We start from the raw sequence: 55,950 nt of genomic DNA, 5'->3' as shown, positions 1-55,950 counted from the left end.
ATGCCGGTGCGTCAGCTGCCGCTCGACGTTCCCGACTTCGTGGGGCGAGCCGACGCGCTGGCCGAGCTCGGCCGCCTGCTCGACGGGTCGGCGCCGAACCGGGCCCCGGTCGCCGTCATCGTGGGTGGTCCCGGTGTCGGCAAGTCGAGCCTGGTGATGCACGCGGCGCGGCGGGCAAGCGCCATCTTCCCCGACGGCCAGCTCTACCTCAACCTGGCCGCGACATCGGACGAGCCTCGGGACCCGGCGTTGATGCTGGCCGAGGCGCTACGGGCACTCTCGATCGCCGGCAGCGCGATCCCCAACGGCCTGTCCGAACGTGCCGCGCTCTACCGGTCGTTGCTGGCGGACCGCCGGATGCTGGTCGTGCTGGACGACGCCGGCCACGCGGACCAAGTGCTGCCGTTGCTGCCCGGGGCCGACGGCTGCGCCGTGTTGATCACCAGCCGCACACTGCTGACGCACCTGTCTGGCACCCGCCAAATCGACCTGGACGTGCTGAGCCCGGCCGAGGCGCGGGAGTTGTTCACCGGCATCGTCGGACGGCGGCGGGTCGAGCGGGAACCGGCGCAGGCCGACGCGATCCTTGATTGCTGCGGCAATCTGCCGCTGGCGATCAGGATCGCCGGCGCCAAGCTCACGGCCCGCCCTGCCTGGTCCCTGCGGGTGCTGCAGGAACGACTCGAGGACGAGTCCCGGCGGCTGGCCGAACTGAGGATCGGCGACCTCAGCGTGCGCGCCAGCGTCGAACTGAGCCTGCGGGTGCTGCCGGCCGACGCGGTCCGCGCGCTGGGCCTGCTGGGCCTGCTGGGCGCCTACACCCTGCCCGGCTGGGTGGTCGGCCCGCTGCTGGACCGCCCGGACGCCGAGGAGGTGCTCGACACCCTCGTGGACGCCAGCCTGGTGCGGCTGACCGCCACGGACGCCATCGGCCAGCCCCGCTACCGGCTGCACGACCTGATCAGGACCTGCGCCGTGGAGATCGCCGCCCGGCTGCCGGCGGCGGACCAGCGGGACGCGATCATCCGGGTGCTGTCGACATGGCTCGATCTGGCCGGACGCGGCACCGAGCGGCTACCGGGCGGGCTACTGGTCCCCGCGCCCGGTTCGGCACCGCGCCGATCGTTGCCCGGCGCGGTCGCGGACCGGCTGCTGGCCGACCCGGCGGGCTGGTTCGACGCGGAACGCGACAACTTGCTCGGCGCGGTGAAACTGGCCGTGGACCGGGGCCTGGACGAGTTGGCCTGGGAGCTGGCGGCCGGCGCGGTGACCTACTACGACCACCGATGCCTGTACCAGGACTGGCAGCACGGGCACCAGCTCGCGTTGGACGCGGCCGAGGCCGCAGGCAACACGCGCGGCGCGTCGGTGCTGCTGCGCGGTCTCGGCCAGCTGCACATCTACCAAGACGAGTTCGATCGGGCCACCCGGGCCCTGGAGTCCTCCCTTGGGCTGTGCCGGGACGGTGGGGACAAGCGCGGCGAGGCGTTGTCGCTGGCGATGCTGGGTACGGTCAGCCGGGTGCAGGACCGTGACGACGAAGCCCTCGAACGTGTCGAGCAGGCGCTTGCCATCGCGGTCGGTGAGGGCGACCGGCATATCGAAGCGCAGCTGTCCTGCTCCATGGCCGTGATGATGCTCATGCAGGGCAAGCTCGAGGAGGCGGAGTTCTGGTTCGCCAGGGCCTTGAGTCACGCCAGGGCGGTGGGCGACGGGCATCGCGTGGCCGTGGTGCTGCGACGGTTCAGCCGATTGCATGACCGGCGCGGTGATCCGGACGAGGCGCTGCGCTGCCTGTGGCAGGCGCTGGCCACCTTCGAGGAACTGGCCGACGACCGATGCGCCGCGTACACATTACTGGAACTCGGCCGCGTGTACGCCGGCCAGCACGACCTGCACCGGGCCGACCCGGCCCTGCAACGCGCGGCCGAAGTGTTCCACCGGCACGGCGACCGCCAGGACGAAGCCACCTGCTGGCAGCTGATCGGCGACCTCGACGCCACCGCCGGCCTTCACGACCTCGCCCACCAGCACCACCAACGCGCGCTACGGCTGTGGCAGACCATAGGCGACACGAACCAGGCAAAGACTGCCGCACGACCATCATCGCCCTGACCGGCGGGGTGCCGAGCGGTCGGACGAGGTCCGGTTTCGGGGCTCTGGTTCACCTGCCCTCGACCGGCCTGGAGCAGCCCTTCCGGACCTTCGACGGCCACTGCTCACCGGGGTGCCGGCCGGAAGGTCTTCCGGTACGCACCCGGGGTGACCCCCACGGTCTGGGTGAACTGGGCGCGGAAGTTGCTCGGCGACGGGAACCCGACCTGCGCGGCGATGCGGTCGACGGTGTGGTCGGTGATCTCGAGGAGCTCCTGCGCGTGCCGGACGCGCACGCCGGTAAGCCACTGGATCGGGCTCTGCCCGGTTTCGGAGTGGAAGTGCCGGGCGAGGGTGCGGCTGCTCATGCCGGCCGCGGCACCGCGGCGCGTGGCCCAGTCCACGCCGCGAAGCAGGAGATCACCGAAACGGTGAAATTCCTGGTGTGGCTCCATGAGACCTACCAGCGCACGGCCGCCACCTGCACACAGCAAGACGTCGACGAGTGGCTGGCCACCGGACCGACCACGCGCAGCGCGATCAGGACGTTCTTCGTGCTCGCGAAGTCCCGCCTCAACATCCAGGTCACCATTCAGCATCGGGCGGCGAAGACGAGTCCTTCATTGAGCCAGGACCAGCGGCTCGCCTGGATCCACGAACTCCTCACTGGCAACAGTGAGTCACTCCCATACCGCGTGGCCGGCATGCTCTTGCTGCTCTACGCCCAGCCGCTCGTCAAGGTCGTCACCTTCCCGACCAGCATCGTCGACGGCAGCGAGACAGGCATGAGCATCAAGCTCGGGGGGCACCCGACTGACGTTCCCGAACCGTTCGCGTCGCTCATCAGGGAGCATCTCGCCACGCGTCCCAATCACGTACCGGCGCCGGAACCGACAGCCCTTGGATGTTCCCGAGCACCCTCGCCGGCCGCCACCTGCATGCGAACACCGTCATGGACCGGCTCCGGGACCTCGGCATGAACCTCCTCGGCGCCCGCAACCGAGCCATCGGCGAACTCGTCCTCGAGTGCCCTCCGTCGCTGGTTGCCGACGCCCTCGGGTACAGCCACCAAGTCGCGTTCCTCCATCCTGAGAAGGCCGCAGAACCCTGGGCGCGCTACGCGGGCCCCCTGTCCGCTCGCCGTAATGCTCGCAGCAGAACTCCTTCGTCCGAGGCGTTGCGTTGACCGCCCGAACCCGCACCGATGAGAGGGAGCAAGCGTCCTGCGAGCAACCGCGCGGCCGGCCCCGGGGCTGAGAGCCCGGTGTCTACACCTTGCTCGCGACCACCATGTAGTTCTCGGCCTCAAGATCGAACGTGCTCACTTCCGTCCGGAGTCCGACCCGGTGCAGCTCGACTTCGAGTTCCTCGTACCGGTAGGGCCAGCAGGACAGCAGTTCTGAGCGGACAAGAACCAACCCAGTCGCATCAACTTGCGCGATCGCAATCTCGATGTGGTGCTCCTCCTCCCAATGCGGCGCAATCTCCCAGCGGTAGACCACGACGGCATCACGACCGTTCCGGCGGACGAGTCGGTCACTGATGTCGAGTCGGGAACCTCTGGCCCTCACGAGTTCCCACGTGCGGGAAGTGAGCACCAAGCGCCCGCCACGGCGCAGAAGCCGTGACATCGACTCCAGAGCAGCAACCCTGCCTCTCGCGCCCACGGCATGGTGCAGCGAGTTGCCAACGCTGAACACCATGTCGAACGTGTCGTCCTCGAAATGGTCGGGCAACTCTTCCCAGTTCGCCCGCACGGCCCGGACGGATGTCCCGAACTCCTCAGACAACTCTGCAGTCCGACGAACCATCGCTTCGCTGGCGTCAGTTGCGACAACCTGCATGCCACGACCGGCGAGGCCAACCGCCAACTGTCCGGTTCCGCACGAACAGTCGAGGACGTGAGCGTTCGACGGCAGGAGGCTGAGAACGTCATCGAACGACGCAGCGAACTCGGCTGGAGGCAACTTTGCATCTGAGATGAGCCATTCGTACACCTCGGCAAGCACGTCATAATCCGTCACAACCACTACCTCCGTCACGCGGCAGACTCGCGGTGGGACGTCAGTCCGTCAGACGAGTACGCCCAGTGTGTCCCGCTGTCCGCCGAACAGAGCCAGCTCGAGGACAAGGACTCACGCAGTGCCGAGCAAGTAGTCCTGTCCCGCACACCGTGTACTCAGTGTTCTTCTCTTGATGCACAGGGTAGTCAAAAGATGGGCGCCGCCCCGGTGATCGCGGCCTTGGCGATCCAGCGGTGGGTCGCCCGGCAGGCCGGCACCGGGTCACGGAGGACGTCCGGCACTGGTGGTCGGTCCAGAACCCCGGGCCCGCCGCCGAGGCGATGCAGCGCTTCTGGAAGACACCCGGCTGAGCGGGCCGCCCGGTGACTGGTGAGGCTCCAGTGGGTGTCACCCAAGACGGTGCCATAGGCCGCGGATCCGTTCCGCCACACCGGTTCCGGGGCACCCCCCGACGGCACGAGCACAACGGAAACCGGCTCTAGGACAGGAGTATCGCCATGCGACGCATCACTGCCACGATCGGTGCCTTGGTGTTGACGACCGGAGTCCTCCTCGGGGCGACCGGAACAGCTTCCGCCCAGACGGAATCCACCCCGAAGGTCAGGTGCGTGGGCAGCTCGCTCGCGATGTGGGCCACCACGGCCCTCTGCGTCGTCGACCGTAACTTCCCCGTTCTCATCACCCCGGGCGCCTGACCCTCAGCCCCGGCCGGCGCCCGTCGAGCGGCTCGGGAAGACGTCCAGCGCGGCCAGGGCGTCGTCGTCGAACACGATGCCGGAGGCGGCGACGCTGGCTACGGCTTCCAGGTGCGCCGCGCTCGCGGCGCCCGATGTGTCTGCTGGATAGCTGCTACGCCTTCGTAGTCGCTGATGATCGCGGCGCCGGTGACTTCATACTCGAGGAGCAGCAGACCCCGTGGCGTGGCCTCGTGTCCGGCGAGTCGCAGGCCGGTCGCCGCGGCGGGGTGGGTGAGCAGGCGGCGGCCTGACCCGAGGACGGTGGGCGCCACGACGAGCCGAAGCGTATCGACGAGCCCCATCGACAGCAGTGCGCTGCCGAGCCGGGCGCTGCCGTGAATCTGCAATTCCCGTCCCGGCCGCGTTTTCAGCCCGCGGACCGTCTGTGCGGGATCGCCGCGGAGCACCGTGGTCGGGGGCCAGTTCCCCGTCTCGATGGTGTTCGACACGACGTACTTCGGCAGGGAGTTCATCCGCTCGGTGAATGGGTCGTCCGGGTCGGTGATCGCTGGCCAGTCGCGTGCGAATGCCGAATACGTCCGACGGCCGAGTAGCAGACCGTCGGCTCGGTCGAGCCATTCCGACATCCGAAGGACGAACGTGTCGTCCATGTGCGGCACGAGCCAGCCGCCCCCGGTGAAACCATCGCTCGTGTCCTCGGTGGACGAGCCTGGCCCCTGGCTCACCCCGTCGAGGGTGAGGAATTCCATGACGGCGATCTTCATCGTCCGGTGCGGCTTTCGACCAGCCGGGTCAGTTGGGAAGTGGTGGTGCCCCAGCCCTCGGTGAAGCCCAACTCCGCATGCCGAGTGCATGCGGCGGGATCGCCGTGGCGCACGATGATCCGGTAGTCGGTGCCATCTGGGTGGTCCTGCAGAACGACTTCGGCGGTCATCGAGATCGGCCCCGGGCTCGCGGGACGCCATCCGCTGTCGATCGCGTTGGTGAACACGATCCGCTCGTATTCCTCCACCACGAGAAAACACGCGTCCAGATGCGGGACGAACCTATCGCCGTCGTCACTCCTCAGCGTGACGAACGCGCCGCCAGACCGGACGTCGAGGCGCTCGACGCGGCAGCGGGCCGGGGCGGGCACCCACCACCGTGCGAGGTTGGCTGGATCAGTCCACGCGTCCCATACCTGCTTGCGGGGCGCGCGAATGACCCGGTCGATGCCGAGATCGAGGTCGGGGTTCACTGCTTCTCCTTCTCGTGAGCGGTGATGGTGACGAACTGTTCCAGACGATCAGTGCGGTCTGCCCAGATGCTTCGTTGCTCCGCAAGCCAGTCCTCCACGAGCACGAACCGTTCCCGGTTGAGCTCGCAGGTGCGCACTCGGCCGGATTTCGCCGTGCGAATCAGGCCGTTCGACTCAAGCACCCGCAGGTGTTTCATGAACGACGGCAACGTCATGGGGGCTTCCGTGGCGAGGTCTCCGACGCTCGCCGGTCCGCGACCGAGCCGCCGCAGGACCGCGCGCCTCGTCGGGTCGGCGAGCGCAACGAACACACCGTCGAGCACGACCGAATACTGAGCCATACGGCTAAGTATTGTCCTCCACAACACTTAGCGCAAGAGCTAAGTGTTGTGGACGGTGCCGCGATCACGCACCATGATGATTCGGTGACGCTTTGCGAATGTCCCGAGGTGAGAGACGCAGTATCGCCGTCACTGGTGGCGGAGTGGGTTCACTCGATCGGGTGCGGCAATGGGCGTGGTGGGCCGTGCTGCTTCGGGGGTGGTGAGCAGCGCAACGATGGTGACCGACTCGTCCCTGACATCCGCGGGCAGCAACCGACCGACACCCGAGAACATGCGGGAACGCTGCTCCCCGGAGGTCACATCCCTGCGCGCCCTCGACGCTTCACTGCTTCCACGACGGTCGGCGGCAGGGTTGCCGAAGACGGCGCTGAGGACGGCGGCGACGCCGAGGATGACGGCGACGGGGACGCCGACGATGAGGGCGACGACCAAGGCGACGGCGAGGGCGACGCCTTGGCCGTCGCCGAAGCCGATAGCGCCGTTGGCGGCGGCGTGCCGACGGGGCGCCGACACCGATGACGCCGACGAGGACGGCCACGATGACGACGCGTCTCGATCGGTCTTGGCCTCGGCGGCGGAGTCCGCCTCGTCGAGCGGGTCGAACTCCGAGTGCTCACCCCGAGTGCGGTTCGGATGGGCGCGCCGCGACCAGCGCCGAACCCCGCCGCACACCCGGTGGTCGTCTCCTGCTCGAACCCCGACGGAGCACTCAGGAAGGCTCCGCCGGTTCCGGCGGACACCGTCCTCGACGGCAATGCTGACAGGCAGGTCACCCTGGCCCGGTTCGAAGCCGCAATCCGAGCCACCCGCCGCGATGAGGACGCCACGTTGTTCGTGCGAAGCCACCTCGGCAGCAGCTCCGGTGCCCCGTACATCGCGGACCGCGGGATCCTCTTCTCGGACGGCGTGTTCGGTGCACGAGACCTCGCCATGACGGCACCCAGTGGCAAGCCAAGAACGGCGCTGCCACCCCGCACCGTGCTGGCCCTCTGCTCAGGAGCAGGTGCGGGAGACTCGTCTGGTCTCGCACTCGGACTAGCGGCGGCCTGCCGGCTGGCCGGCTCGGCGGAAGTGGTCACCTCCGTGTTCGACGTGCCCGACACGTCATGGGGGTGCGACTTCGATCGCCGGCTCGCCGAAGCCGTGAGCCGCCCCGAACCGGTGGCGTCCGCCCTCAGGCGGCTGCAGCTCGAGTGCTTGCACGAATGGCGGCGGGCCGACGTGGACGACTCCACAGAGTGGGACCAACTGCCACATCCGCTGATCTGGGCTTCGTTCGTTGTCGTCTACTAGGAACTGCCCGGCAGTAACGCAGGAGAGCTCGTGAAGCATCTACACGACGACTACACCCGCGAGATCCACACCGCACTGGGATACTTCGCCGCCTGGCCACCGGGTGCAGCGATCACGCTGGGCGATGTCGGCCTGGTATCCGGTCGTCGCTTCCGGCGCAAAACATCCCTGACCGAACTCGGCGTGGACTTCGCGGTCAGCTCCCCGACTCCTATAGGCGACCTCGAGTACGCGACCAAAGGTTCGGTCGACGTCTCGTCCACCGCTGGCGGCGAAGTCCCCGGCACTGCCGCCGCCAAGGTGCTGCTCAACTTCTCCGCCAGTGGCGCAACCTTCTTCCAGGCCAGCGGCTGCGCCACCCAAACGATCGTGAACCTGCCCGCGCTGGGGCGCGTGCTCACTCGGAAGCACGAGTGGAACCGGCGGTACGTGGTGATTACCGAGGTGGTCCGCAGTGGCCCGATCGTGGTACTCGTCTCGAGCGAACGCGGCGCAACGGCCGAATTGCACGCGTCGGCCACGCCCACGGAGTCGCCGCTGCTCGGGGCAGCCCGGACCGGTCTCGACTTCACCGTGCGGAAAGGGTTCGCCGCGCATTTGGCGAGCGACAGCGGAGCCAGCCCGCTGTTCCAGGCGATGTCTCTGCGCAAGCGCCCAAACCGCGGCGGCACGATGGAGTACCGCAACGAAGTGCCACCCGAAGATCAGGACACGCGAGACATGCCGACCGGGTTCGTCCTGCGGCGGCTGACATGGGACGAATTCGCCGCTGAAGCTTGACCCCGTTCGCCACACCCAGAGGCAGCGCTACCCGTGACGTCTTGCGTTCTACGCTTGTGGGGTCTACGACCACCGGTCAGAATGACGTACATGCGTGAGCTTGTGTACCTGTCGAGTCGTAAGCTTCAAGCCTTCAGGCCCGACGGGGCGAAAACCGGCTTCTTTCGACGCCTTCGCGAAACGGAGCTCAAGGCTCCAGGAGGAGCAGGGGCCAAGATTTCACTATCCGAAGATATTGTGAACAAACATCCAGAACTAGCCAAGGTGCTTCACCATATCGAAACATCGTCCAGAGCCGCGCGATGGTACGAAGACGGCGAACTCGAGCGGGCGATTGGGTATTCTTCGAGGCTTGCCTCAATTATACAATATCGACATTTCTTGACGATGATTCTCCGGAACGAAGCGGACTTGACATGCTTCTTTTCTGGGACATACCAGTAAGTGAGGGCAGGTCCAATCGCCTACTCTTGCATGGTTCACCCGAGCATCTCCTGGGGTACGATTCGATAGATCCACCTGCACAAGGCGCCTGGCTGATAGGTGGAAGGTCCAGCGCCCTCGGCTTTCGGAGTTTTATCGAACAATCGCAGCGAAATCAGGTCGATAGCCAGAAGCTAGAACCATACATTATGCGTCTAGCGCGGCTGCTGGAACGAATGGACGACCGAGTCCCAGTCGAATTCGCGACATGGATGACAGGCTACGCTCGAGTGACTGCGAATTTTCAGAGCGAAGCAAGTGTTCGACCCGGCCAGGTACTACTCGCGAGTCCTCTGTATATCGAGCTTGCGGGTAGTCCCGGGCTGCCTTAGGCGGTTATTGGCCGAGCCGAGCAGGCGTTCCCGAGAGATCTGAATAGGCAAACGTGGTTTATCGCAACGATCCAGGTGCCGGACGGTTCACCGAAGCGCGACCGTCGCACTCATCAGAGCGCCTACACCACAGCACTCGGGTGGCGAGATCGTCAGCGTCGCGCCGCGGTGCTCGACCCGCCCGCTGTCAGCCGACTGGGCCAGGTAGGCGCGAAGCATGGCCTCGGCGACCTCTGGGCGGGCACGCGTGGTCACCTCGACGCCGAACTCGTCCGATCCCCACTGGCCCTCGAGTCTGGGGTGTCCGCGCGCATCCGCGTCAGCGCACCGGCGTTCGCCAGCTGCGCGCCGACCACCAACTCGGCGCGCTGGTTCAGCAGGACGTTGATCGCCTGCTCTTGGCGCACCACGCGTCGCAGCTGCTGAGACTTCCGCGAGCCTCTGTCGATCAAGCAGCCCGTCCGGAATGCGGTCCGCTTGCCGGCCAGGCCGGCCAGGCCGGCCACGCCGCTGGCCTCCAGATCGGTGATCAGCGCTGCCAAGTCGTTGCGGAGGAATTCCCTCATCCACGGTTCGTGAAGCACATGCCCACTCGGGCCTGTCCAGCTCACTGGAACGTCCACAACCGCCACCCTTCATCGACCCGCGCCCGGGAGCGCCGACCGCTCGACCACCTGCCTGGCTGCTGTCGACTGAACCGTCATGTCGAGCGCTCCTGGTCACCGCCGGTGGGGTGGCGCGAAGCGCGAGGATTCAGGGGTGACTCCGGCAAGCCATCGGGGCAAAGCCTTGGCCTCGTCCGGTTTTGCGGTCAAGGAGTCAACGTGACCAGCGCCGGGTTCCCGGCGCTGGTCACGGTGACTTCATTGCGTGTCGCGCCCTGACGGCGACACGGAAGCCGAGCCCTACACCGCTGGCGTGGACACCACGAGGCGGCTGTGGCGCTTGTCGATGACGTGCGCGGTACCGAGCTTTTCGTCAGGGGTGCTGGCTGGGTAGGCGGTGATGACCGGGTCGGTCGTCCGCGCGTCGCCCCAGGCCCGGATCTGGTCGGCCAGCCGCTCGGCCAACTCGGCACCGGCGGGGCCGTGGCCGATGGCGCCCAGTTCCGAGCGACGCTGTGCGTCGTCTTCGAGACGGCGGAAGGTGAAGTAGGCCAGCGAGTCGTCCTCGGCCAGCGCGGGACTGCGGGACGGGATGGCGGGGGTGGCCAGCCCGGCGTCGATGGCGGCCCGGTCGGCGGCGATGCGGCAGGTACCCGGCTCGGCGCCGGTCATGCGCAACCAGACACCGTCGAACGGCTCGGTGCTGCCGACGGTCACCCCGGACCACACTGACGTCTTCGGCCGGGTGAGCACGCCGCTCAACGCATCAAGCGTGATGTCCTGGTCGCCGTCCCAGTACAGGGTGACCAAGCCGTCGACGTCGAGATGTCCGGACAGTTCGCTGTCCTGGCCGATCATCGGCACGAACCCGCACAGCTGTACCGAGTCGGACCGCAGTCGGTCGCCGTCGCGGACGAACGCGACGCTGCGCGTTTGGCCCCGCCACCTCAGCGGCACCACCAGCCGGCCGCCGGGCGCGAGCTGGTTCCACCACGCGGGCGGGAGGTCGAACGCGCCGACGGTGAGGATGATCCGGTCGTAGGGGGCGTGTTCGGCCGCGCCGAGCGACCCGTCCCGGGTGATCACCTGTACCTGCGGGTATCCGTTCTCGTCCAACGCTTCCCGGGCTCCGGCAGTCACCTCGGCGTCGATGTCGACGGTAGTCACGTGTCCGGTCGGGCCGGTCAGCCGGGCCAGCAGGGCGGCGTTGTAGCCGGTTCCGGCGCCGATCTCCAGGACCCGGTCGCCGGGCTGGACGTCGAGCTGGTCGAGTTGCATGGCCACGACGGTGGGCACCGACGCGCAGCTGAGCGCGGAGCCATCGCCGGCGCGTTTGGTGATCACGGCGATGTCGGCGTAGGCGTCTTCGACGGTGGCGGCGGGGACGAAGCGATGGCGCGGAACCTCACGCAGTACCCGTTCCACGGCGCTGCGGCGGGCATGTCCGGCGTGCTTGATGTGCTCGACCATGGACGCGCGCAGCGCCTCGGGCGGGGTGTCGGTGGCGGTGTTGTTCATCGTGTCCTTCCAGGCGGGCGGGCGGATGGTATCCGGTGGGGCCAGCGGTGTTCAGTGGGTTCGGCGGGTGTCAGCCCTCCAGCAGCAGGCAGGCATCCCATCGGGTGATGGGCGCGGTGTTCGTGGTTTGGGCCAGCTGCACGAGCCGCGTTCCGGCGCGGCCTTCCAGCAGTCCTGAATCGGCTGGCGGCCCGTATCGGTGCAGGTAGTCGCGCAGGCGGGCGTCCAAGCCGGGCAGCGCCTGGAGCAGGCCGCTGTCCTCCGTGGCGTCGGCGGCGACCCGGCGTGCGGTGTGCACGAGCCCGGCCCAGCCGTGGCAAACCGATGCGTCCCGCAGCAGAGCGAGCTGGCCTTCGTCGCGGACGCATCCGGCGAGGGCGTCTTCGGCGGTCCGCTGTCGCCGGGCATCGGCAAGGGCCAGCGCGGCGAGCTGCTGGGCACGGGCCAGGCCGGGGGTGCCGTAGCACCAGGACGGCCGCTGCGGGCCGGACTGGTGGACCGTCGTGGAGCGCTGTTCCCCGCGGGAGATGAGGCCGGGCCACCACACGCCGGTGCCGGCGTCGCAACGCCAGCGGTGCAGCCAGGTTGTGATCCGTTCGATCGCGTCGGCCTGGCCGGCCACGGTGATGCCGCGCCTCATCGCGGTCGCCAGCAGCGCCAGCGGCCCGCTGATGCCGTGCGCGAGCCCCAGGTTTCCGTGCCCGCCGCGCCACCGGGACGCGGTCTGGCCGCGCGGACCGGTGCGGCACCACCAGCCCGGCAGCAGGTCCCCGTCGTGGCGGATCGGTTTGGTCAGCCGTATGAGGTAGGTCAGCACCTGCTCCAGCAGGTCGCTGCGGCCGTGGCGGTGCAGGAGCCCGGTGCCGATCCCGGTCAGGCCGCTGATCAGGTCGAATTCCCGCACTAGCGGCAGCTCGGCGCGGTCGATGCGCTCGTGCGCGCGGGCCAGCCGATGCCGGGTGAGGGTGGCGATGTGCCGGTCGAGGATGCTCTGCGGCGCGGCATAGCCGTCATGCCCGGCCGCGTGCAGGGTGAAGGCGACGGCGGGAACTCCGCGGAAGAGCGCGGCCGCGTCGGGCTTGGCTGTCACCGGGCCACGGGCCATCGCGGCGACCCACTGGCGGGCGCTGTCCCACGACCCGATGCCGCTTCGGGCACCCGGCCATGGCATGCCAGCGCGCCTCCGGCGGCCCGTCCCCTCCGCCGCTGACCAAGGGTGCGGCCCAGAAGGCCGCGACGACGAAGGCGGCCGCGCAGTCGAGCACGGTCCAATGCCCCCGCCGCCACCGCACGAACAGCGGTGGGCGGGCATCGATGGTCATCGCCCGACCGTAGCCAGGCCCCGGATCCCCGCGCATCGGTCAACCGGCCTATGCCGCCAGGCATACACCGCGCGACCCACGCCCCGGCGGCGATGACCGCACCCACCCCGGCCGGGCACGGTGAACCGGCAGCACGACCAAGGAGGACCTGATGATCGAAGCCGACGAGCTGACCAAGACCTACGGCAGGCGGAAAGCCGTGGACCGCCTGACCTTCCGCATCCATCCCGGCCGCGTGACCGGATTCCTCGGGCCCAACGGCGCCGGCAAGTCGACCACTATCCGGCTGATCCTCGGCCTTGACCAGCCGAGCGGCGGCCGGGTCCGGATCGACGGCCGGCCGTACCGGGCGCTCGAGCGACCGCTGCGGCAGATCGGCGCTCTGCTCGACGCCACCGCCGTACACGGTGGCCGCCGCGCGCGTGATCACCTCCGCTGGCTCGCCCAGACCAACGACATCTCCGCCGGCCGCGTCACCGAAGTCCTGCGGATCACCGGGCTCGCCGACGCTGCCCACCGGCGGGTCGGCGGTTTCTCCCTCGGTATGAAACAGCGGCTCGGCATCGCCGCGGCGCTGCTCGGCGACCCCGGCATCCTGATCTTCGACGAACCCGTCAACGGGCTGGACCCCGACGGGGTGCACTGGATCCGCGGCCTGCTCCGGTCGCTGGCCGGCGAAGGCCGCACCGTGCTGATCTCCAGCCACCTGATCAGCGAACTGCAGCTGACCGCCGACCACGTCCTGATCCTCGGCCGCGGACGGCTGCTGTCGGACTCGTCCATGGCGGATCTGGTGCACCACGCGGGGGGCGGCGACGTGCTGGTCCGCACCGCGGCGGAGACGCCACTCGCGGCGTTGTTCACCGCGCGCGGCGCGAGCGTGACCACCGAGCCGCGTCACGGCCTCGCCGTCGCCGGGCTCACCCCCGGGGACGTCGCCGCGATCGCCGCCGCACACAGCATCCCCTTGCTCGAACTGACCCCGCGCCCGCCGTCGCTCGAGGACGTCTTCCGCCGGATCACCGACCCCGGCCTGCAGTACCGCAGCGGGCCCCACCGAGAGGACGCCCGATGAGCCCGTTCCCGCCCGTCCGCGGCCTGCTGGCCGCCGAGTGGACGAAGCTCCGCTCACTGCGCTCAACACCGCTCATCCTGGCCGTCGCAGCGGCCGCAACGCTCTCCCTCGCCGTGTTCCAAGCACGCTCCGCCGTCCAGTCCTGGGACACTTGGGGGCCACGGGCGCGCACGGAGTTCGACCCCGTGTTCGGCACCTTCACCGGCTTCCAACTGGCCCAATTCGCCTTCGGGCTGCTCGGCGTCCTCGCCGTCACCGCGGAGTACGGCACGGGCACGATCCGCGCCACCTTCGCCGCCGCCCCACGACGCGGCCGGGTCGTGGCCGCCAAGCTGCTCGTCATCGGCGGGATCGCGTCCGCGGCCGGGGAACTGCTCGCCTTCCTCACCTTCTTCACCGGGCAGGCCGCCCTCGCCGGCAAGCACCTCGACGTCGGCCTCGGCGACCCGAACGTCCTGCGCGCCGTGCTCGGCCAAGGCTTCTACGTCGGCACCGTCGCCCTGCTCGGCGCCGCGATCGGCATGATCGTCCGGCACACCGCGGGCGCGACCGCCGTCGTGGTCGGGCTCCTGTTCCTCAGCGTCATCGTCTTGAAGGGAATTTCCAACTCCCCCGCACTCACCCGCTGGGCACCCGGCGTCGCCGGAGAGGGCCTGACCTGGACCACTTTCCACGACCCCGAATGGCCGTCGGCCGGCTTCGCCACACTGGTCTGCCTGACCTACCTCGCCGTCACGATCACCGCCGCAGCCGTGTGCGTCACCCGCCGCGACGTCTGACCGCCGACCACACCGGCTGAGCGGCTGCGAAGTCGTTCACGGCCAGTCTCGTTTCGTTGAAGGCGAGATACAACCCGGCGGACAGCACCAGGATCACTAGGGTCGAGGTCCGGAACCCGGCGACGGACTGGAATCCGCGGTAGGGCACGTTCTGACCCTAGAACGCGGTGACCGCGGTGGGATGGTGCTGATCGCCGCCCAGCTGGTCACCTAGTTCATGATCGTGTTGAGCCGGGTTCCCTGCAGGTGAGCTGAGTTTCGCGAACGCGTGCGCAGAGAATCCGGCCCAGCTGAGGGACCGCGTCATTTCTTGGGTTCCTTGGTCTTCTCCGGCTTCGAGGACTTCGTCTTATCTGCCTTTTTCTCCTCTTTCGCCGCCTGCTTCGACTCTTTCGCGGCTTGCTTCGACTCTTTCGCCGCCTGCTTGGCCTGTTTGTCTTTCGTAGCCGTCCCGCCGTCCCCGGTCGCTTCGGACTGCTCGCCGGCGGCCGTCTTCTCCGACGGCGGGGCGGCCGGCACCGAGGTAAGCCGGTCGGCGGGACCGGAAGGCTGCCCGTGGTCATCGCCGGACGCCGCGCGCGTCGCGGGACGCGTTCTCACCTGCTGGGTGCTCGACCCGTCGGCACCGGTCGCCGGGGGCGGTAGCGCTGTGTCGGACGTGCCCGCGCCGATGGTCACCGTCGTGACCAGCGCCGCGCTCGCCGCGGCCACCTTCGCCGCCGTCGCCCACGACAGGGCGGACGCACCCGTGCCGGCGGCGATACCGGAGGAGGCGACGGTTCCGCCGGTGGTCAGCCAGTGCGCCACGACCGGGACGCCCAGGATGAGCGGGGAGACGGTGGCGGGCAGCTCCGCGTTGAGCTCCTTGAGCCCGTCGGCCAGCTTCCTGCAGTCCGCGCAGCGGTCAAGGTGGGTCGTGATCCGGTGCGACTTGTGGTCCCCGAGCCCGTCGCGCCCACCGGGCAAGCTGGCCGGAGACGTTCTGGCAGTTGCGCCGCCGGGAGGCGGGAATGTGCTGGTCGAGGTAGGCCTGCCGCAGGCCTTCGCGGGCGCGGTAGGCCAGCGCGGCGACCCCGTTCGGCGTCATCCCGAGGTCCAGCGCGATCCGGGCCGGCGACTCGCCCTCGATCTCGGGCCGCCACAGCACAGTCCGCCACCGCCCGGGCTGGCTCGCGAACGCGTCCGCGGCGACCGTGGCGTGCAGCCGGCTGCCGACCGGCTCGTCACTGCCCCCGCCCGGCAGGACGTCCGGCACCTCGGCGACCAGTGAGACGGCCGAGTCGCGCCGGCGCCAGCTGATCTTCGTGTTCCGGATGGTCGTCAGCAGGTAGGGCCGGAAATCCTCGTCCGGCCCCTCCCCGGAGCGCAGAATCCGCAGTACGCGGGTGAACCCTTCGGCGATGAGGTCTTCCCGCTCGGCCGGGTCCGCCGCGATCGCGGCGGCCACCCGGCGGGCCGCGACCAGGTGCCGGCCGTACAGCTCGCCGAAGGCCGCGATGTCGCCGCCGCGCACCGCGTGGATCAAGACCGCATCGCTCGGGACGTCCGCCGTCCCGGCCACCGACGGCGTCACCTCGGTCACCACACCCCCTCGCCCGTGCGCTTGCACGTGCAGAACGTCCCGCGATAGTCATCCACCCGGGCGCGCGGCGCAAGGTTTCGGTACCGAAACCCCGCCCCACGCGCCATCCCGGTGATCGGGCGGCAGCGGGGACAGTCAATCGCTGACGGCGAGTCGGCAAGCAGACTGCTCGCTCACCGGCATAAGGCTCCAGCACGGTCCCGGACGGTGACCATCCGCTTCGCCGCACACGAAAGGGGGTCGGCCTCACGGCAACTTTCCCGAACACCGGCAGATTCGAACCCGCCGCGCCGAACCTGCATGCGAGGCCCGGTCGCGAATCTGCTCATCGCCGACGCGCGCGCGACCTTCTCACCAGCAACACTGCCGCCACCAGGACCGCCGGGGCGCCACGCCCGCAACGACCCGGAGCGTGATCACGGGCAGGCCGGGCGATGGCATGGTGAACCGCAGGTGGGAGTCCATGTGGTGCCACCGCGTCACCTCAAGGTAGATGATCCGCCAGCTCCCCGTCCACAACACCGACGCCACCCCGAGCATCACCCACAGCGAGCGCCGCGTGGTCATCGGCGGGCGCGGATCGCGGTGCGCAGCTGTGGCGACGAGACACCCAGCGCGGCCAGGATCGGCGGCACCAGCCCGCCGTCCGCGCCGACCACCGCCACGCCGATGTGGTACTCCGCGACCCGCGTCCCACCCCGTTCGGCATCCTTGACAGCGATGTCCAGGCACGACTGCGCCCGGCGCGTGACCGGCAGGTGCCCTGGCAGCCGCACCCGCCGCCGGCGCCAGGTCTGCGGCCGGGCGACCGGCGCCGGCCCCAGGTCGGCCTCGACGGCGTCCCCTACCGCCTGCGGGTCGATGCCGATCGCGGCGAGCGCCTCGGCATCGATGCCGTCGAACACCCCGCGCGGCCCGTTCAACAACCGCTCCGTCTGCGCCGCGACACCATCCGGCGTCACACCGTGTGCCCGGGCCACCTCGCCCACCGGGGTCGGAGAGTGCGCGATCGCGTAGAGCAAGTGCTCACACCCGATCCAGGGGTGGCCCAGTCCACGAGCGCGGTCCTGAGCAGTGCAAACCAACGCGCGAACATCTTCGTCGAACTGCGGGTTTCTCATTCCTGTCCCTCGATTCTGCGCCCGTGCTCGCGGTGCACGTCTACTGGCGCCTTGCCACAACTATACCCGGTATGCATACTTGGTATCTATGTCCGTGAAACATGGCTTGCTGGCACTGCTGGAGCGGGGCCCGATGCATGGCTACCAGCTGCGGGTGGCGTTCGAGGAGTCCACCGGCGGCACGTGGCCGTTAAACATCGGCCAGGTCTACACGACGTTGTCGCGACTGGAACGCGACAAACTGGTGCGGGCGTTGCCGGAGGAGGGCGGTGGCCAGCGCCCGTACGAGATCACCGACGCCGGCCGGGTCGAAGTGGCCGGATGGTTCACCACGCCGGCGGAGCGCCGGGAACGTCCCCGGGACGAGCTGGCGATCAAGCTCGCCCTCGCGCTGACCACGCCCGGCGTCGACGTCCAAGCGGTGATGCAGGTCCAGCGGCGCGCGACGATGGCGTCCCTGCAGGAGCTGACCCGGCTCAAGACGCAAGCCACCGGCCCGCGGGACCTGGCGTGGCAGCTCGTGCTGGATTCGATGTTGTTCCAGGCGGAAACCGAGGTCCGCTGGCTGGATCACTGCGAGGCCACCCTGGTGCGCCACTCCCCCGCACCGCTGCCCACTCCGTTGCCCGCGCAGGATCCGGCCGAGGAGGCACGAGCTCGATGACGGTGTTGTCGTTGCACGAGGTTCGCCGGGTCCACGGCAGCGGCGAAACGGCGGTGACCGCCCTCGACGGGGTGAGCCTGTCGGTCGGCACCGGTGAGCTGGTCGCGGTGATGGGACCGTCCGGTTCGGGGAAGTCGACACTGCTCAACCTCAGCGGCGGGTTGGACAGGCCCACCAAAGGCACGGTGGCGGTGGACGGCATCGTGCTCGACACCTGCCGCCGGCGGGAGCTGGCCGCGCTGCGCCGGCAGCGGATCGGTTACGTCTTCCAGGACCTGAACCTGCTGGCCGGCCTCACCGCCGCGGAAAACATCGCGCTTCCCCTCGAACTGGACGGCGTCAGCAGCCGGCGCGCACGCGAACTGGCCGAGACCGCACTGGCCGATGTCGACCTCGACGGGCTCGGTGGCCGGTTCCCGGACGAGCTCTCCGGCGGCCAGCAGCAGCGGGTCGCGATCGCCCGCGCCCTGATCGGACGGCGCCGGCTGGTGCTGGCCGACGAACCGACCGGCGCCCTGGACTCCCACACCGGCGAGTCGGTGCTGCGGCTCCTGCGGTCCAAAGTGGACGGCGGCGCGGCCGGCGTGCTGGTCACCCACGACGCCCGGCACGCCGCCTGGGCCGACCGGGTCGTGTTCCTGCGGGACGGGCGCATCGTCGACACCACCGGGCCACTCGACCGGCCCGAGGAACTCTTGTCCACTCAGGACGGTCAGCGATGAGCGGCTGGCGCCCCGCGATCCGGATCGCCCGCCGAGAGGCCCGGCGGGCGAAGGGCCGGGCGGCGCTGGTGCTGGCGCTGATCGCCCTGCCGGTCACGGCGCTGGCCTTCACCGCAGCCGCCTACGACACGTTCACCCTGCACCCCGCCGAGCAGGCCGACCGGATGATGGGCACCGGGCAGGCTGTGCTCAGCTGGTCCGCCACGACGCCGGTGCAGCAGCGCCCCGACCAGCTCACCCCCTACACCACCGGCACGCCAGGTCCGGCGCCGCGGCCAAGCGCCGAGCGGCTGCTGGCGTTTCTACCGCCCGGTTCACGCGCGATCCCGCAGGCGACTGGGGAGCAGGCCGTCCGCACCCCGGCCGGCGCCGGCACCCTGGCGACGCTCGCGCTGGATTACACCGATCCGCTGGCCCAGGGGATCCTCCGTCAGCTGTCCGGGCGCGCACCCGTGAGCGCGGGCGAAGTCGCGCTCACCCCGGCCGCGGCCGCCCGCACCGGCGCCCGGGTCGGAGACATCGTCACCTCGGCCGACGGCCACGACACCATGCGCGTGGTCGGCACCGTCGAACAACCCGGCGACCTCGCCTCGGCCACGATCGTGCGCCGATCCGCCGAGCAGCGCGGCAGCCTGACGTGGCTGGTCGCCACCCCCGCGCCGCTGAGCTGGGACGCGGTCAAGAACCTCAACACGCACGGAATCACCGCCGTCTCGCGGCAGGTGCTGGCCACCCCGCCGAGCCCGGCCGACCGCTACCCGGACGTGCTGGAGAACGACGACGGCCCGCCCGCCGGGGCGTTCGCGCTGATCGCCGGGCTCGCCATGCTGGAAATCGTGCTGCTCGCCGGGCCCGCGTTCGCGGTCGGTGCCCGCCGTCGCCGACGGGACCTCGGGCTGGTGTCGGCCGCAGGCGGCACCCCGGCCCACATCCGCCGGATCGTGCTGGCCGACGGGCTGGTCCTCGGCGGGCTGGCCGCGGGCACTGGCGCCGTCCTCGGCATCCTCCTCGCCGCACTCTCGCGCGCGCCACTGGAAACGTTCCTCGACCGCCGCGCCGGCGCGTTCCGGATCTACCCCGTGGCGCAGGCGACCGTCGTCGGTCTCGCCGTGCTGACCGGTGTCCTGGCCGCGCTGGTCCCTGCCTGGATCGCCGCCCGCCAGGACGTGGTGGCCGCGCTGCGCGGACGCCGCGGGATCACCCGGTCCCGGCGGCGGTGGCTGGTCCTCGGCAGCACACTCACCGCGGCAGGAGCGGCCGGCACGATCACCGGCGCCGTGGGCAACGACCTGATCATCGTTCTCGCCGGAGTGATCGCGGTGGAGCTGGGGCTCGTGCTGTGCACCCCGATCCTGGTGGGACTGGTGGCCCGGCTGGCGCACTGGATGCCCCCGGCCATGCGGATCGCGCTGCGCGACACCGCCCGCAACCGGACCGCGGCCGCACCGGCGATCTCGGCGGTGATGGCCGTGGTGATCGGCAGCCTGGCGGTCAGCGTGATCTTGAGCGCGGAATCCGCCTCCGGCGAGGGGAATTCCCTGTCCGAGCCCGGCGACGTCAGCCTGTACGCGAGCGGGGAAGGACCGGCCAAACAGGCGATCCCGCCCGACGTGATCACCGCGCTGCGCAGCAGCATGCCGGTCCGGGAAGTCCACGAGGTCCGGTTGCCCACCTGCCCCGGCGGTCAGTGTCTGGTCAGCGTGCAAACCCCGGTGGCCCAAGCGTGTCCGTACTTCCACCCGGAAAACCGCTCGTCACAGCCGAGCGCAGACGAGCAGCGCGCCGCCCGAGCCGACCCGCGCTGCACCGGCGTCGGCGGCAAGTACAGCTACTTCGGCGGCTCCGCGGTGGGCTTGCGCGGCTCGCGCTCGTTCACCGCGGACGACGCCGTCGTCTTCGTCGTCGTCGACGACGACGACACCGCCGTCGCCGCCGTGGCCCACGTACCCACCGAAGACGGCAACCAGGCCGCGACTGCCCTGCGTGCCGGCGCCATCGTCGTCAGCGATGCCCGTTACATCGACGCCGGACGGGTGACCCTGGCCGTCGCCCCGCAGAACGGGCCGGTCGACCACACCGTCACCGCCCCCGCGTTCGCCCTCCCCCACCGTCCCCACGCGCCGGTCGCGATGCTGACCGCCACCACCGCCACCGCTCTCGGGCTCGGCACCATCCCGTTCACCGTCGCGGCAACCACGAGCCGGATGCCGACACCCGACGAACAAGACCGGCTCCAAGCCCGCCTCGGGCAGGAGTTCGAGGTCCGCGTCGACCGCGGCACCCAGCAAGACGGCCAGCCCTTGACGATCCTGGCCATCGTCGCCGGGGTCGTCACCCTCGCCGCCGCCGCACTTGCCACCGGCCTCGCCGCCGCCGACGGACGCGCGGACCTGGCCACCCTCGCTGCCCTCGGCGCCTCGCCCCGCATGCGCCGGGCATTGTCGCTCAGCCAGGCCGGCGTGATCGCCGGACTCGGCTCCATCCTCGGCACCCTTGCCGGCCTCGGCACGGCGATCGCGGTACTGATCACCCTGAACCAGGCCACCGCCGACGCGTGGCCGGTCCAGCAACCACTCCCGATCATCGTGCCCTGGCTCAACATCGGCACCGCACTCGTCGTCGTACCCCTCATCGCCATGCTCGGTGCCGGCCTGCTCACCCGCTCCCGCCTCCCCATCGAACGCTGAGCCCGCCGCCGCGGATGACAGGTGGGAAAACCGACGCCCCTGAACCCGTCATCCGCGGCTGTACCACCGGCATCCCCGACACCGCCGGAGCTTGCGCCTACGGGACGGGCATCGGTTCCCCATGCCCGCACCCGGTCGGCGTTGTCAGCCGACCTTCTCGATCTTCGCCTTGCGAATGAGCTGCTTGCCGGGCTGGTGGATCTTCGCGAACGCCGCGTTGTTCAACAGCGCGCAGCTGCCGGACTTCGCGGTCACCGGCACGGTGATGGACTTGGCGTTGTCCAGGTTGGTGACCTTCAGCATGGTGCCGACCGGGAACTGGTTGCTGGACGCGGCGGGCGCACCTTGCTCTCCGGACAGCGTCACGGTCGAGCCCTTGCAGACGACGTCACCCGCGGCCGCGGCGCCGGACTGGTCCGCGGTGCTCGCCCCCTCCGCCAGACCTTGATCGGCCGCCGTGGCACAACCAGCGTCGGCAGCCGCTCCACCGGCCGCGGCGTTCGGGTCCGCGGACGCAGCGCTGTCCTTGGCCGCGGCCTTCTTGTCCTTCGCGGCATCCTTCTTGTTCTTGCCCGCGTCCTTGGTGGCTTTCTTGTCCTTGGCAGGCATGCCGTTCTGGTTGGCCATGCCGTTCTGGTTGGCCATGCCGTTCTGGTCGGCAGCCATCCCGTTGGCCCCCGCATTCGGGTCAGCGGCGACGGCGTTCGCCTGGCACGCCGCGATCGCAGCGCAGTCGGCGGCGTTGACTACGTTGTTGTCGGCGGCCGCACCATTCTGATCAGCCGCCATGCCGTTCTGGTTCGCCATGCCGTTCTGGTTCGCCATGCCGTTCTGGTTCGCCATGCCGTTCTGGTTCGCCATGCCGTTCTGGTTCGCCATGCCGTTCTGATCAGCGGCCATGCCGTTCTGATCGGCAGCCATCCCGTTGGCCCCCGCATTGGGATCGGCAGCGGCGTTCGCCTGGCAGGCCGCGATGGCGGCGCAATCGGCACTGTTGGCAGCGGCGTTGTTGTCGGCGGCCGCACCGTTCTGATCGGCGGCCATGCCGTTCTGGTTCGCCATGCCATTGCCGCTGTCGGCCGCACCGTTGTTCGTGGCCATGCCCTGTTGGTTGGCCATGCCCTGCTGGTTGGCCATGCCGTGGCCCGCGGCGTTCGGGTCGGCCGTCGCGGTCTGGTCGGCGGCGGCCGCTGCGCCGTTGTCCGCACAGTTCACGGCCGCTGCGGCAGCCTTGCCCGCCGCAGCACCCTTCGCCACGCACCCGGCGGCCGCGAGCCGCTGCTGGATCAGATCCGCCACCGCCTGCCGGTTGGTGATCCTCGCGGTGGACTGCGCATCCGGGTTCGCCTTCTGACCCGCGATGAAGTTCAAATTGTTCTGTAACGCCGTCTCGAGGCCCTGACAGGTCGCCGTCGGGGCCGTGGCGGCGTTGCTGTCCGGACTGCTGAACGCGAGCACCGTTGCGGTGACTCCCGCAACTCCCAACAGGGCGGCGAGTCCGATCGTCGCCTGTTTGCGGTGTCGTCCGGAACTACGCAAGCGGGGCATCTGCCCCTCCTCTCTGGTCGCCACCTCACCCTGGGACACGGCTGCGCGACACAAGCGGTTCAGAGGAATTCATCCAGCATCGCAAGCAAAGTCCGCCCATGCGATCACCGCAGGACCGAAAAGATGTGCTGCCAGCGGTGTTTGCGCGAATCCGGCGATCGAGTGCGGCGACAATTCGTTGATAGGTGGTGATTCTGGGTCGAGACAGTCCACAGTGGACAATGGACTTCTCACCCGAGAAGTCCACAAGAGCCCAGGCCGGCGGCGTTCAGAAGCCGCGAGTCACCTAAGTACTTCTACACCAACGTAGTAGCGATGGCAAGCCGACACCCAGTGGTTACCACGAGCAGAGTTATCCGCTGGTTAACGTCACCCCAACACCCGTTCACCCTCGAGCGCAGCCGCCCCGACCAGCGGCCGGCATCTACCCGACCGCAGGCGGATGACGACGGCCGTCAGCGGCGCACGCAGCAGCAGGCCGATCAACGCCACCCCGGCGCCGAGCACAGCACCGGCCAGAACGTCGTGAACGTAGTGCGCACCGAGGTACACGCGGGAGAAGCCGATCAGCACCGCCACCGCGAGCGAGGCGAGCCCGGCCCGGCGGCCGACGAGGAGCAGCGCGACGGCAGCGGACACGGCGATCGTCACGTGGTTGCTGGGGAACGAGTAGTCCGTCGCGAAGTCGCACGTGGCCACGGTCGGCACGGACGGATAGCGGATGCAGGGGCGCGGTTCCTCGACGAGGATCTTGACCAGGTTGCTCAGGCCGTAGGCCAAGCCCACGGCGACCGGCACCCAAAGCACAGCCGCCATCCGGCCGGCATCCTGGCGACGTGCACGCCACCACGCCACCGCGACGACCAGCGCGAGCAGCACCAGGCCGGCGTTGGTGAAGACCTGGAAGAACCCGTGAAGCCACGGGGTCGCGCGGGCGAACTCGAGTACGTCCAGATACCAGCCGCCATCGATGGCTCCGCCGTCCACCGCCCCACCCTCCCATTCGATTGACAACGACGTAGAACTTCTACTTCAGTGTAGGTGCTCGCGGCGCGTGTCCGTCGCCGGGAGGTGGCGAACGGAGTTTCGCCAGGCAGGTAGATTGGTGGTATGCGGATGCGGCGAGACGACGGTGCCCGACGTGCGCCCGGCGAGCTCGAAGCGCAGGTGCTGGCCGTGCTGTGGAAAGCCGACGGCCCGCTGGCGCCGGCTGAAGTACGGGAGCGGCTCGGCGCCGACCTGGCCTACACGACCGTCGTGACCATCCTCTCCCGGCTCCACGAGAAGGGCGTGGCGGAGCGGGAGAAACTGGGCCGGTCCTTCCGGTACCGGGCCGTCGACGACGAACCGGGACTGGCCGCGCGGCGGATGACCAAGGTGCTCGACGCCGAACCCGACCGCGACAGCGTGCTCGCTCGCTTCGTCTCGAGCCTGTCCGAATCGGACGAACATGTGCTCCGCGAGCTGTTGCGGCAGAACGAAGGCTGACCGCATGGATCCCGACTTCTGGGTACCCTTGCTGCTGCCGTTCGCGGCGTGGCCGCTGGCGCGCATCGTCGTCCCCCGGCTACCGCCGCGTGCCGCGAGCTGGCTGCTGACCACCGGATGCCTGGTGCTCGCCGCCGCCGGCGCCGGCGCACTGACCTTGCAGGCGTTCGCCGGTTTGACGCTCGTACCGGCCATCGCTCAGGCCGGTCATTGGTCACCGCAGGCCCTGAACAGCGTGGAACCGGTCAACGTCCCCCTGGCGATCGGCTGCGGGCTCCTGCTGAGCGCCCTCGGCCTGGCGTTCACGCGGACGGCCGTGCGGTACGCGCGCTGGAGCCGCGCACTGACCCGGGAACTCGACGAACACGACCCGGCCGCGGGAATCATCATCCTGCGCGGCAAGGAACCGGTCGCGTTCTCCGCACCGGGCCGCGGCGGCCGGATCGCGATCTCCAGCGGCATGCTCGACGCCCTCACCCCGGCGGAACGGGACGCCCTGCTGGCGCACGAACGCGCCCATCTCCGCCTGCGCCATCACCGCTTCCTCATCGCGATCACCCTCGCCGCTGCCCTCAATCCACTCCTGCGCCCGCTTTGCTCGGCAGCGAGGTTCGCCCTCGAACGCTGGGCCGACGAAGCCGCCGCGCAGGACATCGGCGACCGGACGGTGGTGGCCAAGGCGGTCGCCAAAGCCGCCCTCGCCGGACGGCCCGAACCCGGCTTCGCTCTCGCGGCGACCGGCGGACCCGTGCCACGGCGGGTCAGCGCCCTGCTGACCGCGCCCGCCCGCCGTCTTCCCGCCGCGTTGCTCAGCGCCGCCCTGGTCCTGGGCGTCACCGGCTGGTCGGCCCAGACGGTGCTGGACTCGGCCACCGACCTGCACCAGAACCTCGAATCCGCGCAGGACTCCGCCACGGACGCCCGGGGACTCCTCCCCGACGACCACGACGGATTTGACCGCTGAATCGGATCTAGAGCGGCGTTTCGAGCCGGTAGCCGTGCCCGCGCAGCGTCGTGATCACCGGCACCGTCACGCCCGTCCCATCGCCGAGCCGCCGACGCAGAGCGGCCATGGTGACGTCGAGGGTCTTGGTCGGTCCGAACCAGTGCTCGTCCCAGACTTCCGCCATCAGGTCGTCGCGGCTGACCGCGACACCCGGCCGGCGGGCCAATGCGGCGAGCAGGTCGAACTCCTTGGGACGCAGGGAGATCTCCCGTCCGCCCAGCAGGCATCGCCGCGCGTCGACGTCGAGCACCAGATCGCCGAGGCGGACCGGGGCGGTGCCTGCGGACGCGGCGGGGCGGCGGCGCAGGTGAGCCCGCAGGCGGGCCAGCAGCACCGTGACGGTGGCGGGTTTGACCAGGTAGTCGTCGGCGCCGGCGTCGAGGCCCACGATGATGTCGATCTCGTCGGCACGAGCGGTGAGGATGATGATCAGGACCTCCGGGTCCGCGCCGCGCAGGGTGCGGGCGACGTCGACGCCGTCGGTGTCCGGGAGGCCGAGATCGAGCAGGACGACGTCGGGTGCGCTTTGCCGCGCCTGGGCCAGCCCGCCTTCCCCGGTCCGGCACCAGCGCACCTCGTAGCCGTTGGCGAGCAGCCCGGTGCGGAGGTGACCACCGATCGCCGGGTCGTCCTCGATCAGCAGGACCTCGACGGCCTCGCCGGCACGCTGCATGCTCATGGGCCGGATCGTAACCAGTGTGGCCGCGGCCGGCCCGGGACACCGTGGCCGGTCACAGGTCCCGTAGCTCCTCCACCGCCGGGCGGGTCGACGCCCGGGCGCTGAGCAGCGCGGCGGCGGCGAGGGCGGCGATCACGGCCGCGGCAGTGGCCGCCAGGTAGTTCCAAGGGACGGCGATGGCGGACGGAGGCGGGTCGAAGACACCGGTCAGCACGGTCACGAGCATCCGGGCCAGACCCCAGGCGATGACGGCGCCGCCGAGCAGGCCGCAAGCGCCGAGCAGGAGTCCTTCGCCGAGTACCAGACCGCGCAGCTGCCGCCGGGTCGCGCCGAGCACGGCCATGATGGCCAGCGTGCGTCGCCGTTCGGCCAGCCCGACGGCCAGGACGATGCCGCCGGCACCGGCGGCCAGCAGGACGGCGAAGGCCAGCTCGAGCCGGGTCAGGCCGTGCAGGTTGACCGACGTGAGGCTGGAACCGACCTGCGCGCGGGTCTGCGTGAGGTCGGTGACGGCCGCGCCAGCCCCGAGCCGGGTCCGCAGTACCGCGGCGACCTCGGCCTGACCGGTCCCGCCGGTGTCGACGAGGAACGCGCCCACGGCGTCGGAACCGGTCACCCGGGAGAGGTAGTCGGCGTTGGCGACGAAGAAGCTGTCCTTGGGCGCGGTCGGGAACTCCTTGACGATCCCCGCGTAGTGGAACGGCACGGTTCGTAGCTCCTTCGTGCGGCTGTCCTGCACCCGGAGGTTGACCAGATCGCCCGGGACGAGCTGGAAGTCCTTCACCGTTTCGACACTGACCAGGATCGCGTCGGGCTGCCGGGCGAGCACGGCCATCAGCTCGGCCGCCGTGCCGCCCTGGAAGTAGGCGTCCTGCAGGGCGGTGGCCCGGGGTGATGGTGTCCGGCCGCACGCCGTAGAGGTCCTGCAGATCGGCGCCGACGTAGGCGAACCGGTGCTGGATCGGCTCGACACCGCGGACCCCGGGTACGGCCCGCAGCTGCCCGGCGGCAGCCGGTCCGACCTGCGTGCCCGGGGACTCGGTGACGGTGACATCGGCGCCGTTGGTCAGCTGGGCGTCCGCCTCGGCCTGCTGCTCGTAGGTCCTGTTGAATACCGCGGTCGACGCGGCGAAGGACAAGGCCAGCGCGAGCAGGACGATGGCTCGGGCGAGGATCCGGCGCTGGCGGGACAGGCTCGCCGCGCCCGGGCCGGCGAGGTGGCCGGCCAGCGGCCGCAGCAGCCGTTCGAGCGGGCCACGCCCGTGCGCCAAGGCCAGGATCACCAGGCGCCACAACAGCGCCGCGGCGCCGAGCCAGAGCAGCGCAGGTCCGAGGAAAGCCCAGTACGACACCGAAATCGACGGCACGCCCTCCGGGGCCAGCACCAACGCGTAGTCGTTGCCGCTCGACGCCCAGAAGACCACCAGCGATCCACCGATGAGCAGGAAGTCGGCCCCGGCTTTGAGCCACCACGGGGCCCCGTGTTTTCCGACGGCCTGCCGGGCCTGGGCGACGCTGCGGCCGCGCAGGTCCACGACCGCGGGGACGAGGACGGTGATGGTGGTGATCAACAAGCCCGCGGCGAACGCGACGGCGAACCACAGCACGGTCGCCCCGAGATCGGCACCGGCCGGAGAGGGCCCGAACGCGAGGCGACCGGCCGCGGCGGCGATGCCGAGTCCCGCGGCACCGCCAAGGACACCGACGAGAACGGCTTCGCCGACCGCGAGCCGCACCACCGCTGCCGGTGCGTAGCCGCGCGTGCGGAGCAGCGCCTGTTCGGGCCGCCGGCGTTCGGCGCCGGAGCTGACCAGCGCCGCGGTCAGCAGCGCGGACAGCACGACCCCGGGCAATCTGAGGAACAGGAAGAGCATTTGTGCGTACGCGGCGTCACCGCGGGCGGCGTCCAGTGCCGCGGCGACGTTGTCGCCGACCAGCGCCGCGCCGGCGGCCCGGGCCTCGAAGTTGTGCGCGGTGGCAATCGCCGACTGGTACGCCGCCGCTGGATCGCCGGGCCAGGGGGTGGTGAGCCGGACGTGGAACTGGGTCGTCCCCGGCTGGCCACTCAGCTCGGCGAACATGGCCTCCGGCACCAGCAGGACGTTGTCCGGAGGCGCCGCGGGCTGTGTCTGGGGGGCCGCTCCGACCTTCTGGAACAGGGAGTCGGCTTGGGGCAGGTCGACGACGCCGGCGACGGTGACGGCCAAGGGGCCTGCCCCGGCGCGTCCGATGCCGACCTGGTCACCGGGACGTACGTGCAGGTTTGACGCGGTCTGCTGCGCGACGAGCACGCCGGTGGGTGCGCCGGCCAGGTGCCGGATCTCGTCGGGGAACACCGTCGCGTAGTCCGCCGGGACACCGAGGACGACGCCGGGGCCCGTGGTCTGGGTGGTGCCGTCGCCGGAGGCGCAGAAACCGGGGGTCCGTGCAATGTGGACGCGTTCGACCACACCGGCTCCGGGCGTGGTGCGCAGCTGCTGCCGCACGGCCTCGGGGTCTCCGCCGGGCTGCACCTCGACCTGCCAGTCGACGGCGACCGAGCGCAGTGCCCGCGCGGTCATCGTGGCCTGCGACGCGGTGAGGAACGTCCCCAGTGCCGCGATCAGCGCCACCCCGAGCGCGATGCCCGCGGCGGTGGCGAGCACCCGGCCGGTCCGGTGCCGCAGCAGCCCGACCAGCCAGCGCACCGTCATGACGGCACCACGGCAGTGAGCAGTCTGCCCTCACGCATCGTCCAGTGCGTGTCGAGCCGATCGGCGACCGCATTGTCGTGGGTGGTGACGACCAGTGCGGCCTCGAGGTGAGCGGTCGCGGCGAGCAGTGCGTCGAGGAGACGGCGACCCGCCGCGTGGTCGAGCTGGCCGGTGGGCTCGTCGGCCAGAACCAGGCGCGGACGCCGGGCGAGCACCCGCGCGACGGCCACCCGCTGCGCCTGGCCGCCGGAGATCTCCTCGGGAAGTTTCGCGGCCAGCTCCGCCACGTCCACCAGTTCCAGGGCCTCGGCCACCCGCCGCGCGACTTCGGACCGGTCGACGCCCGCGATGACGAGCGGGAGGCCGGTGTTCTCCGCGACGTCCAGGGTCGGCACCAGGCTGGGACTCTGGAAGACCACCCCGATCAGGTGCGCGCGCGTGTCGGCCGTCACCGGCAGCCCCGGCCACGTGACCTTCCCCCGCGTCGGCCGCTCCAGGGCCGCCATCAGGTGCAGCAGGGTGGACTTGCCCGACCCGGATGGCCCCGCTACGGCGATCCGGGCCCCGGCCGACACGGTGCAGCTGGTGCCGTGCACCGCGACGACGGCCGACAGGCCGGTGCCGTAGGTACGCGACACGTCGTCGCAGGCCACCATGATCTCGGTCATCCAGCCACCGCCCCGTCCCGCAGGAGCACCACGCGGTCGGCGATCCGCACCACCTCGGCGCTGTGGGTCACCACGAGCAGCCCGGCGCCCCGGCCGGTGTGTTCCCGCAGCAGCGACAGGACCTGCTGCTCGGTCGCCCCGTCGAGCTCCCCGGTCGGTTCGTCGGCCAGGATGACGTCCGGGTCGTTCACCAGCGCCACCGCCAAGCCGGCCCGCGCAAGCTCGCCGCCCGAGAGCTGCGCAGGCACGGCCAGGCCTCGGCCGGTGAGGCCGACCTGCTCGAGGAGTTCGTCGGCCCGGACGCGCCCACGGCCGGCGGCGCGGCGGGCCAGCCGGATGTTCGTGGTCACGTCGAGGTGCGGGACGAGGTTCCGGGTCTGGAGCAGCACACCGATGCGGTCGGCCCGGACGCGCGCGCGATCGGCCTCACGCCGATGGGTCATGCGCTCACCGCCGACCCGGACGGTGCCACCCGCCGGTTCGTCCAGACCGGCCAGACAGGCCAGGAGGGTCGACTTTCCCGAACCGGACGGCCCGACCACGGCCACCGTCTCGCCCCGGTGAACCGTCAGCGACACGCCGCGCAGAGCAAGCGTCTCGTCGTCGCCGGTGCGGAAGAACCGGTACAGGTCGCGGGCCTCCAGCGCCGGGCCGGGGTCCGCCGTCATCACTGCCACCGCAGGGAGTCGGTGACTGTCCGCCACGGGTCGACTTTGTCGGCGTTCACCGGCCCGGACAGCGTCAGGTCGACCCGGGTACCGGCGTGGAAGAAGACGTAGTGCTCGAAGGCGTCCCGCACGACCTTGCCGGTGACCGGGTTCGGGGCCGAGTCGCCCTGGTAGGTCACCAGGACGGCCGGACCCGCCTGGCGGGTCACGGTGGATACCGGACCGAGGGCGAAGCGCGGCACCTGTCCGCGCCACGCCGCGATGTCGTTCGCCGTGACCGAAGTGGCGGTCGGGGCGGTCGCGGCGGCGGCCGTGCTGACCTGGACCTGGTTCAGCTTGTCGGTGAACGTCGTCGTGGCGCCCGCAGTGGAGGAGGCCCAGCCCTCCGGGATCTTCACCGAGAACCCCCCTCCCGGCGGAGTGAACGCGACGAAGGCCTGGTTGTCCGGGATGTCACCCGGTGGGTTGGACTCCGTGGCCGGCTGCCCGGACTCCGACGTCGACCCCGAAGAGATCACCGGCGTGGGAGCGGACGCGCTCGGTGACGGCGGTGCCGATGCCCCCGCACAGGCGGACACCGCCCACGCCGTGACCAGGATTCCCGCGCCCAGCACCCCTTTCCCGCCCGACATGGCACCTCCCGGCCGTGCGACAACCACCTGTTCCCCACGCTATGAACTGCCCGGCTACGGCAACCGCCCGGAAAGGTACGAGGACGGCAAAACACGAGCCGGGCCGCCACGGTCGGGCCGGGATCCGTCGCGGCAGCCTGACGGACGACCATGATGGGCTCCATGAGAGCTCGGGTGGTCCGGGTAGCCATGATCGCCGTCTCGGTCGCGCTGGTCCTGTTCGCCGTGCCGCTGGCGATCCTGGTGTGGTCGTCACTGCTCACCGAAGAACAAGGCGAAATGGAACGGGTCGCGCTGGCGGCCGCCGTCCGAGTGGGTCCGCAGTTCCTCACCGGCGACCCGGTGGAGCTGCCGACCGCGGAGGCCGACAACACCATCGGCGTGTACGACCTCGGCGGCCACCTCAAGAGCGGCCACGGACCGGAGATCGCCGACGACGTCGTCCGGCAGGCTTACGCCGGCGCTGCGGCGGACGGTCAGGCGGGAGCGGATCTCGTGGTCGCGGTTCCGGTGTCCGCCGCCGAACACGTCAACGGCGTGGTGCGAGCCGCGGCGCCGATGAGCGTGGTGTGGGCCCGGGCCTTTCTCGCTTGGTCATTGCTCGCCGCCCTCGCCGGTGGCGCCCTCATGGTCGCCGTGCTCATCGCGCGACGTCAGGCCCGTCTGCTCACCGGACCGCTGGAGGACCTGTCGAGCGCGTCCGACCGCATCGCCGGCGGAGACCTCGGGGCACGGGCCGACCCCGGGGACGTCCCGGAGATCAGCCGGGTGGCACTGGCCCACAACCTCATGGTCGACCGGCTGACCCAGCTGCTCGACCGGCAGAGCCACTTCAGCGCCGACGCCTCGCACCAGCTGCGGACCCCGCTCAGCGGGCTGTTGCTCGAACTGGAAGCCGCACGCACCGCGCCGCCGGCCGACCTCCCCCGGATCCTCGACGACACCGCCCGCGGAGTACGGGACCTCTCCCGGACCGTCGAAGACCTACTCGCTCTGTCGCGTCACCATCCCGAAAGGTGGTTCATGGCGGCGCCCGGCACGGTCGCCGACGTGCTCACCGGCGCCGAGCAACGCTGGCACGGCCCGCTCGCCCACGAAGGGCGCCGGCTCGTCATGAACATCGATCCGGACATCCGCGACTGGCCGGTCCCGGCGAGCCTGCTCACCCAAATCGTGGATGTCCTGGCCGACAACGCGGCGCGCCACGGCCGGGGCACCGTGACCCTGACCGCCCGCGACACCTCCGGCGTCCTGGCGATCGACGTCGCTGATGAAGGCGCCGTCCGGCTGGACTCCGCCGACGTGTTCGTCCGCGGCGCGTCGAGCGGCGGCGGCCACGGCATCGGCCTGGCGCTGGCCCGCACCATCGCCGAAGCCGGCGGTGGACGGCTGACCGTCACCCGCCGCGCCCCCACGACGTTCACCCTCTATCTCCCTCGCCTGGACGACACCGCCTGAAAGACGGCGAAGCTCCCACCATATTTTGCTGTGTTCTAACCTTCTTCTGCCCATGCGTTTGCTTGAAAGTCCACAGTGGACCCACCGCGGTGCTCCGTCCGCATGAAACCGGCCACGGCAAGGCAATTAGGTACGCCTCACCTCTATGAGGCGAGCCTTCCCTGAGTTACGGTCGCAGCGTTCGCCGCGAGACTCCAGGAGCCAAGCCCATGTCGCCCACCCAGATCGCCGTCCTCGGCGCCATTTCGGGGTTCACCATCTACCTCGGGCTCCCACTCGGCCGGCTACGCGCCGAGATGCCGCGGCTGAAGACGTTCCTCAACGGCACAGCCACCGGCATCCTGGTCTTTCTGCTCTGGGACGTGCTCGCCCACGCCTGGGAACCGATCGACGCCGGGCTGGGCAAGGACGGACTCGCCGGAGCGCTCGGCAACGGCGTAGTTCTCCTGGTCACGGCCGGGGCGGGCCTGCTCGGGCTGGCCTACTTCGACCAGGCGACCGCGCGCCGCCAAGCGGGCGCCCAGCGCGCGTACGGGCCAGGTGCGGCGTCGGTCGGTGAGCTGAGCGCGGCGGCGACTCGGAACCCGGCTTCCCGCCTGGCCATGACGATCGCGATCGGGATCGGCCTGCACAACTTCGCCGAAGGGCTGGCCATCGGCAACTCGGCCGCCGCCGGGGAACTCAGCCTCGCCGTGCTGCTGGTGATCGGGTTCGGGCTGCACAACGCCACCGAGGGCTTCGGCATCGTGGCACCGCTGACCGGCACCCGCCCGTCCTGGGGCTATCTCGCCCTGCTCGGGCTGATCGGCGGGGGCCCGACGTTCGTGGGCACGCTCGCCGGACAGGCGTTCGTGAACGAGACCCTCTCGATCGCCTTTCTCGGCCTCGCCGCCGGGTCGATCCTCTACGTGGTCATCGAACTGCTCGCCGTCGCCCGCAAAGCGAACCTCAAGACCGTCACGACGTGGGGCGTGTTTCTCGGGCTCGTTCTGGGCTTCGTCACGGACGCGATCGTCACCGCCGCCGGAGCCTGAGGGGCCGCTGATTCTGTCCGCCAGGACGGAGGCCGGCTCACGTCCGCGTCATTCCCGGCCGAGTTCGTGGTGCTCGAAGCCGTCCCCGCCGATGCCGTGCAGCGCCAGCACGACGAGTAACACCGCAACCAGCACCGTGGCCAGGGTGACGAGCGCGACCGTCAGGCGCCGGCGGACGCTGACCGTCCGATCCCGTCCCAGCAGTGCCAACAGGTCGGTCAGCACCTGCCGACCGGCCGCGGACACGATCGGACGCCAGCCCGCGACCGCGTCGGGCGCTGATGGCAGGTCGGCCGTGATCGCGGCGAGGTCGTGGCGGTACCGGGCGGCGTAGACCCGGGCTATCCGGTCTTCGACCTCCGCCATCGTCAACCGTCCTTCGCCGACGGCGACGTGCAGCGCCGATTCCGTCTCGGCACGCTCGGCATCCGAACAGCGCACGCCACCCGGCGTGGTCGCGCTGTTCTCGCCCGGTGGAGCCGGCCGGTGTTCAGCGGGTTCCGTCATGGTGCACCTCGGTCTGCGGCAGAGCAGGGAGCCGGAATTCTCATCATTCTTTAATCTACTACCGTGTAGAACTTCTACAGAATAGTCGTAGAAGGGATCGGGAAGATGACGCGCATCGTGATCGTCTCGGCGCGCGTCGGCGCCGGCCACGACGGAGCGGCGTACGCCCTGGCCGAACGCCTCGGCCACCACGACGTCGAGGTCCTCGACTTCCTCGACCTGCTGCCCCGGTCGCTGGGCCGACGGCTCTGCGATCTCTACCACCGGCAACTCGAGGTCGCGCCACGCAGCTGGGACTGGACACTGCGCGCTCTCAACACCGCCGGCCCGGCTAGGCTCGCAGCACGTGCGGCGACGCTCGCCTGCGACCGCCTGCGCACCGTCCTCGGGGACGGCCCCGACCTGGCGATCTCGACCTATCCCCTGGCCACCCACGCGCTGGGCGCACTGCGCGCGCGAAGCACGCTGACAGCACCGCTGGCGGTCTACCTCACCGATCCGTCGGTGCACCGGCTCTGCGTCAGCAGCATCGCCGACCTGCACCTCGCCCCGAACCAGGACGCCGGGGCACAGGCGCTGGCCTGGGGCGCCCGACAGGTCGACGTCGCGGCTCCGCTGGTCCGAACCCGGTTCCGGCCGGCGACGAGCGCCGAGCGATCCCGCGCCCGGCAGGAATTCGCCCTGCCCCCGACCGGCCGGCTGGCCCTGGTCGTAGCGGGGTCGTGGGGCGTCGGGCAGGTAGCCGAGACAGCCTGCGACGTCGCGGCGTCCGGCGCCGCGGTTCCGGTCGTGGTCTGCGGCCGGAACACCGCCCTGCGCGATCAGCTCCTCGCCGACGGGTACCCACATGTGTTCGGCTGGGTCGAGGACATGGCGAGCCTCATGCACGCCGTTGACGCCGTCGTGCAGAACGCCGGCGGCCTGACCACATCCGAGGCGCTCGCCGCCGGGCTGCCCGTGGTGACCTACCGCTGCCTGCCCGGCCACGGTCGGGCCAACGCCGTCGTACTCGACCGGATCGGCGTGGTTCCCTGGATCCGGTCCGCCGGCGACCTGGCGACGGTGCTGGCGGCAGCGCGGCCACCCGCCTTCGCCGCGCTGCCGGCCGGAGATCCCGTTCCGCTGCTGGAAAAACTCTTGGAGGTCGCGTGAAAAGCGCACTGACCCTGGCCGCCTTGGCGGCAGTGGCGCACGCCGGACCGGCAGCGACGTTCCTGCCCGGGCCGCGGCGAGTCCTCCTCCCCCGCCTGGCCGGCATCGCCGCGGACGGCGAGGTCGCCTTGACCTTCGACGACGGGCCCTCGGCCGCGTCGACCCCGCACTTCCTCCGGCTGCTGGACCGCCACGGCGTCAAGGCCACCTTCTTCCTGCTCGGGACCGAGGTTCTCCAGGCACCGCAGCTGACCCGGGCGATCGCCGACGCCGGTCACGAGATCGGCGTCCACGGCTGGGACCACCGATGCCTGCTGCGCAAGTCCCCCTGGCGCACCCATCGCGAACTGCTGAACACCCGCGCGCTCGTCGAATCCCTCACCGGCATCCGGCCGCGGTGGTTCCGGCCGCCCTACGGCGTCTTCAGCGCCGCGTCCGTGGCGTCGGCGCGGTCGCTGGACCTCGCGCCGGTGCTCTGGAGCACCTGGGGCTTCGACTGGACCAAAGGCTGCACCCCGGAGTCGGTCCACCGCAGAGTCATGCGACGGCTCGGGCGCCGCGGCACGATCCTGCTCCACGACAGCGACGTCACCACCGGCAACGGCGCGTGGCGGGCCACCCTGGCCGCGGTGCCGAACATCCTCGACGACTGCCGCCGGCAAGGACTCCGCGTCGGCCGGCTCGCCGACCTCACCCTCCCGCCGACGGCGCGGCATCAGCCCGAGGCAGGAATCGCTCCCGCGACGGCCCGGAGCGTGACGGCGAAGAAATCCCGCTGGTCAGCGGTGAAATAGCGGTCGGGCGGGGACAGCATCGACGGCAGCAGCGTGTTCGGTGCCACCCCCTCGATGTCGGGACGGAACAGGGTGCAGTCGACCCGGCCGCTGTGGATGTCCAGCTCCATCCCCCGGACCACGCCCGCCGACGCCATGGCGCCGGCCAGGGCCGTCAACGTGAGCTGGCTACCGGCCGCATAGATCAACCGGCCGTGGGCATCGGTCCCGATGCCCGAGCGCCAGGTGAACTGGAACTGGTTGCCCGCACTTCCCCACCGCCCCGCGGGGTCGCCCGCCAGGCCGGGCACCGGAACACCGCCGTCGACGATCAGATCGAGGTTCTGCCGGACCGCGGCCACCTGCGGCCCCGGACGGACGTCGCGGCCCCACACACCGACGGTGGCCACCCCCGAACGATCGATCACCAGCGACGCCATGCCGTCCTTCAACGGCTTTCCGTACCGGCCGTCGGCGAAGAACCCGCCGTCGGTGTCCTGGAACTTGAAGCCCGAGTTGAACGTCGCCAGCAGTGCGGCTCGCAGGGAGTCCGGCACCCGCGCGTGTTCGGGCCACTCCGGACCGCCGGGTTCCCTGGTCCCCGCGATCAACGCAGTACGGACCCGGTTCTGGTCGAACGCCACCATCCCGGCGACCACGCTCGTGTGGGCCCGGTCCGGCCGCACAAAGGCCGTGTAGTCGGCGGCCTGCCCGCCAGGCGCCCGCGCCTCCGGGGCCCAGACACCCTCGCCGGGCAACGCGTCCGGCGAGACCGGCAAAGCGGCCGGTGCGTTCACCGTGTCGCCGGCCGTCGGCGGCGCGGGCTTCGGCAGCGCGTCCGCACCGGGCAGGTGGTCGGCGGGTGGATGCCCGGTGTACCACCAGTTCTCAAGCGCGTTCACGACCGGACCCGCGCCCATTTCGCGGGCCCAGTCGGCCGTCCGCGCCACGAACGTGCCGGCACCGGGGTCGGTGAGCGCCTGGACATAGGTGACCGCCGGATACCCCAGCAGGACAGCGAGGACGAGGAGTGTCGTCGCGAGCCGCCGCCTGCGGCGGTTCACTGCCGGCCCAGCCGGCAGGTTCGCTGTCCGGGTCATATCCCACCGTCACGAGATCTACACAAGGGAGACGAAAGGTCAGCGCACGGTCAAAGCCGGCGGTCCGGGCCGCCGGACGGGCGCTTGCGGCCGCGCCGGAGTTCCAGCGCCAGCGGGATCAGCGAGACCACCACGACAACGGCGATGATCGGCAGGAGGTACTGGTCGATTCCCGGAATGCTGGAGCCGAGCACGTAGCCGGCGAGCGTCACCCCGACCGACCAGAGCAGGCCGCCGAGCACCTGCCACACCAGGAAAGTCCGCGCGGGCACGTCGAGGATGCCCGCCAGCGGGTTCAGCACCGTCCGCACGACCGGCACGAACCGGGCGAGCACGATGGCCTTCGCGTGGCCGTACCGGGAGAAGAGCTCCTCGGCGCGCTCGACGCCCCGGTGCAGGTGGGGATTGCCGATCTTCCCCAGCAGCGCCCGGCCGCCCCGCCGACCGAGCACGAACCCGACCTGGGCGCCCGAGACGGCGCCGGCGACCGAGGCCACGAGCACCAGCGGCAAGGACAGGTGCACCGGAGCCGAGGCACTGGTGGTGCAGAACAGCCCGGCGGTGAACAGCAGGGAGTCGCCGGGCAGGAAGAAGCCGACCAGCAGACCGGTCTCGGCGAACAGGACCAGGAACACCCCGGCCGTGCCCAAACTGGACAACCAGGACGTCGCACTCAGGGGGTTCACGCCCGCGACCACCTTCCGCCGGTGACTTCCGCACCGCTCCGGCACCCGGGCGGCTCTTCTACACGAGTGTAGAAGAGCCGCGGGCGACCGCGGGAACCGGGACTCATCCGAGCGAGCCCAGCAGGGCCGTAAGAGCGGCCTTCTCGTCCGGCGGCCGGGGGCTGGTGGCCCGGAGCTCACGCAGCACCTTGTCAATCTTGCTGTCGACCTCGGTCCACGTGGCCCGGTCCTTCGGCTTCAACCGGGCCTCGGCCTGGTCCCACTGGCTTTCGAGGTCGTCGACCCGGCTCGTCGCGCCGGACTGGTCGCCGGTGTTGAGCAGGTCGAGCGTGTCCTGAGTGATCTTCCGGAAGGCCGAGAGGTCACCCAGCGGCGTGACGTGAGCGACCGGGCCGCCGCCACTCGCGTTCGGTACCGCGTTCGGAGCGGGGTCCACAGAGTCCTGCAGCGCGGACTTCCGCATGCTGTAGCCGGTTGCCGCGGCCACGACGACCAGCGCAACCACGACGACGGTCTGCCACAGGCCACCTCGCTCCCGCGAAACACCGGCCGGTGCGGCCGGCGTGATGTCCGGCTTCACGACCGACAGGTAGAGAACGGTACCGAGGATGCCCGCCGCGAAGATCACGCTGGTCACGGTCGTCCCCAGGCCGAGGCCGCCCGCATCCGGCGGCTGTGCGAGGTAGTCGCCGAGCGACGCGCCGAGCGGACGGGTCAGGACGTAGATGCACCAGAAGGCCAGCACCGGGTGGAGCCCGAGCCGCCACCCGATCGCGAGCAGGGCGATCAAGGCGGCCACGATGGCACCCGTTGCGAGGTAGCCCAGGCCAAGCACCTCGGCCATGAGGTCGCCGGTCGCCGTGCCGAGCGCGAAGGTGAACAGGATCGCCAGCCAGTAGAACGCCTCCCGGCGCCAGGTGACGATGGAATGGATGGACAAGGTTTTCTCGGTGCCGTACCACGCCAGGAAGGTCACCGCGAGGAGAACGCCGAAGAGCAGGGTGCTCGTCTCGAGCGGCACACCTGCGGCGTCCGTGAGGTTGTCGGTGACCAACGTGCCGAAGACGCTCACGAGCGCCACGGTCAGCCAGTAGACGCCCGGCACGTAGCGCTTCGTCGCGAACTGGACGGCCAGCGCCACGGCCAGCAGGACGCCGGTGATGACGGATACGCCGGTCAAGCCGAGGTTCAGGTTGACGTTGAGGAAGTCGGCCGCCGATTCGCCGACCGTCGTGCACAACACCTTGACGATCCAGAAATAGACCGTGATTTCCGGCACTTTGTTGAGCAACTCGCGATGCGGTTGAAGAACACGTTGTGAGGTCATGGACTCTTTCCTGGTCCGTCCGCCGTGGTAGCGGAACGGGCGGGCGGCCACGTGCCGGGATGAGGTGTGACGGGACCCCGGGAAGCACCATCGCCGGGCGGGGGGGGACTCCCGGCAAAGGGGCGCGAAGTCCCGTCACGGCTTGCCACGCTAGGGATAACCGCACCAGTGATCAGCCGCCGGAGGGCAAAAGGACGGTTAAATGGGCGCACTCGTCTTGCGGTTCACCCTTCCGGGTAACGCCCGGGTTGTCCCGCTTGCGCGCTCTGCGGCGAATGCGTCACCGCGTTCATCCGGAATTCGTTTCGGTGTGTCCTGGCCGCCGTTTGCCCGGCCTGGAATGCCCTTCGGCGTCCGTCCGGGCCGCCTCGCAGTCGAAGGAGAGATCCGTGCCGAGTACTCGATCGAGAGCCGCCGCGCTGGCCGTGGTCGCGGCGGCCACCGCCGCCTTGACCGCGCCGGCCGCGTCCGCCGGCGATCGCTCCGCCCACGTCCTGCTCATCTCGGTGGACGGCATGCACCAGTCGGACCTCGCCCGCTACGCCGCAACCCATCCGGGCTCGACGCTGGCAGGGCTCCTCGGCCACGGCACCGAGTACACCCACGCCCGCACCCCCGTGCCGTCGGACTCCTTCCCCGGGCTGCTCGCCCAGGTCACCGGCGGCGGACCGGCGACGACCGGGGTCTACTACGACGCGAGCTACAACCGTGCTCTCCTCCCGGCCGGCACGACGTCCTGCGCCGGCGCACGGCCCGGAACGGCGGTGAACTACACCGAAGACCTCGACCGTTCCCAGGACGCCATCGACGCCGGACAGGGCCTACCCGGCCTGCCTGGCAACGTCCTGGCCATGACCGGGGCACCGCAATCGCTCATCGACCCGGCCAAGCTGCCCGTGGATCCCCGGACCTGCACGCCCGTCTACCCTCATCAGTACCTCGAGGTCAACACCGTGTTCGAGGTCGCCCGCCAGGCCGGCCTGCGCACCGCGTGGGCCGACAAGCACCCGGCGTACGAAATCCTCGATGGGCCGACGGGGACCGGCGTGCAGGACCTGTTCACCCCGGAGATCAACAGCCTGGTCCCCGGCACGACCGGCGACTGGACCACCGACAACGCCGCGACCCAGCGCTATGACTCCTACAAGGTCCGCGCGGTGCTCAACGAGATCGGCGGCTACGACCACAGCGGCACCGACCGGGTGGGTACGCCGGCCATCTTCGGACTCAACTTCCAGTCCGTTTCGACAGCGGAGAAACTGCCGCTCTCCGGTGGCCGCACCGGTGGCTATCTGCCCGGAGACGGTGGCCCGGGTCCAGTTCTGAGTTCGGCGCTGGACTTCGTCGACCAGCAGATCGGCGCCATCACCGCAGAACTGAAGCGACGTCACCTCGACCGCAGCACGACCATCGTCCTCTCGGCCAAGCACGGCCAGTCGCCGACCGACCCATCCGCCCTGACCAGGATCGACGACGGCGCCCTGCTCGACGGTCTCAACACCGCGTGGCGCGCCGCCCACCCCGGTGCAGCCGACCTCGTGGCCCAGGCCACCGACGACGACGCCATGCTGCTGTGGCTGACCGATCGGTCCGCCACAGCAACAACGTTCGCCAAGAACTACCTGCTGGCCCGGTCCGGACTCGGCGACGACATCTCCAAGGCGCCGAAGCCGTTCGTCCACTCCGGACTCGACCGGATCTACTCCGGCGATGACGCCGCCCGCTACTTCCGCGCCCGGCCCGGTGACCCGCGGGTGCCCGACCTCGTCGGCATCGCGCAGTACGGCGTCGTCTACACCGGCGGCACCAAGAAGATCGCCGAACACGGCGGTGCCGCGGCCGACGACCGCGACGTCCCGCTGGTGATCACCGGAACCGGCCACCCCCACACGGTCGCCACCCCCGTCGGCACCACGCAGATCGCGCCGACGATCCTGCGGCTGCTGGGCCTGCGGCCAGACGCGCTGCAGGCGGTGCGCATCGAAGGCACCGAGGTCCTTCCCCGCTAGCGTCCGCCCGGCCGGGTTCGCCCCCGGCCGGGCGTCCGTTCAGGGATTGAGCACGCCGGTGACCAGCAGCCCCAGCAGTGCGACCCCGACCACGACCCGGTAGACCACGAAAGCCGTGAACGTGTGCCCGGCCACGAACTTCAGCAGCCACGCGATCGACGCGTAGGCGACGACGAACGACACCACCGTTCCGACCAGCAACGGCCGCACGTCCACCCCGCCACCGACGGCGTCCTTCAGCTCGTACACACCGGCGCCGGTCAGCGCGGGGATGGACAGGAAGAACGACAGCCGGGTGGCCGCGACGCGGTCGAGGCCTCGCAGCAGCCCGGTCGAAATAGTGGCCCCGGACCGGGAGAAACCCGGGAACAGGAGGGCGAGGATCTGCGACGAACCGACCAGCATCGCGTCCGGCAGCGTCGTCTCGGCCTCGCGGCGCTTTCCTGTGCCGAAGCGGTCGGCCGCCCACATGACGGCACTGCCGGCGATCAGCGATCCGGCGACCACCCACAGGGAGGCCAGCGGTCCCTTGATCAGCGGCTGGAACAGCAGACCGGCCACGACGATCGGCACCGTGGCGAAGATGACCCACCACGCGAACTTGTAGTCGTGCTCCTGCCGCGCCTCCGGCCGCACCAGCCCGCGGCCCCACGCCGCGGCGAACCGGATGATGTCCCGGAAGAAATAGACCAGGACCGCCGCGATGGCGCCCACCTGGATCACCGCGGTGAAGCCCACCACCGCCTGGTCGTCCACCGGGATGCCGAGAAGTCCCTCGGCGATCTTCAGGTGCCCGGTCGAGGAGACCGGCAGGAATTCGGTCAGCCCTTCGACGACTCCCAGGATGACGGACTGGCCGATGTCGATCACGCTCAAGGTGCTTCCTTCGCTGCCGGCGGAATCGGGAGTGCGGCCGAACAGTAGCGATCGGCGAACCCACCGAGTGAAGCTGCCCGCCGGTCGGCCGTCGTTTGCCGTTGCGCCCCGGACACGGTGCCCCCGCAGACCGCACGAGCAGCAGACGGCGGACCCGATCGGTCCCGGCGACGTCGCCCTCGTCGTCATGCCGGCACGCATTCGTTCTCGATGGTGACGGTCAGCGAGGCTATCCGCTGCCCAATGTGCCGAACGCTGGAATTTCCACAGAGTGGTCAGGCGACGAACTCGGCGACCCGGGTACGGCGCTGCTGCCAAGAGGTGTAGACGATCAGAGCCACCAGCACCGACCCCAGCAGCACGGAGGCTCCTATCGTGCCGTAGCCCATCCCGCCGGCAGCAACCGGCTTGCTGACGAAGTCACCTGCGGACGCGCCGAGCGGGCGGGTCAGGACGAAGGCGAACCAGAACAGCAGTGTCGGCGAGATCCGGGTGGTTTTCCTGGCGAGCAGCGCCAGCAGCAGCACAGCCGTGATCAGCAGCGCTGTGCCGCCGAAGCCGAGGCCGGAGTCGTCGGCGAGGAAATCACCCAAGGACGTGCCGAGGGTGTTGGAAAACAGGATTGCCGTCCAGTACAGCAACTCACCGCGGAACGTCGTGATGTTCTGCACGGTGAACGTGTGCCCGCTGGCCTTCCAGATCCCGAACACCGCGGCGAGCCCGGTCATGAGGACGATCGCACCGGTGGCGTAGCCGAGCCCTGCGGTCCGGTTCAGGAAGTCCGACATCGTCGTACCCGCCGTGCTCGTGGCAAGGATCACGGTCCAGTACAGCGCCGGGTGAAAGCTCTTCGCCGCCAGCTGCGTCACCAGGCTCACCACGAACAAGCCGATCAGGATCAGGGAGCTGGCCAGGTAACCCAGCCGCAGGGTCTGGGCGAGCAGGTCGCCGGCCGTCTCGCCCAGGGTGGTGGCGGCGATCTTCATGACCCAGAACACGGCAGTGATCGGAGGGAGCTTGTTCATGATCGTCATTCAAGCGTGATCGCGACGCCCGCCGGGGCTACGTCAGCCCATCCAGTGACGCCGGCGGAGCGAGAATTTGCCGCCACGTAACCATGGCACTTTCATCTCTCCTCGTGCGACCCTGCCCTGACGTTTCACACGTCGTCGGTTCGTGCGACGTCCTTGCGGGTGACCGAGAGGTATCCGACGAGCGCGAGAATCGCCACCAGCAGGGCGAGACTGACCGGTCCCGTGCCGAGGTCCAGTCCGCCGCGTCCGGCGGACACGCCCATCCAGTCCGCGAACGACGCGCCCAGTGGACGGGTGAGGACGTAGGCGACCCAGAAAGCGAAGACGGCGTTGAGGCCGAGCCACCTGCGCGCCAGCGGCGGCAGCGCGATCAGCACTGCGAAGGCCACTCCCGAACCGAGATATCCGAGGTGCAGCGTCGTCGCCGTCAGGTCTCCCGCGGCGGTGCCGAGCGCGAAGGTGGTGACGACCGCGAGCCAGTAGAACAGTTCCCGGCGGAATGTGGTGATGCTGTGGATCGCCAGCGTCTTCTCGGTCGCGTACCACAGCCCGAAAACCGCGGCCAGCGCGACGGCGAAGAATACGGTCGACACGGCATACGGAATACCGAAACCGACATGCAGGACATCGGCTGCCATCGTGCCGAAAACACTCACCAGCACCACGGCCGCCCAGTACAGCCACGGGACGTAGGATCGGGTCCGGAACTGCGCGACCAGGGCGATCGCGAGTGCGCATCCGGCCAAGCCGACCGCGATCACCGGGTCCATCAGATGGGCCAGGAAGTCCGACGTGGTCTCCCCCATGCCGGTCGTCAGGACCTTGACGAGCCAGAAGTACATCGTCACTTCGGGAACCTTGACGGCCATCCGGCGCGGTGCCGTCCGGGAATCGCCGAGCCGGATCTGACCAGTTGTCATGGCGGAAATCTTGGCACACGAGCGAATCGGCACATCAGTGACCTCGACCATTTCCACATTCCGACGTTTGCCGAGTATGCCGGATTTTCGCGCGAAGAGTTAGCGCGGGGAGAACCGCAGGTTAACCTTCGACGACGTCCGGCCGGCGTCCACATCGGACGCCGGCCGCAGCGCCGGGCCTACTTGGCCGCTTGGACGAACTGGTTGGTGTAGGTCTTGCCGAGGTCGATGTTCTTGCCCTTGACGTCGGGGTTGAACGCCTGGAGCACCTTGAGGTTGGTGGGCGGCCCGGTCGGTGGCATGATGCCGGTCGGGTTGTAGATGCCCTTCTCGTTGTCGAAGGCCTTGATGTAAGCGTCCTTGCCCGAGCCGGCGTAGTAGTCCGCCGGCATCGTCGCGGCCACGTCGGCGCCGGTGTGGGTCTGGATCCACTTCAGGGTCTCGACGTAGGCGTTGACCAGCTTCTGGACCGTGTCGGGGTGCTTCGACACGTAGTCCGTGGTCATGTACAGCGACGTCGCCGGGTATTCGCCGCCGAGTTGCTTGGCCGTCCCGTCCGCGGTGCGCATGTCGAGCAGGATGTATGCCGTGCCGGTCGCCATCAGGGTGGACACTGTCGGCTCGGTCGTCATCGCGCAGTCGACGTTGCCGTGCTGCATCGCGCCGATCAGGGTCGAGCCGGACTGCACCCCGATGCGGTGGATGCCCGCCGGGTCGACGCCGTTCTTCTGCGCCAGGTACTGGGTGAGGAAGTCGGTGGAGGACCCGATGTCGGTGATGCCGAGGTTCTTCCCGGCCCAGTCGGCCGGGGACTTGATCTTGTCTTTCACCTCGTTGCGGCAGAGCTCGACCTCGCCGGGGGTGGTCAGCATCGACACCACGGACTCCATCTGCTGCCCGAGGCCCTGCATGGCGATGGTGTGGTCGTAGAAGCCGCCGACGCCGTCGACCTTGCCGGCCACCATGTTCGTGGTGGCGTCGACGCCGGCGCCCTCGTCCTGCAGCGTGACGTTGAGCCCCTGCTGCTGGTAGTAGCCGAGCCGTTGGGCGAGCATGAAGGGCAGGTAGATCTGCTTGTTCAGGCCGCCGACCATGATGCTCACCTTGGTGCCGCTGCCGCCTGAGCTGCTGGTTCCGGCGTTCTGCGTGGCGGTGGAGGCGCACCCGGACAGGCTGATCGCGGCGATGGCCGCCAGCGCGGCCCACGTCTTCTTGGACACGGAGGATCTCCTTTGATCGTTGTCAGAGTTCGGGGCCGGCGAGTTGCGCGGGGCGCCACCGCAGGAGACGGTGTTCGAGCCGGGTGATGACCCATTCCGCGAGCAGGGCGACGATGCCCATGATCACCATGGCCGCCCACACGCCGTTGGCGTCGAAGGTGCCCTGGGCGTTCTTGATCAGCACGCCGAGCCCGGCGTAGCCGCCGAGGAACTCACCGACGATCGCGCCGATCAGCGCGAAGCCGAAGCTGACGTGCAGGCTCGCGATGATCCAGGTGAACGCCGAGGGCAGCACGACCTGCCGGGTGACCTGCCAGCGGGACGCACCGAGGATGCTGGCGTTGGCCACGAAGTTGCGGTCCACCTCGCGGGTGCCCTGAAAGGCATTGAAGAACACGCCGAAGAACACCAGCACGATGACCAGAAGGATCTTCGACTCCAGCCCGAGACCGAAAGCGAGCACGAACACCGACCCCAGCACGATCCGCGGGATCGCGTTGAGCACCTTGATGAACGGGCCGAAGACGTCGGCGAGGAACCGGATCCGGCCCAGTGCGATGCCGCACACGATGCCCAGTGCCGTCCCGATCGCGAAGCCGATCAGGGCTTCCTGCAGGGTCGTCAGAATCTGGTCGCCGAGCGAGCCGATCGCGGTGCCTTCGGTGATCCAGGTTTTCAGCCGGTCCACGATGCCCGACGGGACGCCGTAGAGGATGATGCCCCGCTGGTCACCCTGGACGAGCAGTTGCCAGCCGCCGAGCACGACGACCAGCACGGCGGCCTGGGTCAGGTGCACCAGCGCCTGCCGCCGGCGGCGGCGCGCTCGATGTTCCCCTTCCACGTCGGCCACCGGCGGGGCGCCGCTGACCGGCAGCTCGGTGGGTGCGCTCATCACGATGCCTCCTTCTCGCCGAGGCTGGTGCTCTGGGAGTAGGCGGCGTCCACTTCGGCGCGCAGTGCCTCCCAGATCTGGTGGTAGAGATCGACGAACCGCCGTTCGAACCGGATTTCCTGGACCACACGCGGCCGGGGCAGGTCGATGGGGAAGCGGGCCTTCACCGTGGTCGCGGGGCCCGCGGTGAGCACCACCACGGTGTCCGCGAGCGCGATGGCCTCCTCGAGGTCGTGGGTCACGAACACCACGGCCGGCCGGGTCAGGTCCCACAGGGACAGCAGCTCGCCGGACATCTTCGCCCGCGTCTGCACGTCGAGCGCGGAGAACGGCTCGTCCATCAGCAGGATCTCCGGCTCGTTGATCAGGTTCTGCGCGAGCGCGACCCGCTTGCGCATCCCGCCGGAGAGCTGATGCGGGTAGCGGTCCTCGAACCCGGCCAGCCCGACGCGGCGGATCCAGTCACGGGCGTCGGCCAGCGCCACCCGCTTGGCCACACCGCGGAACCGGGGGCCGGCGGACACGTTGTCCAGCACGGTCTTCCACGGCAGGATCGCGTCGGTCTGGAACATGAAGCCGACGCCGGGGGTGATGCCGGCGACCCGCTGCCCGTGCACGGTGACCGAACCGGCCGAAGGTCGCTCCAAACCGGACACCAGGGTCAGCGTGGTGGACTTGCCGCACCCGGTCGGGCCGACCACGGCGCAGAACTCCCCGGGCGCGACCCGGAGGTCGAGATCCCGCAACGCCGTGTAGGGCGTTCCGCTGTCGGTGGTGAACTGCTTGGTCACCCCCGACAGTTCGATCGCCGTATCCCCCGGCTTCACTGCGTGCACGATGAGTTCCTTCCGTTCCGGCCGTCGTCGGAGCAGGACGCTAAAACGGCGGCAGGCACGGCAAAACGTTGTGCGCATTACCGGCGGTGGTGTGCGTTTACCGGGTTTTAGCTCGTTTAGTTCACACCGATCCGGACGATCGGGAGCATTCGGCTGCGGAAGCTTGGCACGGTGCGGATCGCGTGGTGTCATGCGAAGCGCCCCTACGACCAGTGGCAGAGCGGAGCGGCCATGTGGCGCACACGGCCCTTGGCGTCGCAGATCCTGCTCGCCGTGCTGGGCATCCTCGTCGTGACCGTGTCCGCGGGAGCGCTGCTCTACGTCAAGATGACGGGCGACACCCTCGACCGGCAGTACGAACAGCGCGCCCTGGGCATCGCCGCGACCGTCGCGCAGATGCAGCCGGTCCGCGACGCACTGGCCGAGGGCGACCCCGGGCACGCGATCCAGGCGATCGCCGAACAGGTCCGCCACAGCACCGCCGCGGCCTACGTCGTCGTGACCGATCGATCGGGGATCCGGTTCTCGCACCCGAACCTGTCCCTCATCGGACAGCGCCTCGAAGAGCCCGTCGCGGCACTGGACGGCCAGGGCCACGTCGGCATCGACAACGGCAGCCTGTGCCGATCCGCCAACGGGAAAGCACCGCTGCGCGGGGCCGACGGCACCGTCGCCGGCCAGGTCTCCGTCGGGATCTGCGAGGAGCAGGTCACAAGCCAGCTCGTGCAGCAGACTTCCGACGTCGTTCTCTACTCGGCCCTCGCCCTTGCCATCGGCGTCGCCGCGTCCTGGCTGCTGGCCCGCAGCCTCAAACGCGCGACCTTCGGCCTCGAGCTCGCGGAAATCGCGACGCTGCTGCAAGAGCGGGAGGCGATGCTGCACGGCATCCGGGAAGGCGTGATCGGCGTCGATGCCGGCGGCGGGGTGAGCGTGATCAACGACGAGGCTCGCAGGCTGCTGGAGATCTCCGCCGCCGCCCAGGGCCAGCCGGTCGCCGACCTGCTCCCACCCGGACGCGCACGCGACGTGCTGGCCGGCAAAACCTCCGGCGCCGACGACGTCGTGCTCACCGACGAGTACCTGCTGCTGGTGAATCGGATGCCGGTCGTGCTGGCCGGGCGCCACGCCGGATACGTGATCACCTTGCGCGATCACACCGAGCTCGAAGGCCTGGTCCGCGAGCTGCACGCGCTGACCGGGCTGACCACGGCATTGCGTGCCCAGGAGCACGAGTTCAACAACCGGCTGCACGTCCTGTCCGGTCTGCTCGGCCTCGGCGAGCCCGAGGAGGCGATCCGGTATCTCGCGGAGATCTCCGACGCATCCCTGGCGCAGGCCGACGACCTTCGCGCGCGGATCGCGCCGGCCGAGCTCGCCGCACTGATGCTGGCGAAGGTCACGATCGCCGCCGAGCGAGACGTCCGGCTCACCGTGACCCCCGACTCGCACCTCGACCACCCGGCCACCGAGGTACAGACGCTGCTGACCGTGCTGGGCAACCTGATCGACAACGCCGTCGAGGCCACCGCCGGCGGGCCGGAGCCGCGTGCGGTGACCGTCCACGTGTCCGACGCGGACGAGGACATCCACATCGTCGTGACCGACACCGGGCCGGGCGTCCCCCGCGAGGCGCTGCGCGAGATCTTCGCCGACGGGTATTCCACGAAGACCGCGCGCGGCGGGATGTCCCGCGGACTCGGGCTCGCCCTGGTGCACCGGCTGGTGCACCGGTCGGGCGGCGTCATTGACGTCACCCCCGGCCCGGGCGCACGCTTCGAGGTCCACCTGCCCAAACCCGATCCCGGCGCGCCACGCGCGCTCCAGCCCGCCACCCCGGGGGTGACCCGATGATCAGGACACTCGTCGTGGACGACGACTACCGCGTGGCGAAGATCCACGCGGCCGGCATCGACCGGGTCCCCGGCTTCACCTGCGTCGGGCAGGCACACACCGCGGCCGAAGCCCGCCAGGCGGTAGCGCAGCTGCAGCCGGAGTTGCTGCTGCTCGACATCTACCTGCCCGACGAAGACGGTCTGGCGATCCTGCGCGGGCTCAATTCCGCCGACGGCACCGGCCCGGACTGCATCGTCATCACCGCGGCCCGCGACCTGGACACCGTGCGCACCGCGATGCACCTCGGCGCGGTCTATTACCTGGTCAAGCCCTTCGGGTTCCCCCAGCTGCGCGACCAGCTCGACGCCTACCGGCGCTGGCGCCAGCAGACCAGCGGCAGCGGCGTCGCCGACCAGGCCACCGTCGACGCGCTGTACAACCTGCTCCGGGGCCCGGCCACCAAACCGGCCACGACGACGCCACTGCCCCCGACCATGCGGAAGATCCTCGACGCGATCCGCTCCTCACCCCACCCCATCGGGGCCAGCGCCCTCGCCACCCAGCTGGGCGTGAGCCGGCCGACGGCGCAGCGCTACCTCACCGAACTACACCGACGCGGGGCGATCCAGCTCCACCTCGAATACGGCCGCGCCGGACGGCCGGTGCACCACTACACCTCCGCCGTCGGCACGCCGTGACGGGCCAGCATCCAAGCGGTCGGCGGCGAGTCGTTCACAGCCAGTCTCGTTTCTTGAACGAGAGGTACAGGCCGACGGAAAGAAGGAGGATCACCAGGGTGGAGGTCCAGAACCCCGCGGTGGACTGGAACCCGGGGTAGGGCACGTTCTGGCCGTAGAAGCCAGTGACCGCGGTGGGGATGGCGATGATCGCAGCCCAGCTGGTGACCTTCTTCATGATCGTGTTGAGCCGGTTGCCCTGGATGTTGAGCTGCGTTTCGCGGATCGTGGTGACCAGGTCACGCAGCGACTCGGTCCACTCCGAGGCGCGCAGCACGTGGTCGTAGACGTCCTGGAAGTAGGGCTGCATCTCGCCGTCGACGACGTGCAGGTCGCGGCGCATGATCGCGTTGACCACCTCGCGCATCGGCAGGACCACCCGCCGGACCTGCACCAGGCTCTTGCGCAGGGCGAAGGAGCGCCGTTGCATGTCCGTGTACCGGGGCCGTTCGTCGAACACGAGGTCTTCGAGGTGCTCGATTTGCTCGTCGAGGGCCTGCACGACCTCGAAGTGGCCGTCGACGACGTAGTCCAGCAGGCCGTGCAGCAGGAAGCCGACGCCGTTCTTGGCCAACTCCCCCGCCGAGTCCCAGCGCGCGGCCACGGCGTCGATCGCGAAGTTCTCGTCTTTTCGCACGGTGACCAGGGCCTGGCCAGTAATGAACGCCGCCAGTTCGGAGACGACGAGGGTGCCGGTGGCGTCGTCGAGCTTCGCGGAGTACGCGGTCAGGAAGGCGTGGGAGTCGTAGCGGTCGAGCTTGGCCCGCTGGTGCTCGTGCACGGCGTCCTCGACCGCGAGCGGGTGCAGGCCGAGCTCTTCGCTGATCGCCGCGAGATCGGCTTCGGTGGGAGCGCAGAAGTCCAGCCAGACGGTGGCCGCGGGATCGGCGAGGTGGTCGGAGACCGCCGCGACCGGGAACCCTTCGGCTTCGAGCACGCCGTTGCGGTAGACGCGGGTGTGGGCCATGGCCGTCGCCCGATCAGCGGCCCACCGCGCGGTCCCGATCGGGCGAAATCAGGTGACCTGTCGTGGTGATCGGCACTTCGTCAACTCCCGGATACTCCGACGGGTTTCGTCGCACCCTTTCCGAAAACTGCTGTGAGGACGCTGAGAGCGGTCCGGTTCGACGCTCTCAGCGTCCTCAGCGCCTTGCCAGCGGTGAGTGGCTATCTTCGCAAGAAGCTGCACTCACCCGAGGAGGACCGGTCGTGTCCAGGTCATCGTGTCCGGCGGGTGCACTGTCGCTGCGACGGCGCACTACCGGCTCCAGGATCGATGAGGCTCGCCGACCAGGCGCCCGCGTCGCACTGGCGAAGCTCTTCGCGCTCCTGGGAGCGGTCGCTCTGATCACCGCTTGTTCGGCCGCGGCGCCACCCGCACCGTTGTCGCCGCCGATTCCCGGCGACCCGCTCGACCTGAGTGCGTACGCACGCGACCCCTGTGCGCTGCTGCCCGCCGCTCAGCTGACCCGCTTCTACATCACCCGGCCCGGGACCGCTTCCGCCGGCATCGACGGTCCGACGTGCTCCTGGACCCCGTCCGACACCTCGGCCCTGACCTACCGTGCGTCGGTCGGAGCCGGCGGCCTCGACAAGGTCTACCGCCGCCGGACCTCGTTCTCGGTGTTCGACGTGACGACGGTGCACAGCTACCCGGCCGTGCACGTCGAGACCGTCGCCGGGCACTGCCGCGTCGTCGTCGGCGTGACCGACAGCATGGTTCTCGACGTCGTCACCGACGCCCGGGACGCCAAGCTCAACGCCTACGGAGATCCGTGCGCCGAAGCGGACACCTTCGCCGGAGCCGTGCTCGGCTACCAAGGCCACCGCGCACCCTGATCCGGCGCTTACCGGCGTGTTCATGCCCGGCCGCCAGCTTCAGCACTGCCGGCTTGACAGATCGATGCCGCGCGGGTTACGCCTCGCCGACTCGCTGAGGTCGGCGTTCTCAACCCTCGGCGGCGGCCGCAACGATCTCCCATTCGACCCGGCCGATACGCGGCTCGAGTCGCCGCCAGGAGCGTCCGCAATCAAGCCAGCTTGATGGTCGCCCTCGCGGCCCCAGCGGGCTGACGGCGTACGCGCGCTGTCAATGGTCGTGAAGCATGATCCGCACAGGCCTTGATTGGCAAATGTCCTTTGTGGTCTAGAATGACCTCATTGGACCGAGGTCGCTGCCATACAGCCAAATTCACCTCCTGTTCGCCAATTATTGTTACGAATTGACTGTCGATTGTGGACACTAGTCGCATGCCGGTTCATGATCATAGGCGCGTGGCGATTCGTCGCGATCGCCGCAGCACTACGCGGTCTCGTCGGCAGGGCCGCCGGCACACGCGGGCCCGGTAGGCGTTCATGATCTGCCGGACGGTGTGCACGGCCGGTGGGGTGGTGGTGCGACCGCTGTGGCAGCAGGGCGGAGAACTGCTGCTACAGCGGTGCGCTCAGCCAGAACGGCAGGACAGCACGGGGCTCCTCGGTGAACGGCAAAGGCCTTGGCGGCGGGGGCCTACGAAGAGGTGTGGGGAGGCCAGATTTCGGTGAGGGGGGTGGGGGTCAGGTCGAGCATGCGCCAGGTGGGTGTGGGGTCGGGTTCGCGGCCGGGCGTGGTGAACAGGTCGATGACGCTGGCGGGCAGTGCGGAAATGGTCCGCGCGGCGGCGGCGGGCAGGTAGTCGATGGCGACGTCGGGGCCGTTGAGGCTGCGGACGATCTGCTCGACGCTGAGGGTGTCCGGCCCGGTCAGGTCGTGGGTGCCTGGCGTGGCGTGGGTGCAGGCGTTGATCAGGGCGTTGATCAGGTCGGTGGAGTAGAGCGGCTGGAAGCGCCGGGTGCCGTCGCCGATCACGGTGACCGGCCCGCCGGGCGTGGTGGGCAGCATGCGCCGTTCGAAGGCGCCGGGTGTGCTGCTGCCGTAGATGAGGGGCGGGATGCGCAGGATGACGCAGTCGGCGGGCGCGTCGGCCAGGGCCTGCTCGGCGAGTCCTTTGGCGCGGTGGTACCAGTTCGAGGCTTGGGGGTCGGCGTCGAGGTAGGACAGGTAGAGCAGGCGTTGGCCTGGCATGAGGGCGCGGGCGACGTGTTCGGTGGTGGCCACGGTCGCGTCGTGGTGAGTCTGCCAGTCCGGGCCACTGAAGGCGCCGCTGAGGTGGATGACGACATCGGCGGCACTGATCGCGTCGGCGGCCTCGCTGGTGCGGGTCCAGTCGTCGACCATCCGCGCCGCGGGCAGTTCGACGCGCTGACGGACCAGTGCGGTCACGTGTGCGGGAGTGTCGGCCAGGCGGGTGAGCAGCCGGCGTCCGGTGGAGCTGTCGGCGCTGGTGACGGTGATGCTGCGGGGGTGTCCGGGCGTGGCTGAGGGCATTGTCGTCGCTCCTTCGATGGCATGACATTAAGTGCTGTAGCATCTAATGGTGTAGCACCATACACTGTTATCGTGCATGTGATCGAAGAGTTCGGCCTGCTGCTCAAGGCCGCCGCCCGGGAGACCGAGCGGCAGATCAATGATCTCCTGCGACCGCTGGGCATCACCGCCGCCCAGGCCGAGGCCCTCGAAGTGCTGGCGGCGCGGGAGCCGCTGTCCCTGGCCGAGCTCGGCGGCCTCCTGGTGGCCGAGGGGGGCCACCCCAGCCGGTTGGTCGATCGCATGGTGGCTGCCGGCCTGGTCGATCGACGCGCCGCTGCCGACGACCGCCGGCGCGTGGAGCTCACCGTGACCCCCGAGGGCCGGGAACTCGGCATGCGCGCCAAACAGGTCAAGCGCAGTTACGGCGCCAGCACCGCCGCGAAACTCGACAACGCCAGTTTGACCGCGGCCTGCACGGCTCTGAAAGCACTCTTGCACGACACCCCGCTCGGCGCCACCGTCACCGAGCGACGACAACATCCGTAGACCAGCGGCATGCCCGGGAGCGGGCACTAAACGGGCCTAACTGCGCGGCCTCTAAGCCGGAGCCAGATGTGCTTTCGCGCCGGCCGAAGCTGCACACGACTCGATCACGGTGATCACACCGACGCGACGCTCACGCGGGGAGCTGACCGCGTTCACCCGGGACGACTGCGCATTCGCAGCCGGGCAGGACGGCCCCCGCCAGCCCGGCTGCCGGCACCGCCAGCACCGCTCGTTTCGGCAACGCGCGGGCGAAGAAGGACGGCGGCACGAACACCGCGAGACCCGCCGACAGCAGCACCCCGAGGACGAGGAAGGGCAGGGCCTGGACAACCACCGCGACGAACACCGTCAGCCAGCTCTGCATCGCCGGTGTGGCCAGCGCCCGGCGGACCGGCCCCTGCAGCACGAACCCCACGAGCACCACGAGGGTGAGGACGAGGACCGGATCGAAGTCCAGCCCGGCCGGTCGCCCGATTCGCGCGGGCGCGTCCGATTTTCTTCGGTGACGGTCAAGGGGATCTCCAGCACATCGGTTCCGGCAACCCCCTCACACCCACATCACTGTCTACGGAAGGAGGCGGCATCCGGTTCACCCGGGTCCGGCCCTCCCGCGAGTCTCAGAGCGGCACGGACCGGGCGCGCCGGACTGGACGGGAACGGAGATCCAGTCGTTGCGGGTGGCGTGCAGCGCCAGCTGGAACCGGTTGGCCGCGCCGGTGCGGGCCATCAGGTTCTCGAGGTAGCGGAACATCGTCCGCCGGCTCACCCCGAGGACCCGGGCGACCTGGTCGTCGGTGAGGCCGGCGGCCAGCAGGCCCAGCAGCCGACGTTCGCTGGGCCGGAGCGGGGAGCCGGAGCCGTCGTCGGCCAGGCCGAGGGGCAACGCGACCTGCCAGCACATGCCGAACAACCCGGCCACCGCGTCGAACAAGCCGCACGGGCAGCCCGATTGCTCGTCCTCGTGATCGGCTCGGCGCCGGCTTTCCTCGATGGCTGTCACAAGAGGCTCCCGTACTTCCGCTGCGCACCCGTTCCACTACAAGAACGGCAGGGCCGCCCGGTTCGTCGCGACCCATCAAAGAATAGGAATACGATAATTCATACCTTCCTCTGTCCGCCAGCTATCGTGTCCACTATGGAATCCGGCGCCGAGGGCGCGTGTCGGTCGACCGCACGGCTGGACGCCGAAAATGCGGGGATCGTCGCCGCGACACTGCACGCGCTTGCCACACCGAGCCGCCTGCTGATCCTCGCTCAATTGCGGCACGGGCCACTGACGGTGACCGTCCTGGCCCAGACGATCGGAATGCGCCAACCGATCGTGTCCCAGCAGCTGGGGATTCTGCGGGCCGCCGGGCTGGTCGCCGGCACCAGGCTCGGCCGCGCCGTGAGCTACCGCCTCGCCGGCGAGCACGTGACCGAACTCCTCGACGACGTCGCTTACCACAGCGAACGCGTCCGAGCAGGCGCCACTCCGGCATAGCACCGCCGCGACCATCTCCATTCACGGGAATCAGGTTGGTGAATTCCAGACAGGCCGCCCGACCAAGGTAGGAGGGGTCACCACGCCCGGCCCGACGAAAGTCGCGGGCGGTTCACGACGAAAGTCGGGCGCAGTCACCAGCCGATTCGTCCTGTTCGGGGCCGAACGTGACGACATAGCCGATTAGTCCGCGGGCATTCGGCGGAATTCACCTCCGGGACGAACAGTGCCGAATCGGTCACCGACTTCAGTAGGAGTCCGGGCGCTGTATAAACAGCACACCCATGGGGCCCCACCATTCGCAGAATCTCTCCAGGAGTGATCCATGCGTCGTTCACCCCGAAGAGTCCTCGCCACAGCCGCCTTCGCGGCACTGGCCTTGACCGCCCCCGCACTCCCCGCCACCGCACAGTCCTCCACCGCGGCCGCGGTCCACCCGACCGCGCGAGTCTGCGCCCAGACCGCGAAGCCCGGCATGGCAACGTGTTTCGCCGAACGCCAAACCGACACCATGCGCGCCGCGCTCACCCCGAACGCCCTGCCGAGCGGGTTCGGGCCGACCGGGCTGCGCTCGGCCTACAACCTCACGGCGAGCGGCACCGCGTCCGCGACAGTGGCCATCGTGGACTCCAACGACGACCCCAACGCCGAAAGCGACCTCGCCACCTACCGATCGACCTACGGCCTGCCCGCCTGCACCACGGCGAACGGCTGCTTCAAGAAGGTCAACGAAAACGGGCAAAGCAGTCCTCTCCCGGCCGCGGACAGCGGCTGGGCCGGCGAGATCTCCCTCGACGTCGACATGGTCTCCGCGATCTGCCCGAACTGCCACATCCTGCTCGTCGAAGCGAACCAGCCGAGCATGGCCGACCTCGGCACCGCCGTGAACACCGCCGTCTCGATGGGCGCCAAGTACGTCTCCAACAGCTACGGCGGCAGTGAGGACGGCAGCGAGAACTCCTCCGACTCGAGCTACTTCCACCACCCCGGCGTCGCGATCACCGCGAGCACCGGCGACAGCGGCTACGGCATCAGCTACCCGGCCTCCTCGCAGTACGTCACCGCGGTCGGCGGCACATCCCTGACCCAGGGCGGCGGCACCCGCGGCTGGACCGAGACGGCCTGGAGCGGCGCCGGCAGCGGCTGCTCGACCAGCGTCGCCAAGCCCTCGTTCCAGAACGTGACCACCGGCTGCGCCAAGCGCGCCAACGCCGACGTCTCCGCGGTCGCCGACCCGCAGACCGGCGTCGCGGTCTACCAGACCTACGGCGGCAGCGGCTGGGCCGTCTACGGCGGCACCAGCGCGTCCTCGCCGATCATCGCGTCGGTCTACGCCCTCGCCGGCACACCCGGCGCGTCCGACACCCCCGCCGCCTACCCCTACTCCCACGCCGGGAACCTCAACGACGTCACCTCCGGCAGCAACGGCAGCTGCT

58 protein-coding genes and 2 pseudogenes (1 of these 60 only partly in view) are annotated in these 55,950 nt (G+C 69.9%); 24 read left to right on the top strand and 36 right to left on the bottom strand.

Annotated elements, in window-relative coordinates; genetic code table 11:
- Positions 1-2,115, top strand: partial view of an AfsR/SARP family transcriptional regulator gene (locus tag CF165_RS46365; RefSeq protein WP_093953983.1) — the 3' portion only. The gene continues 819 nt to the left of window position 1, outside the view; only the last 2,115 of its 2,934 coding nucleotides appear in the window; its start codon lies beyond the left edge, outside the window; its stop codon occupies positions 2,113-2,115.
- A gap of 104 nt (positions 2,116-2,219) precedes the next feature.
- Here the strand turns inward: CF165_RS46365 and CF165_RS46360 are convergent, their stop codons facing one another.
- On the bottom strand, positions 2,220-2,462 hold the full coding sequence (locus tag CF165_RS46360; protein ID WP_240522142.1) for a helix-turn-helix domain-containing protein: 243 nt from the start codon (positions 2,460-2,462) through the stop codon (positions 2,220-2,222).
- 63 nt (positions 2,463-2,525) lie between these two features.
- On the opposite strand from CF165_RS46360, the gene CF165_RS46355 reads away from it, so the two are divergent.
- The gene (locus CF165_RS46355; protein ID WP_093953982.1) at positions 2,526-3,074 is read left to right on the top strand and encodes a hypothetical protein; all 549 of its coding nucleotides are present in this window, start codon (positions 2,526-2,528) and stop codon (positions 3,072-3,074) included.
- A 288-nt stretch (positions 3,075-3,362) separates the two neighbouring features.
- Here the strand turns inward: CF165_RS46355 and CF165_RS46350 are convergent, their stop codons facing one another.
- Positions 3,363-4,136: a class I SAM-dependent methyltransferase gene (locus tag CF165_RS46350; protein ID WP_240522141.1), complete on the bottom strand. Its 774-nt coding sequence runs from the start codon at positions 4,134-4,136 to the stop codon at positions 3,363-3,365.
- A gap of 479 nt (positions 4,137-4,615) precedes the next feature.
- On the opposite strand from CF165_RS46350, the gene CF165_RS51535 reads away from it, so the two are divergent.
- Complete coding sequence (locus tag CF165_RS51535) at positions 4,616-4,813, top strand: hypothetical protein (protein WP_158226939.1); 198 nt, start codon at positions 4,616-4,618, stop codon at positions 4,811-4,813.
- Between the two features lie 98 nt (positions 4,814-4,911).
- Here CF165_RS51535 and CF165_RS46340 read toward each other — a convergent pair whose 3' ends face one another.
- The 4 genes from CF165_RS46340 to CF165_RS51530 all read right to left on the bottom strand — a co-directional run bounded on the left by CF165_RS46340 (position 4,912) and on the right by CF165_RS51530 (position 7,243).
- Positions 4,912-5,580 carry a dihydrofolate reductase family protein gene (locus tag CF165_RS46340; RefSeq protein WP_093953981.1) on the bottom strand — a complete coding sequence of 223 codons (669 nt, stop codon included), beginning with the start codon at positions 5,578-5,580 and terminating at the stop codon, positions 4,912-4,914.
- Positions 5,577-6,053, bottom strand: a complete 477-nt coding sequence (locus tag CF165_RS46335; protein WP_093953980.1) for an SRPBCC domain-containing protein — start codon at positions 6,051-6,053, stop codon at positions 5,577-5,579. Before CF165_RS46335 ends, CF165_RS46340 begins: the two co-directional genes overlap by 4 nt.
- Positions 6,050-6,394 (bottom strand): ArsR/SmtB family transcription factor, encoded by a 345-nt coding sequence (locus tag CF165_RS46330; protein ID WP_093953979.1) that lies wholly within the window; start codon positions 6,392-6,394, stop codon positions 6,050-6,052. Before CF165_RS46330 ends, CF165_RS46335 begins: the two co-directional genes overlap by 4 nt.
- A gap of 129 nt (positions 6,395-6,523) precedes the next feature.
- The gene (locus tag CF165_RS51530; protein ID WP_158226938.1) at positions 6,524-7,243 is read right to left on the bottom strand and encodes a hypothetical protein; all 720 of its coding nucleotides are present in this window, start codon (positions 7,241-7,243) and stop codon (positions 6,524-6,526) included.
- On the opposite strand from CF165_RS51530, the gene CF165_RS46320 reads away from it, so the two are divergent.
- The 3 genes from CF165_RS46320 (at position 7,232) to CF165_RS53940 (ending at position 9,285) form a co-directional block, all read left to right on the top strand.
- Positions 7,232-7,690: a CHAT domain-containing protein gene (locus CF165_RS46320; RefSeq protein ID WP_240522144.1), complete on the top strand. Its 459-nt coding sequence runs from the start codon at positions 7,232-7,234 to the stop codon at positions 7,688-7,690. The genes CF165_RS51530 and CF165_RS46320 overlap by 12 nt on opposite strands.
- A 30-nt stretch (positions 7,691-7,720) precedes the next feature.
- Positions 7,721-8,470, top strand: coding sequence for a hypothetical protein (locus CF165_RS46315; protein WP_093953976.1), 750 nt, complete (start codon positions 7,721-7,723; stop codon positions 8,468-8,470).
- Between the two features lie 302 nt (positions 8,471-8,772).
- Positions 8,773-9,285 carry an SAVMC3_10250 family protein gene (locus tag CF165_RS53940; RefSeq protein WP_369126873.1) on the top strand — a complete coding sequence of 171 codons (513 nt, stop codon included), beginning with the start codon at positions 8,773-8,775 and terminating at the stop codon, positions 9,283-9,285.
- Between the two features lie 251 nt (positions 9,286-9,536).
- Here the strand turns inward: CF165_RS53940 and CF165_RS46310 are convergent, their stop codons facing one another.
- From CF165_RS46310 to CF165_RS46300, 3 genes are all read right to left on the bottom strand, one after another.
- On the bottom strand, positions 9,537-9,851 hold the full coding sequence (locus CF165_RS46310; RefSeq protein ID WP_093953975.1) for a hypothetical protein: 315 nt from the start codon (positions 9,849-9,851) through the stop codon (positions 9,537-9,539).
- A gap of 339 nt (positions 9,852-10,190) precedes the next feature.
- Entirely contained in the window at positions 10,191-11,408 is a 1,218-nt protein-coding gene (gene fxlM / locus CF165_RS46305) for a methyltransferase, FxLD system (RefSeq protein ID WP_093953974.1), read from the bottom strand.
- Between the two features lie 70 nt (positions 11,409-11,478).
- Complete coding sequence (locus CF165_RS46300; RefSeq protein WP_093953973.1) at positions 11,479-12,579, bottom strand: lanthionine synthetase C family protein; 1,101 nt, start codon at positions 12,577-12,579, stop codon at positions 11,479-11,481.
- Between the two features lie 302 nt (positions 12,580-12,881).
- Here CF165_RS46300 and CF165_RS46295 point away from each other — a divergent pair, with 302 nt between their 5' ends.
- On the top strand, positions 12,882-13,805 hold the full coding sequence (locus tag CF165_RS46295; RefSeq protein ID WP_093953972.1) for an ATP-binding cassette domain-containing protein: 924 nt from the start codon (positions 12,882-12,884) through the stop codon (positions 13,803-13,805).
- Positions 13,802-14,584, top strand: coding sequence for an ABC transporter permease (locus CF165_RS46290; RefSeq protein ID WP_093953971.1), 783 nt, complete (start codon positions 13,802-13,804; stop codon positions 14,582-14,584). The genes CF165_RS46295 and CF165_RS46290 overlap by 4 nt, the downstream gene beginning before the upstream one ends.
- Positions 14,585-14,887: 303 nt before the next feature.
- On the opposite strand, the gene CF165_RS53250 is transcribed toward CF165_RS46290, so the two are convergent.
- The 5 genes and pseudogenes from CF165_RS53250 to CF165_RS53935 all read right to left on the bottom strand — a co-directional run.
- The gene (locus CF165_RS53250) at positions 14,888-15,550 is read right to left on the bottom strand and encodes a hypothetical protein (RefSeq protein WP_240522140.1); all 663 of its coding nucleotides are present in this window, start codon (positions 15,548-15,550) and stop codon (positions 14,888-14,890) included.
- The gene (locus tag CF165_RS53245; RefSeq protein WP_240522139.1) at positions 15,489-16,166 is read right to left on the bottom strand and encodes an RNA polymerase sigma factor; all 678 of its coding nucleotides are present in this window, start codon (positions 16,164-16,166) and stop codon (positions 15,489-15,491) included. The genes CF165_RS53250 and CF165_RS53245 overlap by 62 nt, the downstream gene beginning before the upstream one ends.
- Before the next feature lie 351 nt (positions 16,167-16,517).
- Positions 16,518-16,733 carry a hypothetical protein gene (locus CF165_RS46280; RefSeq protein WP_093953970.1) on the bottom strand — a complete coding sequence of 72 codons (216 nt, stop codon included), beginning with the start codon at positions 16,731-16,733 and terminating at the stop codon, positions 16,518-16,520.
- Positions 16,730-17,089, bottom strand: coding sequence for a Clp protease N-terminal domain-containing protein (locus tag CF165_RS46275; RefSeq protein WP_240522138.1), 360 nt, complete (start codon positions 17,087-17,089; stop codon positions 16,730-16,732). The genes CF165_RS46280 and CF165_RS46275 overlap by 4 nt, the downstream gene beginning before the upstream one ends.
- A 6-nt stretch (positions 17,090-17,095) precedes the next feature.
- Positions 17,096-17,287 (bottom strand): annotated as a pseudogene (locus CF165_RS53935) (Clp protease N-terminal domain-containing protein); the annotation flags it as partial.
- 88 nt (positions 17,288-17,375) lie between these two features.
- Between CF165_RS53935 and CF165_RS46270 the strand changes: the two are divergent.
- Genes CF165_RS46270 through CF165_RS46260 form a run of 3 tightly spaced genes read left to right on the top strand, consistent with a single transcriptional unit; the run spans position 17,376 to position 21,360 of the window.
- Positions 17,376-17,951 (top strand): PadR family transcriptional regulator, encoded by a 576-nt coding sequence (locus CF165_RS46270; protein WP_093953968.1) that lies wholly within the window; start codon positions 17,376-17,378, stop codon positions 17,949-17,951.
- Positions 17,948-18,673 (top strand): ABC transporter ATP-binding protein, encoded by a 726-nt coding sequence (locus CF165_RS46265; RefSeq protein WP_093953967.1) that lies wholly within the window; start codon positions 17,948-17,950, stop codon positions 18,671-18,673. Before CF165_RS46270 ends, CF165_RS46265 begins: the two co-directional genes overlap by 4 nt.
- Entirely contained in the window at positions 18,670-21,360 is a 2,691-nt protein-coding gene (locus CF165_RS46260) for an ABC transporter permease (RefSeq protein ID WP_093953966.1), read from the top strand. Before CF165_RS46265 ends, CF165_RS46260 begins: the two co-directional genes overlap by 4 nt.
- Positions 21,361-21,504: 144 nt before the next feature.
- Here CF165_RS46260 and CF165_RS46255 read toward each other — a convergent pair whose 3' ends face one another.
- Both CF165_RS46255 and CF165_RS46250 read right to left on the bottom strand, forming a co-directional pair.
- On the bottom strand, positions 21,505-22,908 hold the full coding sequence (locus tag CF165_RS46255) for an RlpA-like double-psi beta-barrel domain-containing protein (RefSeq protein WP_093953965.1): 1,404 nt from the start codon (positions 22,906-22,908) through the stop codon (positions 21,505-21,507).
- Positions 22,909-23,277: 369 nt separating this feature from the next.
- Positions 23,278-23,895 carry a phosphatase PAP2 family protein gene (locus CF165_RS46250; RefSeq protein ID WP_093953964.1) on the bottom strand — a complete coding sequence of 206 codons (618 nt, stop codon included), beginning with the start codon at positions 23,893-23,895 and terminating at the stop codon, positions 23,278-23,280.
- 123 nt (positions 23,896-24,018) lie between these two features.
- Here CF165_RS46250 and CF165_RS46245 point away from each other — a divergent pair, with 123 nt between their 5' ends.
- Positions 24,019-24,396 carry a BlaI/MecI/CopY family transcriptional regulator gene (locus CF165_RS46245; protein WP_093953963.1) on the top strand — a complete coding sequence of 126 codons (378 nt, stop codon included), beginning with the start codon at positions 24,019-24,021 and terminating at the stop codon, positions 24,394-24,396.
- A gap of 4 nt (positions 24,397-24,400) precedes the next feature.
- Positions 24,401-25,360: a M56 family metallopeptidase gene (locus CF165_RS46240; protein ID WP_093953962.1), complete on the top strand. Its 960-nt coding sequence runs from the start codon at positions 24,401-24,403 to the stop codon at positions 25,358-25,360.
- A 7-nt stretch (positions 25,361-25,367) separates the two neighbouring features.
- Here CF165_RS46240 and CF165_RS46235 read toward each other — a convergent pair whose 3' ends face one another.
- The 6 genes and pseudogenes from CF165_RS46235 to CF165_RS46215 form a co-directional block, all read right to left on the bottom strand.
- Positions 25,368-26,081: a response regulator transcription factor gene (locus tag CF165_RS46235; RefSeq protein WP_093953961.1), complete on the bottom strand. Its 714-nt coding sequence runs from the start codon at positions 26,079-26,081 to the stop codon at positions 25,368-25,370.
- A 52-nt stretch (positions 26,082-26,133) separates the two neighbouring features.
- Positions 26,134-27,054, bottom strand: a complete 921-nt coding sequence (locus CF165_RS53240) for an FtsX-like permease family protein (protein WP_240522137.1) — start codon at positions 27,052-27,054, stop codon at positions 26,134-26,136.
- Between the two features lie 625 nt (positions 27,055-27,679).
- Positions 27,680-28,774, bottom strand: a pseudogene (locus tag CF165_RS53740) (ABC transporter permease); the annotation flags it as partial.
- Positions 28,771-29,442, bottom strand: a complete 672-nt coding sequence (locus tag CF165_RS46225; protein ID WP_093953960.1) for an ABC transporter ATP-binding protein — start codon at positions 29,440-29,442, stop codon at positions 28,771-28,773. The gene CF165_RS46225 and the pseudogene CF165_RS53740, both read right to left, overlap by 4 nt.
- Positions 29,439-30,110, bottom strand: a complete 672-nt coding sequence (locus CF165_RS46220) for an ABC transporter ATP-binding protein (protein WP_093953959.1) — start codon at positions 30,108-30,110, stop codon at positions 29,439-29,441. The genes CF165_RS46225 and CF165_RS46220 overlap by 4 nt, the downstream gene beginning before the upstream one ends.
- Positions 30,110-30,742 (bottom strand): hypothetical protein, encoded by a 633-nt coding sequence (locus CF165_RS46215; RefSeq protein ID WP_093953958.1) that lies wholly within the window; start codon positions 30,740-30,742, stop codon positions 30,110-30,112. The genes CF165_RS46220 and CF165_RS46215 overlap by 1 nt, the downstream gene beginning before the upstream one ends.
- A 162-nt stretch (positions 30,743-30,904) precedes the next feature.
- Here CF165_RS46215 and CF165_RS46210 point away from each other — a divergent pair, with 162 nt between their 5' ends.
- Together CF165_RS46210 and CF165_RS46205 are read left to right on the top strand one after the other, a co-directional pair.
- Complete coding sequence (locus CF165_RS46210; RefSeq protein ID WP_093953957.1) at positions 30,905-32,200, top strand: sensor histidine kinase; 1,296 nt, start codon at positions 30,905-30,907, stop codon at positions 32,198-32,200.
- A gap of 209 nt (positions 32,201-32,409) precedes the next feature.
- Entirely contained in the window at positions 32,410-33,234 is an 825-nt protein-coding gene (locus CF165_RS46205; RefSeq protein ID WP_093953956.1) for a ZIP family metal transporter, read from the top strand.
- Positions 33,235-33,282: 48 nt separating this feature from the next.
- Here CF165_RS46205 and CF165_RS46200 read toward each other — a convergent pair whose 3' ends face one another.
- On the bottom strand, positions 33,283-33,741 hold the full coding sequence (locus tag CF165_RS46200; protein ID WP_167441773.1) for a DUF1707 SHOCT-like domain-containing protein: 459 nt from the start codon (positions 33,739-33,741) through the stop codon (positions 33,283-33,285).
- A gap of 105 nt (positions 33,742-33,846) precedes the next feature.
- Between CF165_RS46200 and CF165_RS46195 the strand changes: the two genes are divergently transcribed.
- Positions 33,847-34,893: an MGDG synthase family glycosyltransferase gene (locus CF165_RS46195; protein WP_093953955.1), complete on the top strand. Its 1,047-nt coding sequence runs from the start codon at positions 33,847-33,849 to the stop codon at positions 34,891-34,893.
- Positions 34,890-35,687 carry a polysaccharide deacetylase family protein gene (locus CF165_RS46190; RefSeq protein WP_093953954.1) on the top strand — a complete coding sequence of 266 codons (798 nt, stop codon included), beginning with the start codon at positions 34,890-34,892 and terminating at the stop codon, positions 35,685-35,687. The genes CF165_RS46195 and CF165_RS46190 overlap by 4 nt, the downstream gene beginning before the upstream one ends.
- On the opposite strand, the gene CF165_RS53230 is transcribed toward CF165_RS46190, so the two are convergent.
- From CF165_RS53230 to CF165_RS46175, 3 genes are all read right to left on the bottom strand, one after another.
- The gene (locus CF165_RS53230) at positions 35,609-36,766 is read right to left on the bottom strand and encodes a hypothetical protein (protein ID WP_240522136.1); all 1,158 of its coding nucleotides are present in this window, start codon (positions 36,764-36,766) and stop codon (positions 35,609-35,611) included. The genes CF165_RS46190 and CF165_RS53230 overlap by 79 nt on opposite strands.
- A gap of 50 nt (positions 36,767-36,816) precedes the next feature.
- On the bottom strand, positions 36,817-37,452 hold the full coding sequence (locus CF165_RS46180) for a DedA family protein (RefSeq protein WP_093953986.1): 636 nt from the start codon (positions 37,450-37,452) through the stop codon (positions 36,817-36,819).
- Positions 37,453-37,555: 103 nt separating this feature from the next.
- The gene (locus tag CF165_RS46175) at positions 37,556-38,731 is read right to left on the bottom strand and encodes a COG4705 family protein (RefSeq protein ID WP_240522135.1); all 1,176 of its coding nucleotides are present in this window, start codon (positions 38,729-38,731) and stop codon (positions 37,556-37,558) included.
- Positions 38,732-39,204: 473 nt separating this feature from the next.
- Between CF165_RS46175 and CF165_RS46170 the strand changes: the two genes are divergently transcribed.
- Positions 39,205-40,788 (top strand): alkaline phosphatase family protein, encoded by a 1,584-nt coding sequence (locus CF165_RS46170; RefSeq protein ID WP_093953952.1) that lies wholly within the window; start codon positions 39,205-39,207, stop codon positions 40,786-40,788.
- Between the two features lie 39 nt (positions 40,789-40,827).
- On the opposite strand, the gene CF165_RS46165 is transcribed toward CF165_RS46170, so the two are convergent.
- From CF165_RS46165 to CF165_RS46140, 6 genes are all read right to left on the bottom strand, one after another.
- Positions 40,828-41,658 (bottom strand): undecaprenyl-diphosphate phosphatase, encoded by an 831-nt coding sequence (locus CF165_RS46165; RefSeq protein ID WP_240522143.1) that lies wholly within the window; start codon positions 41,656-41,658, stop codon positions 40,828-40,830.
- Positions 41,659-41,939: 281 nt separating this feature from the next.
- Positions 41,940-42,689: a COG4705 family protein gene (locus tag CF165_RS46160; RefSeq protein ID WP_093953985.1), complete on the bottom strand. Its 750-nt coding sequence runs from the start codon at positions 42,687-42,689 to the stop codon at positions 41,940-41,942.
- 134 nt (positions 42,690-42,823) lie between these two features.
- Complete coding sequence (locus CF165_RS46155) at positions 42,824-43,618, bottom strand: COG4705 family protein (RefSeq protein ID WP_240522134.1); 795 nt, start codon at positions 43,616-43,618, stop codon at positions 42,824-42,826.
- A 179-nt stretch (positions 43,619-43,797) separates the two neighbouring features.
- On the bottom strand, positions 43,798-44,838 hold the full coding sequence (locus CF165_RS46150; RefSeq protein ID WP_167441772.1) for an ABC transporter substrate-binding protein: 1,041 nt from the start codon (positions 44,836-44,838) through the stop codon (positions 43,798-43,800).
- A 22-nt stretch (positions 44,839-44,860) separates the two neighbouring features.
- On the bottom strand, positions 44,861-45,730 hold the full coding sequence (locus CF165_RS46145) for an ABC transporter permease (RefSeq protein ID WP_093953948.1): 870 nt from the start codon (positions 45,728-45,730) through the stop codon (positions 44,861-44,863).
- Positions 45,730-46,566 (bottom strand): ABC transporter ATP-binding protein, encoded by an 837-nt coding sequence (locus CF165_RS46140; RefSeq protein ID WP_093953947.1) that lies wholly within the window; start codon positions 46,564-46,566, stop codon positions 45,730-45,732. The genes CF165_RS46145 and CF165_RS46140 overlap by 1 nt, the downstream gene beginning before the upstream one ends.
- A 231-nt stretch (positions 46,567-46,797) precedes the next feature.
- Between CF165_RS46140 and CF165_RS46135 the strand changes: the two genes are divergently transcribed.
- Complete coding sequence (locus CF165_RS46135) at positions 46,798-48,417, top strand: ATP-binding protein (protein ID WP_093953946.1); 1,620 nt, start codon at positions 46,798-46,800, stop codon at positions 48,415-48,417.
- Entirely contained in the window at positions 48,414-49,097 is a 684-nt protein-coding gene (locus tag CF165_RS46130; protein ID WP_093953945.1) for a response regulator, read from the top strand. Before CF165_RS46135 ends, CF165_RS46130 begins: the two co-directional genes overlap by 4 nt.
- Before the next feature lie 34 nt (positions 49,098-49,131).
- Here CF165_RS46130 and CF165_RS46125 read toward each other — a convergent pair whose 3' ends face one another.
- Positions 49,132-50,103, bottom strand: coding sequence for a magnesium transporter CorA family protein (locus CF165_RS46125; RefSeq protein WP_093953944.1), 972 nt, complete (start codon positions 50,101-50,103; stop codon positions 49,132-49,134).
- 242 nt (positions 50,104-50,345) lie between these two features.
- Between CF165_RS46125 and CF165_RS46120 the strand changes: the two genes are divergently transcribed.
- A complete protein-coding gene (locus CF165_RS46120; protein ID WP_158226935.1) occupies positions 50,346-50,975 on the top strand; it encodes a DUF3558 domain-containing protein in 630 nt (209 codons plus the stop codon).
- Between the two features lie 670 nt (positions 50,976-51,645).
- On the opposite strand, the gene CF165_RS46115 is transcribed toward CF165_RS46120, so the two are convergent.
- Complete coding sequence (locus tag CF165_RS46115; RefSeq protein ID WP_093953942.1) at positions 51,646-52,503, bottom strand: SDR family oxidoreductase; 858 nt, start codon at positions 52,501-52,503, stop codon at positions 51,646-51,648.
- 72 nt (positions 52,504-52,575) lie between these two features.
- Here CF165_RS46115 and CF165_RS46110 point away from each other — a divergent pair, with 72 nt between their 5' ends.
- Complete coding sequence (locus CF165_RS46110) at positions 52,576-53,031, top strand: MarR family winged helix-turn-helix transcriptional regulator (RefSeq protein WP_205661188.1); 456 nt, start codon at positions 52,576-52,578, stop codon at positions 53,029-53,031.
- 130 nt (positions 53,032-53,161) lie between these two features.
- On the opposite strand, the gene CF165_RS46105 is transcribed toward CF165_RS46110, so the two are convergent.
- Both CF165_RS46105 and CF165_RS46100 read right to left on the bottom strand, forming a co-directional pair.
- Positions 53,162-53,455 carry a permease gene (locus CF165_RS46105; RefSeq protein ID WP_240522133.1) on the bottom strand — a complete coding sequence of 98 codons (294 nt, stop codon included), beginning with the start codon at positions 53,453-53,455 and terminating at the stop codon, positions 53,162-53,164.
- Positions 53,456-53,620: 165 nt separating this feature from the next.
- A complete protein-coding gene (locus CF165_RS46100; RefSeq protein WP_240522132.1) occupies positions 53,621-54,031 on the bottom strand; it encodes a LuxR C-terminal-related transcriptional regulator in 411 nt (136 codons plus the stop codon).
- A gap of 135 nt (positions 54,032-54,166) precedes the next feature.
- On the opposite strand from CF165_RS46100, the gene CF165_RS46095 reads away from it, so the two are divergent.
- Positions 54,167-54,514 carry an ArsR/SmtB family transcription factor gene (locus CF165_RS46095; protein ID WP_093953940.1) on the top strand — a complete coding sequence of 116 codons (348 nt, stop codon included), beginning with the start codon at positions 54,167-54,169 and terminating at the stop codon, positions 54,512-54,514.
- A gap of 325 nt (positions 54,515-54,839) precedes the next feature.
- A partial coding sequence (locus CF165_RS46090; protein ID WP_439098557.1) for a S53 family peptidase occupies positions 54,840-55,950 on the top strand: 1,111 nt, incomplete at its 3' end.

Source organism: Amycolatopsis vastitatis, assembly GCF_002234595.1.
GTDB lineage: Bacteria > Actinomycetota > Actinomycetes > Mycobacteriales > Pseudonocardiaceae > Amycolatopsis > Amycolatopsis vastitatis.
The sequence above is the reverse complement of the archived record's forward strand: the minus strand, read 5'-3'. Positions and strand labels throughout refer to the sequence as shown.

Coding starts and splice junctions, on each gene's coding strand:
- CF165_RS46360 (WP_240522142.1), bottom strand. CDS start 2,462: ATGAGCAGCCGCACCCTCGCCCGGCACTTCCACTCCGAAACCGGGCAG.
- CF165_RS51535 (WP_158226939.1), top strand. CDS start 4,616: ATGCGACGCATCACTGCCACGATCGGTGCCTTGGTGTTGACGACCGGA.
- CF165_RS46340 (WP_093953981.1), bottom strand. CDS start 5,580: ATGAAGATCGCCGTCATGGAATTCCTCACCCTCGACGGGGTGAGCCAG.
- CF165_RS46330 (WP_093953979.1), bottom strand. CDS start 6,394: ATGGCTCAGTATTCGGTCGTGCTCGACGGTGTGTTCGTTGCGCTCGCC.
- CF165_RS53940 (WP_369126873.1), top strand. CDS start 8,773: ATGGTACGAAGACGGCGAACTCGAGCGGGCGATTGGGTATTCTTCGAG.
- CF165_RS46310 (WP_093953975.1), bottom strand. CDS start 9,851: ATGAGGGAATTCCTCCGCAACGACTTGGCAGCGCTGATCACCGATCTG.
- fxlM (WP_093953974.1), bottom strand. CDS start 11,408: ATGAACAACACCGCCACCGACACCCCGCCCGAGGCGCTGCGCGCGTCC.
- CF165_RS46300 (WP_093953973.1), bottom strand. CDS start 12,579: ATGCCATGGCCGGGTGCCCGAAGCGGCATCGGGTCGTGGGACAGCGCC.
- CF165_RS46295 (WP_093953972.1), top strand. CDS start 12,882: ATGATCGAAGCCGACGAGCTGACCAAGACCTACGGCAGGCGGAAAGCC.
- CF165_RS46290 (WP_093953971.1), top strand. CDS start 13,802: ATGAGCCCGTTCCCGCCCGTCCGCGGCCTGCTGGCCGCCGAGTGGACG.
- CF165_RS46280 (WP_093953970.1), bottom strand. CDS start 16,733: ATGACCACGCGGCGCTCGCTGTGGGTGATGCTCGGGGTGGCGTCGGTG.
- CF165_RS46270 (WP_093953968.1), top strand. CDS start 17,376: ATGTCCGTGAAACATGGCTTGCTGGCACTGCTGGAGCGGGGCCCGATG.
- CF165_RS46265 (WP_093953967.1), top strand. CDS start 17,948: ATGACGGTGTTGTCGTTGCACGAGGTTCGCCGGGTCCACGGCAGCGGC.
- CF165_RS46260 (WP_093953966.1), top strand. CDS start 18,670: ATGAGCGGCTGGCGCCCCGCGATCCGGATCGCCCGCCGAGAGGCCCGG.
- CF165_RS46255 (WP_093953965.1), bottom strand. CDS start 22,908: ATGCCCCGCTTGCGTAGTTCCGGACGACACCGCAAACAGGCGACGATC.
- CF165_RS46245 (WP_093953963.1), top strand. CDS start 24,019: ATGCGGATGCGGCGAGACGACGGTGCCCGACGTGCGCCCGGCGAGCTC.
- CF165_RS46240 (WP_093953962.1), top strand. CDS start 24,401: ATGGATCCCGACTTCTGGGTACCCTTGCTGCTGCCGTTCGCGGCGTGG.
- CF165_RS46235 (WP_093953961.1), bottom strand. CDS start 26,081: ATGAGCATGCAGCGTGCCGGCGAGGCCGTCGAGGTCCTGCTGATCGAG.
- CF165_RS46225 (WP_093953960.1), bottom strand. CDS start 29,442: ATGACCGAGATCATGGTGGCCTGCGACGACGTGTCGCGTACCTACGGC.
- CF165_RS46220 (WP_093953959.1), bottom strand. CDS start 30,110: ATGACGGCGGACCCCGGCCCGGCGCTGGAGGCCCGCGACCTGTACCGG.
- CF165_RS46215 (WP_093953958.1), bottom strand. CDS start 30,742: ATGTCGGGCGGGAAAGGGGTGCTGGGCGCGGGAATCCTGGTCACGGCG.
- CF165_RS46210 (WP_093953957.1), top strand. CDS start 30,905: ATGAGAGCTCGGGTGGTCCGGGTAGCCATGATCGCCGTCTCGGTCGCG.
- CF165_RS46205 (WP_093953956.1), top strand. CDS start 32,410: ATGTCGCCCACCCAGATCGCCGTCCTCGGCGCCATTTCGGGGTTCACC.
- CF165_RS46200 (WP_167441773.1), bottom strand. CDS start 33,741: ATGACGGAACCCGCTGAACACCGGCCGGCTCCACCGGGCGAGAACAGC.
- CF165_RS46195 (WP_093953955.1), top strand. CDS start 33,847: ATGACGCGCATCGTGATCGTCTCGGCGCGCGTCGGCGCCGGCCACGAC.
- CF165_RS53230 (WP_240522136.1), bottom strand. CDS start 36,766: ATGACCCGGACAGCGAACCTGCCGGCTGGGCCGGCAGTGAACCGCCGC.
- CF165_RS46160 (WP_093953985.1), bottom strand. CDS start 42,689: ATGAACAAGCTCCCTCCGATCACTGCCGTGTTCTGGGTCATGAAGATC.
- CF165_RS46155 (WP_240522134.1), bottom strand. CDS start 43,618: ATGACAACTGGTCAGATCCGGCTCGGCGATTCCCGGACGGCACCGCGC.
- CF165_RS46145 (WP_093953948.1), bottom strand. CDS start 45,730: ATGAGCGCACCCACCGAGCTGCCGGTCAGCGGCGCCCCGCCGGTGGCC.
- CF165_RS46135 (WP_093953946.1), top strand. CDS start 46,798: ATGTGGCGCACACGGCCCTTGGCGTCGCAGATCCTGCTCGCCGTGCTG.
- CF165_RS46130 (WP_093953945.1), top strand. CDS start 48,414: ATGATCAGGACACTCGTCGTGGACGACGACTACCGCGTGGCGAAGATC.
- CF165_RS46125 (WP_093953944.1), bottom strand. CDS start 50,103: ATGGCCCACACCCGCGTCTACCGCAACGGCGTGCTCGAAGCCGAAGGG.
- CF165_RS46115 (WP_093953942.1), bottom strand. CDS start 52,503: ATGCCCTCAGCCACGCCCGGACACCCCCGCAGCATCACCGTCACCAGC.
- CF165_RS46095 (WP_093953940.1), top strand. CDS start 54,167: ATGGAATCCGGCGCCGAGGGCGCGTGTCGGTCGACCGCACGGCTGGAC.